The 56,825-nt window shown below is 63.4% G+C and carries 50 protein-coding genes and 1 pseudogene; 25 read left to right on the top strand and 26 right to left on the bottom strand.

What is annotated here, in order from left to right:
- Nucleotides 1–26 precede the first annotated feature (26 nt).
- Genes C4K39_RS11165 through C4K39_RS11140 form a run of 6 tightly spaced genes read right to left on the bottom strand, consistent with a single transcriptional unit; the run spans nt 27 to nt 7,215 of the window.
- A complete protein-coding gene (locus C4K39_RS11165) occupies nt 27–1,028 on the bottom strand; it encodes a siderophore ABC transporter substrate-binding protein (RefSeq protein ID WP_124346366.1) in 1,002 nt (333 codons plus the stop codon).
- A complete protein-coding gene (locus C4K39_RS11160) occupies nt 1,025–1,801 on the bottom strand; it encodes an iron ABC transporter ATP-binding protein (protein WP_124346365.1) in 777 nt (258 codons plus the stop codon). Before C4K39_RS11160 ends, C4K39_RS11165 begins: the two co-directional genes overlap by 4 nt.
- Nucleotides 1,798–2,742: an iron chelate uptake ABC transporter family permease subunit gene (locus C4K39_RS11155; protein ID WP_124346364.1), complete on the bottom strand. Its 945-nt coding sequence runs from the start codon at nt 2,740–2,742 to the stop codon at nt 1,798–1,800. Before C4K39_RS11155 ends, C4K39_RS11160 begins: the two co-directional genes overlap by 4 nt.
- Entirely contained in the window at nt 2,739–3,680 is a 942-nt protein-coding gene (locus C4K39_RS11150; protein WP_124346363.1) for an ABC transporter permease, read from the bottom strand. Before C4K39_RS11150 ends, C4K39_RS11155 begins: the two co-directional genes overlap by 4 nt.
- Nucleotides 3,680–5,431 (bottom strand): ABC transporter ATP-binding protein, encoded by a 1,752-nt coding sequence (locus tag C4K39_RS11145; protein ID WP_124346362.1) that lies wholly within the window; start codon nt 5,429–5,431, stop codon nt 3,680–3,682. The genes C4K39_RS11150 and C4K39_RS11145 overlap by 1 nt, the downstream gene beginning before the upstream one ends.
- Entirely contained in the window at nt 5,425–7,215 is a 1,791-nt protein-coding gene (locus C4K39_RS11140; RefSeq protein WP_068588016.1) for an ABC transporter ATP-binding protein, read from the bottom strand. Before C4K39_RS11140 ends, C4K39_RS11145 begins: the two co-directional genes overlap by 7 nt.
- A gap of 195 nt (nt 7,216–7,410) precedes the next feature.
- On the opposite strand from C4K39_RS11140, the gene C4K39_RS11135 reads away from it, so the two are divergent.
- The 3 genes from C4K39_RS11135 to C4K39_RS11125 all read left to right on the top strand — a co-directional run bounded on the left by C4K39_RS11135 (nt 7,411) and on the right by C4K39_RS11125 (nt 9,065).
- Nucleotides 7,411–8,034, top strand: a complete 624-nt coding sequence (locus tag C4K39_RS11135) for a TetR/AcrR family transcriptional regulator (protein ID WP_124346361.1) — start codon at nt 7,411–7,413, stop codon at nt 8,032–8,034.
- Between the two features lie 47 nt (nt 8,035–8,081).
- Entirely contained in the window at nt 8,082–8,495 is a 414-nt protein-coding gene (locus tag C4K39_RS11130; RefSeq protein WP_124346360.1) for a hypothetical protein, read from the top strand.
- Between the two features lie 75 nt (nt 8,496–8,570).
- Complete coding sequence (locus C4K39_RS11125) at nt 8,571–9,065, top strand: OsmC family protein (protein ID WP_068588010.1); 495 nt, start codon at nt 8,571–8,573, stop codon at nt 9,063–9,065.
- Nucleotides 9,066–9,148: 83 nt separating this feature from the next.
- Here the strand turns inward: C4K39_RS11125 and C4K39_RS11120 are convergent, their stop codons facing one another.
- From C4K39_RS11120 to C4K39_RS11105, 4 genes are all read right to left on the bottom strand, one after another.
- A complete protein-coding gene (locus C4K39_RS11120) occupies nt 9,149–11,983 on the bottom strand; it encodes a TonB-dependent receptor (protein WP_124346359.1) in 2,835 nt (944 codons plus the stop codon).
- Between the two features lie 98 nt (nt 11,984–12,081).
- Nucleotides 12,082–13,047 carry a FecR domain-containing protein gene (locus C4K39_RS11115; protein ID WP_068588007.1) on the bottom strand — a complete coding sequence of 322 codons (966 nt, stop codon included), beginning with the start codon at nt 13,045–13,047 and terminating at the stop codon, nt 12,082–12,084.
- Nucleotides 13,044–13,550 (bottom strand): sigma-70 family RNA polymerase sigma factor, encoded by a 507-nt coding sequence (locus C4K39_RS11110; RefSeq protein WP_124346358.1) that lies wholly within the window; start codon nt 13,548–13,550, stop codon nt 13,044–13,046. The genes C4K39_RS11115 and C4K39_RS11110 overlap by 4 nt, the downstream gene beginning before the upstream one ends.
- A gap of 169 nt (nt 13,551–13,719) precedes the next feature.
- Entirely contained in the window at nt 13,720–14,160 is a 441-nt protein-coding gene (locus C4K39_RS11105) for an Lrp/AsnC family transcriptional regulator (RefSeq protein WP_068588003.1), read from the bottom strand.
- Between the two features lie 139 nt (nt 14,161–14,299).
- Between C4K39_RS11105 and C4K39_RS11100 the strand changes: the two genes are divergently transcribed.
- The 7 genes from C4K39_RS11100 (at nt 14,300) to C4K39_RS11070 (ending at nt 21,608) form a co-directional block, all read left to right on the top strand.
- Entirely contained in the window at nt 14,300–17,347 is a 3,048-nt protein-coding gene (locus C4K39_RS11100) for an aminotransferase class III-fold pyridoxal phosphate-dependent enzyme (protein WP_124346357.1), read from the top strand.
- A gap of 165 nt (nt 17,348–17,512) precedes the next feature.
- The gene (locus C4K39_RS11095) at nt 17,513–18,301 is read left to right on the top strand and encodes an ABC transporter substrate-binding protein (RefSeq protein ID WP_124346356.1); all 789 of its coding nucleotides are present in this window, start codon (nt 17,513–17,515) and stop codon (nt 18,299–18,301) included.
- Between the two features lie 63 nt (nt 18,302–18,364).
- On the top strand, nt 18,365–19,012 hold the full coding sequence (locus tag C4K39_RS11090) for an amino acid ABC transporter permease (RefSeq protein WP_124346355.1): 648 nt from the start codon (nt 18,365–18,367) through the stop codon (nt 19,010–19,012).
- Between the two features lie 9 nt (nt 19,013–19,021).
- Nucleotides 19,022–19,681: an amino acid ABC transporter permease gene (locus C4K39_RS11085; protein WP_124346354.1), complete on the top strand. Its 660-nt coding sequence runs from the start codon at nt 19,022–19,024 to the stop codon at nt 19,679–19,681.
- A 14-nt stretch (nt 19,682–19,695) separates the two neighbouring features.
- Nucleotides 19,696–20,445 (top strand): amino acid ABC transporter ATP-binding protein, encoded by a 750-nt coding sequence (locus C4K39_RS11080; protein WP_176719794.1) that lies wholly within the window; start codon nt 19,696–19,698, stop codon nt 20,443–20,445.
- A 258-nt stretch (nt 20,446–20,703) separates the two neighbouring features.
- Nucleotides 20,704–21,363 carry a hypothetical protein gene (locus C4K39_RS11075; RefSeq protein ID WP_124346353.1) on the top strand — a complete coding sequence of 220 codons (660 nt, stop codon included), beginning with the start codon at nt 20,704–20,706 and terminating at the stop codon, nt 21,361–21,363.
- Nucleotides 21,364–21,446: 83 nt separating this feature from the next.
- Complete coding sequence (locus tag C4K39_RS11070; protein ID WP_068587990.1) at nt 21,447–21,608, top strand: DUF2986 domain-containing protein; 162 nt, start codon at nt 21,447–21,449, stop codon at nt 21,606–21,608.
- Nucleotides 21,609–21,787: 179 nt separating this feature from the next.
- Here C4K39_RS11070 and C4K39_RS11065 read toward each other — a convergent pair whose 3' ends face one another.
- From C4K39_RS11065 to C4K39_RS11025, 9 genes are all read right to left on the bottom strand, one after another.
- Nucleotides 21,788–23,041 carry an MFS transporter gene (locus C4K39_RS11065; RefSeq protein ID WP_124346352.1) on the bottom strand — a complete coding sequence of 418 codons (1,254 nt, stop codon included), beginning with the start codon at nt 23,039–23,041 and terminating at the stop codon, nt 21,788–21,790.
- 819 nt (nt 23,042–23,860) lie between these two features.
- The gene (locus C4K39_RS11060; RefSeq protein ID WP_124346351.1) at nt 23,861–24,514 is read right to left on the bottom strand and encodes an epoxyqueuosine reductase QueH; all 654 of its coding nucleotides are present in this window, start codon (nt 24,512–24,514) and stop codon (nt 23,861–23,863) included.
- A gap of 115 nt (nt 24,515–24,629) precedes the next feature.
- Nucleotides 24,630–25,139 carry a flavin reductase family protein gene (locus tag C4K39_RS11055; protein ID WP_124346350.1) on the bottom strand — a complete coding sequence of 170 codons (510 nt, stop codon included), beginning with the start codon at nt 25,137–25,139 and terminating at the stop codon, nt 24,630–24,632.
- Nucleotides 25,140–25,246: 107 nt separating this feature from the next.
- Nucleotides 25,247–26,275: a methionine synthase gene (locus C4K39_RS11050; RefSeq protein WP_124346349.1), complete on the bottom strand. Its 1,029-nt coding sequence runs from the start codon at nt 26,273–26,275 to the stop codon at nt 25,247–25,249.
- Between the two features lie 26 nt (nt 26,276–26,301).
- Nucleotides 26,302–27,285 (bottom strand): DUF1852 domain-containing protein, encoded by a 984-nt coding sequence (locus C4K39_RS11045; RefSeq protein WP_124346348.1) that lies wholly within the window; start codon nt 27,283–27,285, stop codon nt 26,302–26,304.
- Nucleotides 27,286–27,821: 536 nt separating this feature from the next.
- Complete coding sequence (locus tag C4K39_RS11040) at nt 27,822–28,370, bottom strand: cupin domain-containing protein (RefSeq protein WP_068587148.1); 549 nt, start codon at nt 28,368–28,370, stop codon at nt 27,822–27,824.
- Between the two features lie 306 nt (nt 28,371–28,676).
- Nucleotides 28,677–29,957: an NAD(P)/FAD-dependent oxidoreductase gene (locus C4K39_RS11035; protein ID WP_124346347.1), complete on the bottom strand. Its 1,281-nt coding sequence runs from the start codon at nt 29,955–29,957 to the stop codon at nt 28,677–28,679.
- Between the two features lie 52 nt (nt 29,958–30,009).
- On the bottom strand, nt 30,010–31,500 hold the full coding sequence (locus tag C4K39_RS11030; protein WP_124346346.1) for an aldehyde dehydrogenase: 1,491 nt from the start codon (nt 31,498–31,500) through the stop codon (nt 30,010–30,012).
- 33 nt (nt 31,501–31,533) lie between these two features.
- Nucleotides 31,534–32,910 carry a glutamine synthetase family protein gene (locus tag C4K39_RS11025; RefSeq protein ID WP_124346345.1) on the bottom strand — a complete coding sequence of 459 codons (1,377 nt, stop codon included), beginning with the start codon at nt 32,908–32,910 and terminating at the stop codon, nt 31,534–31,536.
- A 266-nt stretch (nt 32,911–33,176) separates the two neighbouring features.
- On the opposite strand from C4K39_RS11025, the gene C4K39_RS11020 reads away from it, so the two are divergent.
- From C4K39_RS11020 to C4K39_RS10980, 9 genes are all read left to right on the top strand, one after another.
- On the top strand, nt 33,177–33,932 hold the full coding sequence (locus tag C4K39_RS11020) for a gamma-glutamyl-gamma-aminobutyrate hydrolase family protein (protein WP_053136438.1): 756 nt from the start codon (nt 33,177–33,179) through the stop codon (nt 33,930–33,932).
- Nucleotides 33,933–34,178: 246 nt separating this feature from the next.
- Nucleotides 34,179–35,321: a polyamine ABC transporter ATP-binding protein gene (gene potA, locus C4K39_RS11015; RefSeq protein WP_068595531.1), complete on the top strand. Its 1,143-nt coding sequence runs from the start codon at nt 34,179–34,181 to the stop codon at nt 35,319–35,321.
- A 41-nt stretch (nt 35,322–35,362) separates the two neighbouring features.
- Nucleotides 35,363–36,244, top strand: coding sequence for an ABC transporter permease subunit (locus C4K39_RS11010; protein WP_164487352.1), 882 nt, complete (start codon nt 35,363–35,365; stop codon nt 36,242–36,244).
- Nucleotides 36,241–37,137, top strand: a complete 897-nt coding sequence (locus C4K39_RS11005) for an ABC transporter permease subunit (protein ID WP_068587157.1) — start codon at nt 36,241–36,243, stop codon at nt 37,135–37,137. The genes C4K39_RS11010 and C4K39_RS11005 overlap by 4 nt, the downstream gene beginning before the upstream one ends.
- 60 nt (nt 37,138–37,197) lie before the next feature.
- Complete coding sequence (locus C4K39_RS11000) at nt 37,198–38,310, top strand: polyamine ABC transporter substrate-binding protein (protein WP_068587158.1); 1,113 nt, start codon at nt 37,198–37,200, stop codon at nt 38,308–38,310.
- A 373-nt stretch (nt 38,311–38,683) separates the two neighbouring features.
- A complete protein-coding gene (locus tag C4K39_RS10995; protein ID WP_068587159.1) occupies nt 38,684–39,208 on the top strand; it encodes a DUF2867 domain-containing protein in 525 nt (174 codons plus the stop codon).
- Between the two features lie 207 nt (nt 39,209–39,415).
- Nucleotides 39,416–39,856, top strand: a complete 441-nt coding sequence (locus C4K39_RS10990) for a CBS domain-containing protein (RefSeq protein WP_022641043.1) — start codon at nt 39,416–39,418, stop codon at nt 39,854–39,856.
- 231 nt (nt 39,857–40,087) lie between these two features.
- Nucleotides 40,088–42,319, top strand: coding sequence for an LTA synthase family protein (locus C4K39_RS10985; RefSeq protein ID WP_164487275.1), 2,232 nt, complete (start codon nt 40,088–40,090; stop codon nt 42,317–42,319).
- Nucleotides 42,320–42,455: 136 nt separating this feature from the next.
- Nucleotides 42,456–43,298, top strand: coding sequence for an NAD-dependent protein deacetylase (locus C4K39_RS10980; RefSeq protein ID WP_068587734.1), 843 nt, complete (start codon nt 42,456–42,458; stop codon nt 43,296–43,298).
- 1 nt (nt 43,299) lies between these two features.
- Here C4K39_RS10980 and C4K39_RS10975 read toward each other — a convergent pair whose 3' ends face one another.
- Complete coding sequence (locus tag C4K39_RS10975; RefSeq protein ID WP_124346343.1) at nt 43,300–44,199, bottom strand: LysR family transcriptional regulator; 900 nt, start codon at nt 44,197–44,199, stop codon at nt 43,300–43,302.
- A gap of 266 nt (nt 44,200–44,465) precedes the next feature.
- Here C4K39_RS10975 and C4K39_RS10965 point away from each other — a divergent pair, with 266 nt between their 5' ends.
- Genes C4K39_RS10965 through C4K39_RS10955 form a run of 3 tightly spaced genes read left to right on the top strand, consistent with a single transcriptional unit; the run spans nt 44,466 to nt 47,049 of the window.
- Entirely contained in the window at nt 44,466–45,164 is a 699-nt protein-coding gene (locus C4K39_RS10965; protein WP_124346341.1) for a CoA transferase subunit A, read from the top strand.
- A gap of 36 nt (nt 45,165–45,200) precedes the next feature.
- A complete protein-coding gene (locus C4K39_RS10960; RefSeq protein WP_068587730.1) occupies nt 45,201–45,860 on the top strand; it encodes a CoA transferase subunit B in 660 nt (219 codons plus the stop codon).
- A 10-nt stretch (nt 45,861–45,870) separates the two neighbouring features.
- A complete protein-coding gene (locus tag C4K39_RS10955) occupies nt 45,871–47,049 on the top strand; it encodes an acetyl-CoA C-acetyltransferase (RefSeq protein WP_124346340.1) in 1,179 nt (392 codons plus the stop codon).
- 122 nt (nt 47,050–47,171) lie between these two features.
- Here C4K39_RS10955 and C4K39_RS10950 read toward each other — a convergent pair whose 3' ends face one another.
- The gene (locus C4K39_RS10950; protein ID WP_124346339.1) at nt 47,172–48,095 is read right to left on the bottom strand and encodes a LysR family transcriptional regulator; all 924 of its coding nucleotides are present in this window, start codon (nt 48,093–48,095) and stop codon (nt 47,172–47,174) included.
- A 130-nt stretch (nt 48,096–48,225) separates the two neighbouring features.
- Between C4K39_RS10950 and lysA the strand changes: the two genes are divergently transcribed.
- Nucleotides 48,226–49,458, top strand: a complete 1,233-nt coding sequence (gene lysA, locus C4K39_RS10945; protein WP_068589156.1) for a diaminopimelate decarboxylase — start codon at nt 48,226–48,228, stop codon at nt 49,456–49,458.
- A gap of 150 nt (nt 49,459–49,608) precedes the next feature.
- Here the strand turns inward: lysA and C4K39_RS10940 are convergent, their stop codons facing one another.
- On the bottom strand, nt 49,609–51,330 hold the full coding sequence (locus C4K39_RS10940) for an alkaline phosphatase D family protein (protein ID WP_068589159.1): 1,722 nt from the start codon (nt 51,328–51,330) through the stop codon (nt 49,609–49,611).
- Nucleotides 51,331–51,366: 36 nt separating this feature from the next.
- On the bottom strand, nt 51,367–52,803 hold the full coding sequence (locus C4K39_RS10935) for an MFS transporter (protein ID WP_124346338.1): 1,437 nt from the start codon (nt 52,801–52,803) through the stop codon (nt 51,367–51,369).
- A 132-nt stretch (nt 52,804–52,935) separates the two neighbouring features.
- Between C4K39_RS10935 and C4K39_RS10930 the strand changes: the two genes are divergently transcribed.
- Nucleotides 52,936–53,829, top strand: coding sequence for a LysR family transcriptional regulator (locus tag C4K39_RS10930; RefSeq protein WP_068589166.1), 894 nt, complete (start codon nt 52,936–52,938; stop codon nt 53,827–53,829).
- Nucleotides 53,830–53,947: 118 nt separating this feature from the next.
- Complete coding sequence (locus tag C4K39_RS10925) at nt 53,948–54,376, top strand: hypothetical protein (protein WP_068589169.1); 429 nt, start codon at nt 53,948–53,950, stop codon at nt 54,374–54,376.
- Nucleotides 54,377–54,468: 92 nt separating this feature from the next.
- Here C4K39_RS10925 and C4K39_RS32360 read toward each other — a convergent pair whose 3' ends face one another.
- The 3 genes and pseudogenes from C4K39_RS32360 to C4K39_RS10915 all read right to left on the bottom strand — a co-directional run bounded on the left by C4K39_RS32360 (nt 54,469) and on the right by C4K39_RS10915 (nt 56,804).
- The gene (locus C4K39_RS32360) at nt 54,469–55,758 is read right to left on the bottom strand and encodes a methyl-accepting chemotaxis protein (RefSeq protein ID WP_496197118.1); all 1,290 of its coding nucleotides are present in this window, start codon (nt 55,756–55,758) and stop codon (nt 54,469–54,471) included.
- 120 nt (nt 55,759–55,878) lie between these two features.
- Nucleotides 55,879–56,226, bottom strand: a pseudogene (locus C4K39_RS32355) (cache domain-containing protein); the annotation flags it as partial.
- Between the two features lie 413 nt (nt 56,227–56,639).
- Nucleotides 56,640–56,804, bottom strand: a complete 165-nt coding sequence (locus C4K39_RS10915) for a hypothetical protein (RefSeq protein WP_176719827.1) — start codon at nt 56,802–56,804, stop codon at nt 56,640–56,642.
- Between the last annotated feature and the right edge of the window lie 21 nt (nt 56,805–56,825).

Genomic DNA, 56,825 nt, shown 5'->3' with positions numbered 1-56,825 from the left:
TACCGCGAACAGCCCTTAGCTCGAAGTCAGGGCTGATAACCCTTGATGACGTCGTCGATCATCAGCTTCACCGAGGTCGGGCTGGCGGCGGTGACGTACCAGGCCTGGGCATCGGCAAAGACCACACGGCCGTTCTTCCACGCGTTGGTCTGGCGCAGCAGCGGGTTGTCCAGGCTCTGGGCATCCAGGGCCGGGCGCCCTTCCATCACGGCGGTGCGGTCCACCACGTAGAGGATGTCGGGGTTGGCCTGCTGGATGAATTCGCTGGAGATCGGCTGGCCATGCAGGCCGGTCTCGCCCTCGGGGCTGGCCGGTTTCACACCCAGGGCATCGAAGATGAAGCCATAGCGCGAATGCGCGCCGAAGGAGCTGAAGGCGCCGTTGTTATGCAGCACGATCAGGGCGCGCTCAGGGCGACCTGCCGTGACCTGCCGGGCCTGCTGCACCCTGGCCTCCAGTTGCGCGGCCTGCTCCCGGGCCTGTTGCTGCTTGCCGAAGATCTCGCCGAGGCTCGCCAGGTGCTCCTTGATGACCTCGATATGCCGGCCCTGGCTGTCGCGGTAATCCACATCGAAATGCACTGTGGGCGCGATTGCGCTCAGCTCCTGGTAGTGACTGGCCTGCAGCGAGGTGATCAGGATCAGGTCCGGCTTGACGGCGTAGATCCGCTCCAGGTTGGGCTGGACGATCGCCCCCAGGTCCTCGACCTGGACCGCCTGCTTGTACCGGGCCAGGAAGTGCGGGATGAAATCCTTGGGCATGCCGGCCACGGGAATGCCCAGCTGGTCGAGGAAATCCACTTCGTTCATGTCCAGGGCCACCGTGCGCTGGGGCAGTCGCTCCACCAGCGTGGTGCCCAGCTGGTGCCGGACCGTGACCGGGGTATACGCCGGAGCCTGGTTGGCAGCAGCCGGAGCCTGGCCCGTCGCGGGCGAGGTGGCGGTTTTATCCTGGCAGCCCTGCCCGGCCAGGATCGCGGCCACCAACAGGGCCAACGTCCCATACCTGCTTGCGTGATGTCGGGTCATTTCAGTTCTCTTGCGGGGTTGAAGTAGTTGCACAGGTAGCCGCGGGCGTCATGGCTGATGCTGAAATCCAGCCCGTAGAGCTCTCGCAGCCGCTCTTCGGTCAGCACCTGGGCGACGCTGCCGGCGGCGTGCACGGCGCCCTTTTTCATCGCCACGATGTGGTCCGAGTAGTTGGCGGCGAAGTTGATGTCGTGCACCACCAGCACCACCGTGCGCCCCTGCTCGTCGCACAGTCGGCGCAGGGCGCGCATGATCTGCACCGCATGCTTGATGTCGAGGTTGTTCAGCGGCTCGTCCAGCAGCAGGTAGTCGGTCTGCTGGGCGATGGTCATGGCCAGGAACGCCATCTGCCGCTGGCCACCGCTGAGCTCATCGAGAAAGGCCGCGCGCAACTCCTGCAGCGAGAGGAAGGCAATGGCCTCGTCGATCGCCTGCTGGTCGGCCCGGGTCAGGGCGCCACGGCTGTAGGGAAAGCGCCCGAAGGCCACCAGTTCCTCGACCGTCAGGCGCAGGTTGAAGTCCGGCGCCTGGCGCAGGGTGGCCACCGTGCGGGCGTAGTCGCCGATGGCCATGCCACGGGTATCGCGGCCCGCCACCAGGATGCTGCCGCGAGTCGGTTCCAGCAGCCGCGCGATCATCATCAGCAGGGTCGACTTGCCCGCGCCGTTGGGACCGATCAGCGAGGTCAGGCGGCGGGCCGGGAACTGCACGTTGACCTCGTGCAGTACCGTCTTGGCGCCGTAGCTCTTGTGAAGGTCGTGGACGGTGATCATGCAGCTCCTCGGGTACGCAGCATCAGGGCCAGGAAGTAAGCGCCACACAACAGGTTGACCAGCAGGCCCACGGTGGTCTTGTAGTTGAACAGGTGCTCGACCAGCAGCTGGGCGAGCAGGAACAGGCCCACGGCGATGGCGCAGCCCAGGGGCAGCGTGACCCGGTGGCGGAAGGTCCCGGCCAGGGCATAGGCGATGTTCGCCACGAATACCCCCATGAAGGCCACGGGCCCCAGCAGGCTGGTGGACACCGCCACCAGGCCGGCGATCAGCGCCAGTTGCAGGCGCACGCAGCGTTGGTAGTCGACCCCCAGGGAGATCGCCTGGTCGCGCCCCAGCGCCAGCACATCGAGGGTCGCCAGGGTCTTGCGCCCTACCAGGCACAGCCCCGCCACCAGCAGCCCGGCGTACAGCAACTGCTGGGGCTGCACCCGGTTGAACGAGGCCTGGCTGAACCCCAGCAGCATGGAGAACTCCCCAGGGCTGGCCTGGTACTGGACGAACTGGGTGAAGGTACCGATGACCATGGTCAGCACCAGCCCCACCAGCAGCAGGAAGAACAGGTCGCGCCGGCCATCGCCGAACAGCCAGCGGTGCAGCGCCCAGGAATAGGCCAGCATCAGCAGCACCGACAACCCGAAGTTGCCATGGACGCCCAGCACCAGCAGACCGGACATGCCCAGCACCGCCACCAGTACCGCCTGCAACAGCAGGTACACCGCCTCGTAGCCCATGATCGCCGGGGTCAGGACGCGGTTGCAGGTCAAGGTCTGGAAGGCGATCGACGACCAGGCGACGCACACCCCGCCAATCACCATCGCCCCCAGCCGGACCAGGCGCCTGGGGATCACCTGGGCAAAATCCAGCCCCGAGTCCAGCAACAGGAACAGCAGCGCCAGGGCGAACACCCCAAGCCACACCCCATAGTGCGAAGGTTTCATCGGCGCCCCCGTACCAGCAGGATCAGGAACAGCACACCGCCGAGGCATCCGGCCGTCAGGCCGATGGGCACTTCGTAGGGGTAGATGACCAGGCGCCCCACCAGGTCGCAGACCAGCAGTAGCGATGCGCCGCCCAGGGCCACCAGCGGCAGGGTCCGGCCCAGCTGGTCACCGTGGCGCAGGGCGACCAGCTGCGGGATCACCAGGCCGACGAAGGGAATCGAGCCCACGGTGATCACCGTGGCCGATACGGTCACGGCCACCAGCAACAACCCCAGGGCCACCGTCGCCGGATAATTCAGGCCCAGGCTCGCGGCCATGCCCTCGCCCATGCCGAGCACGGTGAAACGCTGGGCATACAGATAGGCCAGGGCCACGATCGGCAGGATCAGGTAGATGATTTCGTAGTGGCCCTGGACCACCCGGGAGAAGTCCCCGAGCAACCAGCCCTGCATGCTTTGCAGCACGTTATGGCGATAGGCGTAGGACTCGGCGAGTGCGCTCAGCACGCCGCCGTACATCAGGCCGATCACCGGCACCAATGCTGCGCTGCGCAACGGCACGCGGCGGATGATCAGGACGAAGGCCAGGCTCGCGGCGAAGCACACCCCCAGGGCGAACAGCATGCGCCCCAGGGTGCCGGCGCCCGGCAGCAGCACCAGCGACAGCAGGATGCCCAGCTTGGCCGCATCCAGGCCGCCGGTGGTGGCCGGCTCGACGAACTTGTTGCGCACGATGTGCTGCAGGATCACCCCGCACACCGCCAGCCCCACGCCGCTGAGCACCAGCGCCATCAACCGTGGCAGGCGGCTGGCGGTGAGGGTCAGCCAGGCATCGCCGGCCCCGGACAACAGCTGCCCCAGGGAGAACTGCCGGGCGCCCACCAGCAACGAGGCGCAGCAGAGGATGACGAAGGCCCCCAGCCAGCTGGCACGCATCAGCGGGACGCTCCGATCCGCCAGCCCTGGGCAGCGCCACGCGGGTCGAGCAAACGCGCGTAGTACCCCGGTCTGGCACGCAGCTCATCCGGTGTTCCCTGCTCCACCACCCGTCCCTGCTCCAGCACTACGATCTGGTCGGCCATGGCCACCGTCGACAGCTGGTGGGCGATGACCACCAGTGTGCACTGGCCGCGCAACCTGGCCAGGGCCTGGGCGATGACCGCCTGGTTTTCGGCATCCAGGGCCGCGGTGGCTTCGTCCACCAGGAGGATCGGCGCCTGCTTGAGCAGCGCCCGGGCAATGGCGATGCGCTGGCGCTCGCCTCCCGACAAGCGCGCCCCGCCCTCGCCCACCTGGGTGTCGATGCCCTGGGCCAGGCGTTCGATGATCTCCACAACACCGGCCTGGCGCGCGGCCTCCATGACCTGGGCGGCACTGGCCTCGGGGTCGCCCAGGCGGATGTTGTCGGCAATGCTGCCCTGGAACAGGTAGGAATCCTGGAAGATCTGGCTGATGTGGCCGGCCAGTTGCGCCTCGGACATCTGCCGCACATCCACGCCACCGACCCGTACGCTGCCCTGGTCGACCTCGAAGAACCGGGCGATCAGCCTGGCCAGGGAGGTCTTGCCCGAACCCGACGCGCCGATCAACGCGGTCATGCTGCCCGGCGCCAGGCGCAGGCTGACGTCCCGCAGGACCTCGGGCTGCCCGGGGCCATAGGCGAAGCTCACGCCTTGCAGTTCGACCGAGGCATCGCCCGGCGCCTGGGGCGACTGGACCTGGGACAGAGGCGGCACGGCGAGGATTCGGCTGGCTTCTTCGAGCTGGCCCAGGGCCCCGCGCAGGGTCTCGCCATAGCTGGCCAGCTCCAGCAGCGGATCGACGAAGCGGCTGACCACTACCAGGGTCACCGCCAGGGCGATGGCCGGGCCGGTTTCCAGGCCCAGGCCCAACAGGCGTTCGAGCCACAGGCCGACACTCACCAGCAAGGCGGCGAAGATGCCCTGGACCACCCAGGTGTTGAGCACCGAGGATAACGACGACAAGTAGATCAAGCGCCCGGCGGACTGGCGCTGCTGGTCGATGGCCTGGCGCAGCAGGCGCGTGCCGCCCTGCTCGCCGTTGAACGCACGCAGCACCGACTGGGCCTGGGCGAACTCCACCATGCGCTGGCTGGTGTCGGCGAAATGCGCATGGAAAGCGCTATCGGCGCGACGCCCCAGGCGGGTCGAGAACGACACCGCAAGCGCCAGCAGCGGCAAGGCCAGGAGGGCCAGCAATCCGGTCGGCCAGTGCAGCACCCCCAGGGCGACGACCATCGCCAAGGGAGTCATCGCGGCACTGATCAGGGGCGTGAACACATGGGCCGGCAACTGCGCGATGGCCATCATGCCCTGGGTGATGACGTGGCCCAGCCGGGCGTTGTGCTCGGGCGTGAACCAGCCTACCGGCAGCCGGGCGATATGCTCGCCCATGCGCAAGCGCACGCCTTGCAGGACGGCGACACCCACCGCGACCCCGGCGCGCTCCACCCGGCGCCGCCAGAGCCAGCACAGCAGCACACCGGCCAGCAACAGCGCCAGCCAACCGATGGCCGCTTGCGTGTCGCCGGCCAGCAAGTGGCCGAGCAAGGGCACCAGGGCGGTGATGGTCAGGCCGCTGAGCAGGCCATAGCCCACTGCCATCCAGGCATAGCGACGCAATACCGGGACATCCTCGCCCAGCAGTTGGATGAAGGTCTTCAGCATGGTTGTGCTACCTGTTCCTTGCGGGTATCGCCATAGCCACCGAGCCTCCAGAGCCGTGCATACAGCCCTGCGTGCTCGAGCAATTGGGAGTGCCGGCCCTGTTCGCGGATACGGCCGTTATCGAGCACCACGATGCGCTCGGCGTGCATCACGGTGTCCAGTCGATGGGCGATCACCAGCAGGGTGCGGCCCTGGGAGAAACGCGCCAGTGCTTCCTGGATCGCCACCTGGCTTTCGGCATCCGCCGCGGCCGTGGCTTCGTCGAGCACCAGCACCGGTGGGTCGAGCAGTACGGCTCGGGCGATGCTCAGGCGTTGCTGCTCGCCCCCGGAAAAATGCGCGTCCTCGCCCACCACCGAGTCGTAGCCCCGTGGCAAGCGCAGGATCTGCTCATGGATATTGGCCAGGCGCGCGGCCGCTTCGATCTCCTGGCGGCTGGCCGAGGGTTTGCCCAGGGCGATGTTCTCGCCGACGCTGGCGTGGATCAGGCGCACGTCCTGCAACACGAAGCCGATATGGCGGTAGAGGCTGGCGCTGTCGAGTTGGCGCAGATCGACACCCCCCAGGGTGATGCGCCCGGTGCTGGGGTCGAAGAACCGCAGCAGCAGCCGCGCCAGGGTCGACTTGCCGGCGCCGGAAGGCCCGACGATGGCGGTGGTGGTACCGGGTTCGAGCACCAGGTCGATGTCCGCCAGCACCGGATGCTCGGGGTCGTAGCCATAGCTCACCCGCTCCAGGCGCAGCTCATTGCCCTGGGGCTGTTGCCCCGCACCGGGGGCCGGCTGTTCCAGCACTGGGGTCTGCAGCAAGGCCTGCACCCGCTGGGCCGCGCCGGTGGCACTGCCCAGGTCGTGGAGGATGTAGTGCAACAACAATACCGGCGCGCACAGCCCCGGGGTCACCAGGGCGAAGGGCAGCACGTCCAGCGGCGCGGCCCAGCCCTGGCTCACGAACAAGGTACCGGAGGCCAGCACCACCCCCAGTACCGAGACTGGGGCGACCATCGCGTTGGCGTTGGCCATGGCCGCCACCAGCGGACGGGTGAAGGCAATGAAGGTTTGGGCGAAGGCGTCGATCGCCTCGCGGTAGCGCACATGGGCCTGGCCACTGCTGCCAAAGGCCTTGATCACCGGGATGCCGTTGACGAATTCGACCACCGCATTGTCGATGCGCCCAAGGCCAGTGACGATCTCCTGCATGTTGGCGCCACTGGACTTCATGGCCCGCCCCAGGAACAGGAAGAACCCGGGAAACGGCAGCAGCGAGAGCAGCGCCAGGCGCCAGTCCATGGCGAACAGGTAGATCACCCCGATCAGCAACGCACCGCCGGCACGGCCCAGGGTGGTGAAGAAATGCGCGGTCAGGTTGTGCAGCGTGCCGATGTCGTCCTGCATCGCCCGCTTGACCTCCCCCGAGGCGCGGCCGGTGAACCAGCCCAGCGGCACCAGGGTCAGGCGCTGGACGATCGCCAGGCGCAATTGATGGGTGATGCGGTTGTCGGCCAGGTGCGCCTGCAACTCGCCGGCGCAAAGCAGCGCCATGCCGCAGAACAGGCTCGCTACGCCCACCAGCAGCAGCCAGCCAATATCGCCGGCCACATGGGTGGCGTCGCCCAGGGCCAGCCTGGCGATACGTTCGATAACCGCCAAGGGGACCAGGGTCAGCATCGATCCGCTGGCGGCCAGGACGGCCGCCGTAATCAGCCGACCGCGCACGGGAGTCAAGACCTGGCTGATCGGACCCTGGGCCTTGGAGTTGGCCGAGGTCGCGTCGTGGGTGCTCATAGATGAAGTTTTCCAGACATTCGAAGACCGGCCTGCCCCACCCGCCCCGGTAAACGGAGCCGGAAACCCTGGCCGGGGGTAGCTCATGGATAGATCTGAGAATCAGAATCATATTTAGTTGCATGACTATAAACTAATTTGCCAAATCCAGACAAGACAGCTAAAAGTCATGCCTCATCGAGCCAGGACCTCTCCATGGAACCGCCACAGAAAACCCCGGCGCGCGGGCGCCCGCGCACCATCACCCGGGAACGGATCGCCGATGCCGGCATCGGCATCGGCTTGTCGAACATCACTTTCGTCGGCGTCGCCGCCGCCCTGGGCGTCAGCCATATGGCGCTGTACAAGCACATCGCGGGACTCGATGCGCTCAAGAGCCTGATCGCCGAGGAGCTGTTCCAGCGCTGGCAGATCCCCCGGGTCAATGCCGAGCAGCGCACCAGCCTCAAGGACTACCTGATCCTGTTCGCCACCTCGGCACGGGAGTTCGTCAAGGCGCATCCGGGGTTGACGCCCTATATGATCCGCCGGCTGGCAGCGACCCAGCCGATGCTGGACAAGATCCACGAGCACCAGTTGCATATCGCCCAGGCCTACGACATCGACCCGCTGCAGGCCCGCTGGTTACTGGCCACGGTGGCGTTCCACTGCTTCGCCGTGGCCGATACGGTCTATGCAGTGTCAGGCCAAGAGCCGGAACTGGAGGCTGATCGCCTGGCAGAAGTGGCGGAGATGGAGGCCGAGCTGATCCAGGGCATGCACGCGCTGATCGTCGGCGCCCTGGTCCTGCTCGAGGAAGGCCTGATTCCAGGTTCCTGAGCCAACTGCCCGGCCGCCCAGCGGCCTACCGGAACAAGGACCGGAACATGCTATTTCACGATTTCGCGCTAGGGCACATCGAAGTGCAGGTACAGGGCCGCGCCCACGACCTGCACAACTTCTACCAGGCCGAGCATATCCAGTACGACATCACGAGCCGCACCCTGGCCCTGCACTTTCGCCGGTGGCCAGAACCCTGGGTGCCTCCCGAGGAGCCCGAGGCGATCGACCTGCTCTTCAGCGGCGTGAGCTACTTCTCGGCCGATGGCCGTGATTGCGCCTGGGGCCCGGAGGACGATCGTTGCCTGCACGCCATCGGCGTGGTGCCGCAGGATGCCGCCACCAGTGAGTTCTACCTCAGCGACGACTTCCCCACCGATCACCACCTGGTGATCGAGTTCCAGTCGGGGCTGATCCTGCGCCTGCAGGCCGAAGAGGCGCGGTGCAGCCTGCGACCCTGACGATCCGGGTTGCACGACACTCCTGTACCCGCTACAAATCCAGCCATCGAACCTGCAAACACAAAGGAGCTGTGCATGTCCGAACAACTGAAATCACTGTTTCTCTCGAGCCAGGATTTTTTCAGGGCGAACCCGGGAAAGGCCACGGCGACTTTCTCGGTGACCAGCAGCGGCGACGGTGCGCTGCATCGCCAGGTGAAAATCCGCGAGTTCATCCTGGATATCGATGAACCGCAAAACCTGGGGGGAACGAACAAGGGGCCCAACCCCGTGGAGATGGCCCTCGCCTCCCTGGCGACCTGCCAGGAAATCAGTTATCACCTCCATGCGGCCGCCCTCGGGATACCGCTCAAGGAAGTCAGCGTCACCCTTGAAGGAACACTCGATCTGAGGGGGTTCTTCGCGGTCGATGATGAAACCCGCCCCGGCTTCACCGGCATACGCGGGACGGTCAAGTTCGATAGCACGGCGAGTAGAGAGGAGCTCATGGCCCTCAAGGAAAGCGTTGACCACTCTTGCCCGGTCATGGACCTGTTCCGGAACCGGACGCCCGTTGAAATCGCCTTCTAGCCCCCGCGTCGAGTGAGCGGCTCCGGCTCGTTCACCCTCCCAAGGAGCGCATCGGCCCACGCCGACGCGCTCCTTGCCCGTCCTTAGAACTTCGTCTGCATCCCCACCCGCAGCGTGCGCCCCGGCGCGGGCATGAAGCTTTGCGCCAGCGGGTCGAGGTAGTAGCGATCGGTGAGGTTCTGCAATGAGACATTGAAACTGGTGTGATCCTGCAACTGATAGTTGAGGAACAGATCCACCAGGGCCACTTCCCGGTAGTTCAACTGCGGGGTGGTGGCGCCGGTCTGCCAGGGCTTGTCGGCGGTGACCGTCGGCCCCGAGGTATAGGTGATGCGGGTACCGAGGGTCAGGCTCTGGTCGAAGAAGCGCAAGCCGGTGGTCAGGTTACCGGCGATCCGCGGTGGGTTCTGGGTGTTGGTGTAGGAACCCATGAAGCTGCCCGGGGTGCAGTTCGGGGTATCGGCGGTTGGCTGGTAGCGGTTGCTGGTGGCCCGCATCGTAGCGGCGAATTGCGAGTCGCAGGTTTCGGTCTTCAGGTAGTAGGTGGACGACAGGTCGGCGAACACCCGACCGGCGTCGTAGCGGGTCTGCAGCTCCAGGCCGCTGGTCTTGAAGCTGTCGGTGTTGCTGAAGCGCATCAGGCCCCACAGGCCCGGGCTCGGATCGTAGTAGCGGGTGATGTAGTTCTTGATGGTGTTGTTGAAGTAGGCGACCTTGATCGCGGCCGAGTCGCCATCCACCAGCAGGTCCTTGCGCAGGGTGCTGGCGCCGATTTCCCAGTTGCTCGAGCGCTCGGGCTTGAGGTTCTTGCCCGGCATGGTCTGCAGCACTCCCTGGCTGGTCTCGAACAGCGACGGCATGCGCATGCCCTGGGTGTAGGAGGCATAGACGAAGGTATCGGGCGCCACTTCCAGGTTGACTCCGAAGGCCGGAGCGAAGGCGCTGCCACTGTTGCGGTCCTTGCCGGAGTAATCGTAGCCGGTGACCACCTCCCCCACCTGGGCACCATAGACGCTGGTGCTGGTGGCGCCATACTGGTTGTAGGGCGTGCCTTCGAATGGGAAGTTGGTATTGGTGAACACCGTACCGTTGTTCAACCGCGGGTCGGTGGCATCGGTGTACTGGCCGCTCTGGTCGGGGAACCACATCAGGTAGCCGTAGTTGCCGGGCTTGGAAACCATCACGTACTTGTGCTCGAGCTCCTCGCGGCGGGCACTGGCCTGGGGAATTTCGTCCTTGGTGCGGTAGTAGGTGTAGCGTCCGCCACCCCACAGGGTAAGGCTGTCCACAGGCTTGTATTCCAGCTTGCCGTTGAGGCTGAACTCCTGCCGCGAACCTTCGCGCAACATGCGGTTGGCATTGATGTCGTGCTGGGTGGTGGCTACGCCTTTCTGTGGCTTGAGGTCCTCGATCTGGAACGAACCGCCCAGGTCCAGCTTCAAGTCGCCGTAGTCGGTCTTGAACCGTGAGCTGTTGTTCAAGTCGCCACCGATGCGCTGGTCGGCCTGGCGGCTCCAGCTACGGTCCGAGCGATAGGCCTGGGAGGCCGGCGCTGCCACCGAAGTCAGCTGGCTGGTCTGTGCATCGGTCATCCACACGTTGGCGGTCAGGTCCACCAATGGGTTGTTATCGGGCAGGTAGTTGTAGCGCGCGGTATAGGTGTCGATCTTGGTCTGGCCCAACGGATACTGGTAGATGCCGCCGGTGCCGAAACGGAAGATGTCCGAAGGCATGATTTCGCCAATGCGCCCGTCGTAGCGGCGATAGCCCAGCTCGAAGGTGTGGCCGTCCGCCGGGCGCAGGGTGGTCTTGAGCAGGAACGACTCGGTCCGTGACGAGGAGTTGAGCACCTCCTCGCCGGCGTTGTAGGTCTTGGCCACGCTGCTCTCCTCATCGCCATAGCGGTTGTACACGCGGTAGCGGTCCTGGCCCTTCTTGCCGGCGAAGTAGTTGCCCTGGTTGCGCTTGGCATAAGCGGCCACTACGTCGAACAGGTCATGACGATAGGCGAACGCGGCGCTGCCGGCTTCCGCTTCCGAACCGAACAGGCCACCACGGCTCTGATGCGGCTCGGAGTACAGGTCCTGGGTCCTGGAATGGCCGTCCCGCGAGGCGGGGGCGACGCCGTTGTTCCACAGGTCGCCCTTCAAGCGCAGGCCGACATCCTTACCCTCGCGCAGGATGTCGTCGACGCCGATGGTACGCATTTTCACCGTGCCGCCGATGGCGCTGGAGGTCAGGCTCGGGCCCTTGTCGATGCTGACGTCGCTGATCAGGTCGGGATCGATGTAGCTGCGCTGCTGGGTGCCGGCGTAGCCGCGATAGACATCCAGTGCCTGCTGCGAACCGTCCACCGTCACCGCCACCCGGCTCTGGCCCTGGATGCCGCGGATGTTCACGTCCAGGCCGCCGCCGTTGCGGCTGTCGCCTACTTGCACGCCAGGCTGGCCCTTGAGCATGTCGCCCACCGAGACCACACCGAAGCGCTGCAGGTCTTCGCTGGAGATGTACACCGACGAGCGCGGCGCCCGGTAGACCTCTTCCTGGTTCGGGTCTTCACCCTTGACCTTCTGCACCGGCAAGGCCACCGACTCCTGGCGCAGGCGCAGGGCGTAGCCGCCGCCGGGCTGGTGCTGAAAGCCCAGGCCGGTACCTTGCAACAGCTGGTTCAAGCCGTTCTCGGCCGTGAACTCTCCATGCAGGCCTTGGCTGCTCTTGCCTGCGGTGAGCAAGGCGTTGCCGGCCATGCTGATCCCGGCCTGGGCTCCGAAGCGCGCCAGGACCTCATCCAGCGGTCCCGCATCGATCTGGTACTGGCGCTCGCCGACGGCGAACGCCAGCTCGCTGCCCAGTGGCTGCAAGCTGAGAAAAAGCAGGGCAAGAGTGCGGGTGCGCAAGGCACGGGCGGGGAATGTCATGCAAGGCTCCTAGGGGGTTGGCACCCACCTGTCCCGGTGGGTAATACCTGGAGGCCCCGCCAGCTCGGCAAAAACTGCGCAGGAGAAGAAAAATATTTTCAGGCGGGCACCAGGGTCACCCAGTAGCGGGTCCGGCGCTCGATACGCACGGGCAGCGTGCGGACCAGCAGCGCCAGGGCCGCATCGGTGTCGTCCAACTGGAAACTGCCGGTCACCCGCAAGGCCGCCACCGCTTCGCTGCACCGCAGGATGCCCGGGCGATAGCGCGACAACTCGGCCAGCAATTGGTCCAGGCGCATGCGTTCGGCCGGCAGGATGCCTCGCAGCCAGGCCTGGGCCAGCGACGGATCGACCGGGCTCGGCACCCCGACGCCACGGCTGTCGACCCGCGCCCGCCAGCCAGCCTCCAGGCTGAGGAAGGCCGGGCGCTGCCGAGCCTCGACCTGCACCTGCCCGCGCAACACCGTGACCTGGGTCCCCAGGGAATCATGGCGTACCAGCAGATGGGCACCATGGCCATGGAGCAACGCATCGGCAGTCAACAGTCGCAGGGCCGGAGCCTGCGCACGCACATCCAGCGCCAGTTCGCCCTCGATCAGTTGCACGTTGCGTCGCTGCGAATCGAACTGCAGGTCGACCGCACTGGCGGTGTTCAGCCACAGCGCACTGCCATCGGCCAGGGTCCAACGCCGCCGTTCGCCAATACCTGTGCGGTAGGTGGCCAGGGCCGAGCGCACCAGGGTCGAATCCGCCCCCTGCCAGGACACCCCGCCCAGCAACCCGAAAGCCAGCAGGCACTTGAGCAGTTGCCGGCGCCGCCGAGGATCGGTTCCAGCGGCCTCCAGGGTCCGCCGGGCCGTCGCATCGGCCAACAGCCCCACGCCCGGTTGCAACAACAATGGCAGGCTGCTGACCCGCTGCCAGGCCTGTTCATGTTCGGCACTCGCCTGCCGCCATCGCTCCAGGGCCTGTTGCTCGCCAACGCTCATCAGCCCGGACTGCGAGCGCACCAGCCAGTCGATGGCGCTGTCGCGCACCCGTGGATCGAGCGCCATGCCACTCATTCGAAACGGCTCGCGTAGCAGACTCTGAAGGCCTTGCCCATGGCTCGCTGCACCTGGGCCACGCTCAGGTTCAACTGCGCAGCGATCTGCGGGTAGGTCAGGCCGTCGAGCTGGGACAGGAAGAAAATCTGCCGCACCTGCATCGACAACCCCACCAGCAGCGAATCCAGCTCCAGCAGGGTCTCGATCATCAGGTGCCGCTCCTCCGGCGATGGTTCCTCGGCCACCGGTCGCGCCGCCAGGGCTTCCAGGTAAGCGCGCTCGATCGCCTGGCGCCGCCAGCGGTTGATCAACAGGCCGTTGGCGATGGTGGCGAGAAATGCCATGGGCTGGCGCAACTCATGCACGTCTTCCTTGGAGCGCAGCACGCGAATGAAGGTGTCGTGGGCCAGGTCCTCGGCATCGGCACTGTGCCCCAGGCGCCGGTGCAGCCAGCCACGCAGCCAGCCATGATGGTTCACATACAACTGGGCGACGGGCGAGGCAGTGCTGTTGTCGTGCATGGGAGATTCGCATTAATGATAATGCTTCTCATTTTATTATTTGCCGGCGAGGATTGTACAGGCCGCAAAGCCCACAATTGCAGCAAGGCGACTGGCCTGCCCCACAGCCCGGGCAACCGGGACCAGGCGGCAAGAGCAACCTGCCGGCCGATCTGGCCCGCGCGGCGAATCAGGAGCTTTGTCGATCGATGTCGCGACGCAGGACGACCGCCGTGGTGATGTCCTCGACGGATTCGTGAGTGGCCACGGCGTCCCGGACGCGGTTCAGGTCATCGATGGTCCGCGCCTCGATCTCGATCACCAGATCGAGTTGCCCGCTGACCGAGGAGACGCGGCGTACCTGCGAGTGTTGCGCCAGGACGTCGAGCAAGCCCATGGCCGGCGTGCGCTTGAGGCTCACCAGCAGGATGGCGCGAATCACATGGGCATCGATTTCACCGATATCGGCCCGGTAGCCCCTGATCACGCCGCTGCGCTCAAGGTTGATGACCCGCTCGCTGGTGGCGCTTCTCGAAAGGCCGATTCTCGCGGCCAGGGCCTTCAGGGCGATCCGCGCTTCTTTAGACAGGATCTCGAGTATTTCTCGATCTTTCACATCCAGGTCGCGCATTGGAACTTCCCCCGTTTTCCACCGATTTTGTGCCGGTCGATTCCGACAATATGCAGGCCGGGGCCGACCGCATACCTACTGCCCGCCCAGGCCGCGCATGCCAAGCTAACCGAAAAAAATAACTTGGAAAACCGCCGCCATGACCGATCTTCGCCACCCCGCCCCGCCGTTCTCCACCAGCGCTGCCGAAAAACTGGCCGAGCAGCTTTTCAATGTCATCGGCACGGCCACCCCCCTGGACAGCGAGCGCGATTGCAATTTTCGATTGAAGACCGAAACCGATGCAGGATGGATCCTGAAGGTCGTCAACGCGGCCGAACCGAGAATCGAGAGCGAACTGCAAACGGCCCTCCTCAGCCACCTTGCCAGCCACGGTCCCGGGCTGGCCGTGCCGGTGCTCAAGAAGAGCCTGGCAGGTCAATTCCTCGCCTCTGCGGTGGCGCCCTGCGGCGAAACCCATGTGGTGCGCCTGGTCAGTTGGTTGCACGGCACCCCACTGGCCGAAGCCAAGCGCACAGCCGGGCTGATGCGCAACCTGGGCCGGTCGTTCGGCGATCTGGACCGTGCGCTCCAGGGGTTCATCCACCCGGGCGCGGTGCGGGACCTGGACTGGGACCTGCGTCACGCCGCTCGCTCCAGGTCACGCCTGCACTTCGTCAAGGACCCTGGGAAAAGGGCCATCCTGGAGCGTTTCATCGATGCCTTCGAAAGCACGGTGCAACCGGCACTTTCGCGGTTGCGCGCGCAGGTCATTCACAATGATGGCAATGACTGGAACATCCTCGTCGCCCCGCAGAATCAGCAGGAGGTCTCGGGCATCATCGACTTTGGCGATGCCCTGCATACCGTGCTGATTGCCGAAGTCGCCATCACCTGCGCCTACTCCATTCTCGACATGGAAGACCCGATCGGCGCAGCCGCCGCCCTCACCGCCGGTTTCCATGAGCGCTACCCTCTGCAACCGCAAGAGCTGGACGTGCTGTTCAATCTGATCGCCATGCGCCTGGTCATCAGCGTCACCTTGTCGGCATCGCGGCAGGAACAGACCCAGGACAATCCCTACCTGGCGATCAGCGAAGCACCGGCCTGGCGCCTGCTGGAAAGGATGGATCGGATGAACCCGCGACTGGCGACGGCGATCCTGCGCAAAGCCTGTGGCTATGACGCCATGGAAGGCGCTGGAGCGGTGCGCCGCTGGATCCAGGAAAACCGCAGGCTCTTCGCGGATATCGTCCAGCCCGCGGCGGCCACCCTGCACAAGGTCATCGTTCCGTTCGCCGATGCCTCCCACGAGATGACGATCGCCTCGGCCGCCCAGCGTCCGGCGGAGGCGACCCAGTGGTGGAATGAGTTCTCTGCCCAGCACAAGGTCCCGCTCGGCATCGGGCCCTGGGGCGAAGAACGGACCATCTACACCGACCCGGCCTTCGTCTCGCGATTCATCGAAGGACAGCGCCGGATCATCCACCTGGGGGTCGACTTGATCATGCCCGCCGGAACGCCGCTGTACACCCCGGTGGCCGGCGTGGTGCGCAGTGTCGAGGTCGAACATGAACCACTGGGTTATGGCGGCTTGATCATGCTCGAACACTCGCCACCAGACTGCCCGCCCTTCCTCACCCTGTGGGGCCACCTGGCCCACGAAGCCCTGGCCCGCCTGAAACCCGGGGACCGCCTGGAGGCCGGCGCACTGGTGGGACACATGGGAGCGGACACGGAAAACGGTGGCTGGCTGCCCCATCTGCATTTGCAGATGTCCACCGACACCCAACTGCAAGCCAGCGAGTTCATCGGTGTTGGCGAGCGGGCCTATCTGGAGGTGTGGGCCGACCTGTTCCCCGACGCCTCGACCCTGGCCGGCATTCCCCCGGAAACCTACAGCCAGGAGGGAAGGACCAAGGCCGAGATCGTGGCCAAGCGCAAGGAACTGTTGCTGCCCAACCTGTCGATTTCCTACTCGGACCCGATCAAGTTCGTGCGCGGCGACGGCGTCTGGTTGATCGATAACTTCGGCCGGGCCTACCTGGACTGCTTCAACAACGTCTGCCACCTGGGCCACAGCCATCCAGACGTGGTGCAAGCGCTGGCGCGCCAGGCGTCACGCCTGAACACCAACACCCGGTACCTGCACGACACTATCGTGGAGTATGCCCAGCGGCTCACCGCCACCTTGCCTGAAGGGCTGGCGGTCGCCTCCTTCGGTTGCTCGGGCAGCGAGGCCAACAGCCTGATGCTGCGCATGGCGCGCAATCACACCGGGCGCAACGACGCCATCGTGCTGGACTGGGCCTACCACGGGACGACCCAGGAACTGATCGACCTGAGCCCCTACAAGTACAAGCGCAAGGCTGGCAAAGGCCGCGCCGCACACGTGTTCGAGGCGACCGTCCCGGATACTTACCGCGCCGCCGATGACTGGCCGTTCGAGGAGCTGGGCCAGCGTTTCGCGCAAAGCGTGGCCGAGCAAATCGAGAGCATGCGCAAGCAGGGTCGAGCGCCGGCGTTCTTTCTGGCGGAGTCCATTCCCAGTGTCGCCGGACAGCTGTTCTTCCCGGAAAACTATCTGCGCGAAGTCTATGCCATGGTGCGTGCCGCAGGCGGCCTGTGCCTGGCCGACGAAGTCCAGGTCGGTTTTGGCCGGGTGGGCAGCCACTGGTGGGCCTTCGAAACCCAAGGGGTGGTGCCCGATGCGGTCTCCATGGGCAAACCCATCGGCAACGGGCATCCGCTGTCCGCGGTGGTCACCACGCGAGAGCTGGCCGACAGCTTCGACAATGGCATGGAGTACTTCAACACCTTCGCCGGCAGCCCGGTTTCATGTGCGGTAGGGCTCAGCGTCCTGGAGGTGATCGAGCGCGACAACCTGAAACTCAATGCCCTGACGATTGGCAACTACCTGCTCGATGGCTTTGGCAAGTTGCAGCAGCGCTACGAGGCCATTGGCGATGTGCGCGGGCTGGGGCTGTTCCTGGGCATAGAGCTGGTCACGGACCGCAAGAGCAAAGCCCCCGCCACGGAGCTGGCCAGGAAGGTCGCCGATGGCGCTCGCGAGCGCGGCATCCTGATCGGCACGGAAGGCCCCTACGACAACGTGCTGAAAATGCGCCCATCGATGATCTTCAGCCAGAAGAACGCCGACTTCCTGCTCGAGGTCCTGGACGAGAGCTTCAAGGCGGCGCTGCAATAGCAGGCTGGCACTGCGGCCGACATAGTGCCGGCCAACTCCGGCAATGTGTCCGGCAGGCGGACACATTGCCTGGTGATTTCCGGGGTGCCCTATGCAAAGCTTTTTCCGTGGCCTGGGTGAAGAGCCCAACAACAATAAATAATAATTCTTCAAAGGTGCCATCCAATGCTGACCAGAACGCTCAAAGGCCTGCTTGCTGCATCCACCATGGCCGCCGCAGCACTGCTCTGTTCCACTGCCGCCCAGGCCGATGACCTGAAGTCGATCCAGGAAGCCAAAGAGATTCGCATCGCCATGAGCGGTCAATACTCTCCTTTCAGCTTCGCCAACGAGCAGAACCAGATCGTCGGTTTCGATGCCTCCATCAGCGAGGCCCTGGCTGAACGGCTGGGGGTGAAGGTAACCATTATCACCACGCCATTCGACGGGATCATTGCCGGGCTGCTGGCCAAGAAATACGACGCCATCATCGCCTCCATGACCATTACCCCGGAGCGTTTGAAGGCCGTGGATTTCGCCGGCCCCTACTACCACGCCGGGCGCACGATCGTGGTCAAGGATGACTCGCCGATCCACAGCCTGGACCAGCTCAAGGATGTGACGGTCGGCGTCACGCTGGGCGACGCCCACGACAAATGGGCCCGAGCCCGCGGCAACCTGAAGGTGAAGACCTACAAGGGCCTTCCCGAGATGCTGGTCGACCTGGAGGCCGGGCGGATCGATGCCATCGTGATGGACAGCGTCCCGGTGCTGGTGGCCGTCAAGGAAACCGGGCAGAAAGTACGCATCATCACGCCCCCGGACAGCGATGGCGGCATCGAAGGCATGGGCATCGCGCTGCGCAAGAACAACCCCGAGCTCAAGGCGGCGCTGCAGAAGGCGCTGGACAACATGCTCGCCGACGGCAGCTACGAAAAGATCTCGATGCAGTGGATCGGCAAGGACATTCGCTGACGCCCTTGTCACCTGGCTCGACCCGGCGTCGAGCCCGTCCACCTGACTTTTCCGAGCCTTCCCATGGACCTGACTCTCATACAGCGTACGCTGCCGTTCTTTCTCGAGGCCGCATGGACCACGGTGCAAGTGTCGCTGCTGGCACTGGTGCTGGGCTTGCTGGTTTCCATCGTCCTGGTGGCGGCGCGCCTGTGCAGCAGCTTCATCCTGCGCTGCCTGGCCAGGCTCTACATCAGTGTGTTTCGCGGCACGCCCTGCCTGGTGCAGTTGTTCCTCATCTACTTTGGCGGCCCACAGATCGGCCTGGAGCTGGAGCCGTTCTCGGCCGGGGTCCTCGGCCTGGGCCTGAACATCGCGGCCTACATGGCCGAGTCCATTCGTGGCGCTATCGCCAACGTCGATCCCGGGCAGGTCGAAGCCGCTCGCTCCATTGGTTTCAGCAAGGGCCAGACCCTCTGGCTGATCACCCTGCCGCAAACGGCAAAGCTGATGATCCGGCCCCTGGGCGTGAATGCCGTGGCATTGATCAAGGGCTCGGCACTGGTGTCGACGATCTCCGTGGTCGAGCTGTCCTATACCGCGCAGCGATTCATCAGCTCGACCTATAAACCCTTCGAGATCTTCATGGTATCGGCGGTGCTTTACATCGTGATGGTCTATGCGGTGAGGCTGCTGGTCGACCACCTCGATCAGCGCTTCGCGGCCAAGTGAGATTTTTCCATGCCAAGCCTCGACCTGAGTATCGTGACACCTTATTCCGAACTGCTGGCGACCGGACTGTGGTGGACGGTCGTCCTGTTCCTGAGCTCCAGCGCCTTGAGCCTGCTGGCGGGAATCGCCTTCGCCCTGATCGTGCTCTACACCCCAAGGCTGGTATCGCTGCCCATACGCTTCATGACCTGGCTGCTCATGGGCACCCCGCTGCTGCTACAGCTGTACCTCATCTACTACGGCCTGGTGCAAGTGGGGATCGATATCCCGGCATTGATGGCCGGGATCATCGGCCTGAGCCTGCATTTCGCCGTCTACAACGCCGACGTCATTCGTGCCGGCGTACTGTCGGTGGACCCGGGCCAGATCGAAGGCGCGCGCTCCATTGGCCTGAGCCGCAGCCAGACCCAGCGCTACATCACCGTCCCGCAAGCCCTGCGCAGCACCATCGCTCCTTTGGGGAACAACCTGATCGTGCTGCTCAAGGACACGTCCCTGGTGTCCATCATCGGCATTGCCGAACTGGTCTACAGCGCCCAGCGCGCGGTGAGCGAGACCTACAGTCCATTCGAATTCTATCTGGCCGTCGCGGTGATCTATTACGCCGTCAATCTTGTTCTGGAAGCCGGCCTGCACCTTCTTGAAACCCGGGTAGAGATGTCACGATGACCACAGAAAAGCTCATGATCCAAGTCAAGGGGGCACGCAAGGCCTATGGCGCACTGGAAGTCCTCAAGGGCATCGACCTGTCGGTCTCGCGCGGGCAGATCATCGCCATCATCGGTCCCAGCGGCTCCGGTAAAAGCACCCTGCTACGTTCGATCAATCACCTGGAAGTACTTAACGACGGCGAGATCTGGCTGGAAGGCGAGCAGGTCAACCGACCATTGAAAGGCCGAGCCTTCGAGCAGCACATCAATAGCGTGCGCCAGCAGATGGGCATGGTGTTCCAGCACTTCAACCTGTTCCCGCACCTGACCGTGCATGAAAACATCGCCATCGGCCCGATCAAGCTCAAGGGGCTCACCAAGCCGTTGGCTCGCGAGCTGGCCATGGAGTACCTGGAGAAAGTGGGCCTGGCCAACAAGCTCGACGAATACCCCTCGCGCCTGTCCGGCGGGCAGAAACAACGGGTGGCCATCGCCAGGGCGCTGGCCATGCGCCCCAAGGTGATGCTGTTTGACGAAGCGACCTCGGCCCTGGACCCGGAGCTGGTCGAAGAGGTCAACCAGGTGATGAAGCAGCTCGCCGCCGAACACATGACCATGCTGATCGTCACCCATGAAATGCGCTTTGCCGGCGAGGTCGCCGACCGGATCATCTTCATGGACGGTGGCGTGGTGGTCGAGGAAGGAACACCCCGGGAGATCCTGCAGAACCCGACCCATGAACGGACTCGCCTGTTCTTGAAAAAGCACCTGCACGATCGATAGGTCGCCCGATCGCTTCACCGGCAGGCTGAAGACAGCACCTACCAAAGCCTGGATAACCCGCAGGTCCAGCCGATCTAAAAGACCTATCGGGCTCATACCGGGGCCCGCCTGTGTGAAGGATCTTGTGAGGATCTCCCCGGACCGAGTGATCGCAACGCCCTGGCGTGTCTAGCCAACAGTAACGCTGCTAAACTCCCGCACCCGAACCCACCTGCCGATAACCACAGGCCTTGGTCTCTCAATTGAAAGGATGCTTCCATGAACAAGGCGCTCTACAGCCTTTGTGCCGCCACCCTGGCGCTGTCTCTCGACGTGGCCCACGCCGCCTCCGTGGCCGAAGTCTTCACCGGCGACATGCTGGGCACCAACCAGCGCTACTTCGAATCGATCGCCGGAATCCCCCGGGAATCCAACGGTAATGCCCACGTGTTCAAGGTCCAGGGCTGCCAGATCACTGCCACGGTAGAGGGTGGCAAGGTCAGCGCCCTGCGCATGGAGCTGGGCCCCAAATGCCAGGCCGACCTGACCCAGTTCGTCGGCACCTATGCCCCAGCCCCCGGCCAACCCCTGACCCTGGGCGCCTTCGAGGCCTCGTCCGGCGGCGGCCTGAGCTACAGCGCCGACTGCCTGAGCATGTGCGGCAATGCCGCTGACCCGTCGGTCTATGCACACTGGGAAGGTCCCCATGCCGTGGACTTCAAGGAGGTGCTGCTGGAAGTGACGCTGGTCTCGGATGCCGCGATCAACGCCGCCGACCAATGGGCGACCCAGATGCAAAAGGCCGAGGGCGACGACTATGTGATGGAGACGCGCTTCAACTGCGACCAGAAATACACCGCCGCAGCCCAGAAAGCCTTTGAAAAAGTCCAGGTCACCGCGGTCACCATCGGCACCGGCCTCAAGGGCCCCGGCTGCTGAAACGACATGCGGCAACCCAAGCGCGTACGGGGATCCAGTTCAAGCTGATATCATCCGCGCGCTTGTCCCCCAGGTAGAGAAAGATGAATCGTCGCAAGAAAATCAAGCAACTGTTGGACGCCCACGCCAAGAAAGCCAAGGCCAAGCTGGCACCGAAAAACAAGCCCAAGTACATCTGCAAGGCTGATCGCTTGAAGCTGGCCGAAGAGGCCGCCCGCGAGGCCCAGGCTGCTGCCGAGAGCTGAGTGAAATGCCCTGGAGGAGCAGCTCATGCTCAGGGGCACGGATACCGAAGAACGCCCTCGTTCGACGAGAAGCAGTCGCTGGTGATTAGCCACCTTCAACCGAAATTGGCTGTGGGGCACCCTATGCGCCGCAAGCTCTTCCAAAGGCAGGCAATGCTGGCTCCCTTGCGAGTCTGGCTTCAAACGCGCATGGCGGAATCCAGCTTGGGGTGATTGTCTTTATAGTAAAGCTCCGCATCCGCGGCATCTTCCAGAAACCCCCAAACCGACCTTGCAAGTACGCAGGACAACAAGACAACCGTGAAGATCATCCCATATGCCCATAGCAAACCACCGATACCAAACTGCGTTACTGCAGATCCCATGAGCATATAGGAAGCCGAGTTCGCAAGCTGATTGATAACAAGAGTGGCTGCCGTCAATCGGATGCGAACTCCAGGAGGCACTGAAACGGTTCTTTTATCCATCCCGACAAGAGCAATAGATGCACTACTAGCCCCTGCAACAAAGAGGCACAGAGCCAACTGCCAAACCTCTACCGAAAGAGCTGAAGCACTGAGAGAAGCAGTCAGCAGTGCCCAAAGCGCAAGGTACCTATTGCGCTGATGCTTTTTTCCGGCAATAAAAGGACTAAGCCAAAACAGCCCCGCGACAGATCCCCCTGCAAATATAGCGTTGAATAGACCGACACTGCTTTCAGCAAGATCATGTGCATGGATCTGGTTCGGAACCAGCATGGGCAACGTAGCGCTAATGGCCAGGCAGAGTAAGAGACCAGATAGAGTCAAGAACCGTTCCGGCGGAAGAATGAGTTTTAGTTTGATACCTAAAAACATGTCCTGGACGCGCTCGATAGATGATTTTACCCGCGTCATATTTGGCTCCACACCATTGGGCAACATAAGTGCAAAAGCCAGGGCCACCATACCCAGCACTGAGGAAAAAAGCAGGGCAGCTTGCGACGAAATAATGCCAATAGCAGCCCCTGCCAACAACGGCCCGACTACCCGACTGATAGTGACAACAATACGGCGGATGCGAAATGCATACTCTATACGATGCTTCTCTACTGTTTCAGCCGGATATATACCAAAGAGCGACTGGACAACACCAAAGGCTGATACGGCAAAAATATCAATTATCGTTAAAGCCTCGATCGAATATGAAACAGAAACAGAAAAGTAACGAAGGATGCCCGTCAACAGAATTATCGTGCAACCGGCTTTGAGCGCGGTACCTCGCCGCATGCCCTCGACACGGGGGGCTAAAAACAGTATGGAAATGACGGCAGCGACGGCAAGAACTGTTTCATAGGTCGCCAGTTCAAGCAGGCCTCCCCGCTGCACGATGATAAGAGGTACCGTCGCGTTCCAGCAGCCGAGGTATATCCATATCAATGCTTCAAGACAAAGGTATGTTCGGAAAATGTTCAAGCCATATATCCTTTCCCCACATGAGGTCTACAACAGCCATTTTCCGCTGCAGACCTCATGCGCCATGATTATCCCGCTATGAAATGGCTTGACATTGAAACCACAAAAACCAACAGCAGAGTATTAAAATAATTCTCCTTGGTTTTTTATATATCTTGCGTCTTCCATCAATGCCAACTTCGCATATTTGAAATTTCGCGCCACTCTCCAGGCATCGCCAATACTTCAATATTTTTACACCCCCAGAATCTGGCGATGACCAAGAAACATGCGCCCGGAACAACTTATCTCTTGAGAGACCTAAAGCGCCAACGAATCAATTAGACGCTTAGAAAACGTCTACCCGACATATCCAGTAGAAACACCATGAACATATTCAGGATCTTGCAGTTGGCTTGGTGAAACGCAGCGGACTATTGCATGGATCGAGGAAAATCTTCAAGGATCGAAAAATTTCATGCTTATACTCAATATCCATATCGGCCATCCATCTACGATGAACAACCTGAAATGCTATTGCAGCACTGCCCAGGCAAAGGAAAACATCGAGATGGACATAAACACGCAATTAAAAATTTTCCCCTTGAGTAGATTAAGGCCAGATCGCTTCACTCTAAAACTCTAAGATCACCTCCCCTCTGCAAAGTAGCCCAGTGACTCAGGCGTCACTGACGCAAGTCCATCACCAGCTTTGCCGCTGGGCTACCCCGCAACTGTCGGGGTCAACCGGACGGGCCGCCTGATACCCCAACCAGATGCCTTGCTGTTCCGACTTCTGAAGGCTTGGGAACAAGCTTCGCGACGTAAACGAAGGCTCGATCACTCATCGTCCCCGTAGTACTTGACGCCAATGCGGATGATGTCTCGTCCCTGGTCCTTGCGGTGGTGGTTGGTGTCGCGCAGTGAGTAGATGCAACCACAGTACTCTTGCTGGTAGAAACGTTCGCGCTTACTGATTTCGACCATCCGCGCCGAGCCGCCGCCCTTGCGCCAGTTGTAATCCCAATAGGTGATCCCCGGGTACTTTTGCGCGCTGCGGATGCCGCTATCGGTGATTTGCTTCATGTCTTTCCAGCGCGAGATACCCAAGGAACTGGAAATCACACTGAAGTTGTTTTCATAGGCGTAGAGCGCAGTGCGTTCGAAGCGCATGTCGAAGCACATGGTGCAGCGCACGCCACGCTCGGGTTCATGTTCCATGCCTTTGGCGCGTTCGAACCAGCTGTCTTTGTCGTAGTCGGCATCGATGAACGGCACGTTGTGGTCTTCGGCAAAGCGAATGTTTTCGTCCTTGCGCAATAGGTATTCCCGTTCAGGATGAATGTTCGGGTTATAGAAGAAGATGGTGTAGTCGATGCCCGAGGCGGTGATCGCCTCCATCACCTCTCCCGAACAGGGAGCGCAGCAAGAGTGCAACAGCAACTTCTGCGCACCATTGGGAAGGCTCAACTGAGGCCTTTTGAAGTCTGGCATTAGAGGTGTCCTGGATACATTGGCCCAGATGAAAAAACCAGAACACGATGATGTGCTCCGGCAACCTGTGGGCAAACATCGCTAGAGGTATTGAGAGGGCCGCGCGGGTCAATGCTCAAAGCGTGTCATGCGTGGCGATGTTGCAATATTGCCCCTTGAAGTACAGCAATGGCTGCGTGGCGGCAGCTTCTTGCAGGTTCAAGGCCTTTACTTCACCAATCACAATCAAGTGATCGCCTGCAGCGTGTTCGGCATGAATTTCACAATCGAGCCAGTGCAGGCTGCCGGCAATGATGGGGTTGCCCAGCGGTGACTCCTGCCATTGGACTCCACGCCATTTGTCCGTGCCACGGCGAGCGAACTGGTTGGAAATATTGACCTGTTCACCTGAGAGGATATTGACGACGAACCGACCGGCCTGGCGAATTTTTGGGTAGCTGGCCGAGTTGGACATGACGCTGAATGACACCAGCGGCGGACTCATCGATACGCTGTAGAACGACTGGCATGTGAAACCAATCGGCTCGCCATCGATGTGGGAGGTAATTACCGTGATACCGGATGCGTAGTGCCCGAGCGCCTCGCGAAAGCTCAGTGGCTCGATAGCAGTACTGGGGAATGGCATAGCAGGTCCTAAATATTGGGTGCAGCTCAAAAGTGCCAAGGAGGGCTGAAGTGGCTTGCAGCCGCTAAACCTCCCCCTCGAGCACTCCTTCCGGCATTAGCTCAGCCCTAGTTCGAGAGTTCCCTACGGACGATTTCCGCGCCTGCACTCAGAGCATTCAGCTTGCCTCTTGCTACGCCACGAGATAAAGGCGCCATGCCGCAGTTGGTGCAAGGATAGAGCTTGTCAGCATCGACGAATTGCAGTGCTTTTCTCAGGGTATTGGCTACTTCTTCTGGAGTTTCAATAGCGTTGGATGCGACATCGATGGCACCTACCATCACTTTTTTACCGCGAATGAGCTCAATGAGGTCCATTGGCACATGGGAGTTATGGCACTCCAGCGAGACTATATCGATGCTGGATTTCTGCAGCTTGGGGAAGGCTTCTTCATATTGCCGCCACTCTGACCCCAGCGTCTTTTTCCAGTCTGTATTGGCTTTTATGCCATAGCCATAGCAGATATGTACCGCTGTTTCACATTTGAGGCCTTCAATAGCCCGCTCTAATGTGGCAACGCCCCACTCGTTCACCTCGTCGAAGAAGACATTGAACGCAGGCTCGTCGAACTGGATGATATCGACGCCAGCAGCCTCCAGCTCCCTGGCCTCTTGATTGAGGATCTTGGCGAACTCCCAAGCCAGTTTCTCGCGGCTTTTATAGTGGCTGTCATAAAGCGTATCGATCATCGTCATCGGGCCTGGCAGGGCCCACTTTATGGGTTGCTTGGTTTGCTGGCGCAAGAACTTGGCATCTTCGACAAATACGGGTTTTTGGCGAGTGACCGCACCCACGACCGTCGGAACGCTGGCGTCATAGCGATCACGAATCCTGACGGTTTCGCGCTTCTCGAAATCGACACCGTCCAGATGCTCAATAAAGGTGGTGACGAAGTGCTGACGGGTTTGTTCACCATCACTGACGATATCAATGCCTGCCTGCTGCTGCTCTTGCAATGACAGGCGCAAAGCATCGTGCTTACCTTCGGTCAATTCTTCATCTTGTAACTTCCAAGGCGACCAAAGTGTTTCCGGCTGGGCAAGCCAAGACGGTTTTGGCAGGCTGCCAGCGGTTGAGGTAGGTAGCAATTTCTTCACAGTAGATAACCTTGTATTTTTATCAGTCAAAGGGCGTAACTTGCAGACCACTGCTCAAGAATGGTTTGGTACGGCTTGATAAAGTGTTCTTCAACAAATTGCCCCTGCTCAATAGCTAGCCGACTGCGCTCTTCTCGATCATAAACAATGCGGGTCAACGAATAGTCCTGATTCTTCAGGCTTGGCTGATAGGACTTTCCTGCCGCGGAATTTGCATTGTAGATTTCAGGCCGATAGATCTTTTGAAAGGTATCCATTGTGCTGATGGTGCTGATAAGTTCGAGATTGGTGTAGTCATCAAGCAAATCGCCTGAAAAATAAAAGGCCAAAGGCGCAGCACTATTGGGCGGCATGAAATAGCGAACCTTCAAGCCCATCTTACTGAAGTATTCATCAGTCAAGGAATACTCATCCTGCTGATATTCAACACCCAATACAGGATGGTTATTTTCAGTCCGATGATAGGTCCTGCTACTCGAAACACTTAGGCATATAACCGGAGGCTTACTAAAGTGCTCCTTGTACTCGCTAGAATTCACAAAACACTTGAAGAGATTGCCATGCAAGTCACCAAAGTTCTCTGGAGTACTAAAGCCTGCCCGACCATTATTGTGCCCCAGCAACAGCACACTAAAATCGTAATCCCGCACATAAGACGAGAAGTTATTTCCAACAATACCCTCAATACGCACATTGGTCTTTCGATCAAGAATATTGGTTTTCAATATTTCAATCAGCGGCAGGGAGTCACCGCCACTTTCAACACCCAGTTTCATCTCAACTGAAATGATATCAAGCTCTACAGCGTAACGATCACCTTTGGGATTATCCCAATGTGCCAAGGCATTGAAACGGTTATCGATCATCCTCAGCGTATTGCGCAAATTTTCCTGGCGACTCTTGCCCCTGGCCAGGTTAGCGAAATTGGTAGTGATTCGCGTATTTTCGGAGGGCTGATAGTCCTCATCAAAACAAATACTTTTAATTGAGAATAAAAATTCGCTGCTCATTTCAATCCGGCACCCTGAGTCTTAAGAAAACCATAACTCATCAACTGAACCTTAACTTATTCCAATTGACCTTCTGGCCTTGCTTAATAATTCCTTGATAATCTTTGTAATGCTTAAAACTTGCATGTATTTTATGCAGACTCATTGATCGAGTGAAAATGAATTGATTTCAATCAATCTTTAGCCATCTTCATAATGTGTTCTGCAGCCAACTATAAAAGTTCCTGGCCCGCACATTGATTGAGTCGCCCCAACACCGAGCATCGCCATTGCGTTGGCAACCCCAGGGATCGGGATAAGCCGACAGCATCACCTGATGACGAGCTGGAAGGCTGGAGGATGCCGGCCGGGGGCAGCCTGCCTGTGCACGTTTGCCCAGGTCCATGCGATGCCCCAGGACCGCTACCTGAGCCCTGCCCTCTTCGAACCCTGCAACGGCACTCGCCTGGTGGCTTGGCCGGGCATAAAAAAGCCTGCGACAGGCGCAGGCTCGATCAGGGTTACAGCAGATATCGCTGAATCAGTGCCCTGGCCGCTTAGAAGTTCGCCGGGGTGTTGGCACTGATGATCTCGGCCTCATCCTGGCCAATATTGCGAAAGCTGTGGGGCAAGGTGGTGGGGAAGTAATAGCCATCCCCCGGATTGAGCACGCTCACCTGGCCATCCACCGTCAGCTCCACGGTGCCACGGATTACCAGGCCGCACTCCTCGCCTTCGCTATGCACGATTGGCTCCTCGCCGGAGCTGGCACCCGGGGCGTACTGCTCACGCAGAAAACGCATCTGCCGGTTGGCCAGGGGCGCGCCGACCATCAACAGGCGCAGGCCGTCACGACCCAGATCCGGCTGTTCGTTGGCACGGAATACGTATTGGTGCTCACGGGGCGGCTGGTCGAAGGTGAAGAAGTCGGCCAGGGACATGGGAATGCCCTCCAGCAGCTTTTTCAGGGAACTGACGGAGGGGCTGACGCGATTCTGTTCGATCAGGGAGATGGTGGCATTGGTAACGCCGCTACGCCGGGCCAGCTCGCGCTGGGAGAGGTTGTAGCTTTCGCGAACGAGTTTGAGTCGGGTGCCCGTGTCCATAACAGCCTTATGTGAGAGGAACTGGAGGGTATCGTGTGGCGGTTGGGTCGCGAAAATCGCGATCTGGCTGCCTCGGGAGCCGGAAAAGGCGGCTATTTAAACATGTTTGACGGCGGTGCTGTAAAGGCTGGCGACAAGGGGTTTGCGGGGATTTTACGGTGGTATTGCGGGCCCTGGGAGGTTCTGCGCCCGACCGCGAAGCGGGCGCCAAGCCTGTGGGCCCGTGGTGCCTGGCAAACCCTGTCATCGTTCATCGCGAGCAAGCTGCGCTCCTACATAGAACAGGAGCGCGGGCGTCCTTTCGGATTAGATACCAAAACGGTCACGCAGGGCGTAATAGGCAGCGCCCATGGCGGTCAGCGGCGCCTGGAAGGTGCGGCCGCCGATCATCGGCATGTGTGGCAGCGAGGCGAAGGCGTTGAAGCGCTCGGCATCGCCACGAATCATCTCGGCGATCAGCTTGCCGGCCAGGTGCGAGCAGGTCACGCCATGGCCGCTGTAGCCTTGCATGTAGTAGGCGTTCTTCTCGATCCGGCCAAATTGCGGCATGCGCGACATGGTCAGCAGGAAGTTGCCGGTCCAGCGGTAGTCGATCTTCACGTCCTTGAGCTGGGGGAAGGTCTTGAGGATCTTCGGCCGGATCAGTTGCTCGATGTCGTTGGGCTCGCGGGCACCGTAGACCACCCCGCCACCGTAGAGCAGGCGGTTGTCACCGGTGAGACGGAAGTAGTCCAGCAGGTAGTTGCAGTCTTCCACGCAATAGTTGTTGGTGATCAGGCTGCGGGCCAGTGGTTCCGGCAACTGCTCGGTGACGACGATCTGCGAACCGCAGGGCATGCTCTTGCGGGTCACCCGTGGGTCCAGGTCCTGCTGCAGGTAGGCGTTGCCGGCGATCAGCAGGTACTTGGCGCGGACCACGCCCTTGGCAGTGCGCACCACGTTGGGCTCGCCGTAGGTGATTTCCAGGGCCGCCGACTGCTCGAAGATCTTGCCGCCCAGGCCGACGATGGCATTGGCCTCGCCCAGGGCCAGGTTCAGCGGGTGGATATGCCCGCCCTGCATGTCCAGCAAGCCGCCGACGTAGTTGCGGGTACCGACTTCGTGGTCGATCTGCGCCTTGTCCAGCAGCTTGAGGTTGTGGTTGCCCAGCCGTTCCCAGTTACGCTTCTGCTCGGCCAGGCCCTTGAGCTGCTTGGGGTTCAGGGCGGCGAAGATGCCACCAGGACGGTAGTCGCACTGGATATCGTAGTGCTGGATGCGCTGGCGGATGATATCCGCGCCTTCGAAGATCATGCTGCCGAGCACCTCGGCGCTTTTTTCCCCGTAGCGCTCTTCGATCACATCCACATCGCGGCTGTAGGAGTTGACCAGTTGCCCGCCGTTGCGCCCGCTGGCGCCAAAGCCGACCTTGGCCGACTCGAGCACGGTGACGCTGTAGCCGGCCTCGGCCAGGAAGAGCGCCGAGGACAGGCCGGTATAGCCGGCGCCGATCACACAGACATCGCACTCCACCAACTGGTCGAGCTCGGGGTAATCGACGGTCCGGTTGCGGGTCGCCGCGTAATAGCTGTTCACGTAGGTTTGCATGTCATAGTTCCCCAGCAGGTGCGGCTCGACCGCCCTGCCGTTGTTATAGGTCTTAGAGCTTGATCCAGGTCGCCTTGAGCTCGGTGTACTTGTCGAAGGCATGCAGCGACTTGTCGCGGCCATTGCCCGACTGCTTGAAGCCACCGAACGGCGCGGTCATGTCGCCGCCGTCGTACTGGTTGACCCATACGCTGCCGGCGCGCAGGCCCCGGGCGAAGCGATGGGCGCGGCTGAGGTCGCGGGTCCATACGGCAGCGGCCAGGCCGAAGATGCTGTCGTTGGCGATCTGCAGCGCCTGTTCCTCGCTGTCGAACTCGATCACCGCCAGCACCGGGCCGAAGATCTCCTCGCGGGCGATGGTCATGGCGTTGGTCACACCGTCGAAGAGGGTCGGTTCGACATACAGGCCGCCGGTGCTTTCCAGGGTGCGCACGCCACCGGCCAACAGCCGCCCGCCCTGCTCCCGGCCGATGCCGATGTAACGCAGCACATTAGCCAGTTGGCGCTCATCCACCACGGCGCCGACGCGGCTGGCCGGGTCCAGCGCATGCCCGGGTTGCCAGGCCTTGAGCGCCTCCACCAGCAACGGCAGGAACTGCTCGCGGATCGACGCCTGCACCAGCAACCGCGAGCCGGCAGTACAGACTTCGCCCTGGTTGAAGGCGATCGCCGCAGCCGCCGCTCGGGCCGCTTCGCCCAGGTCCGGTGCATCGGCGAACACCACGTTGGCGCTCTTGCCACCAGCCTCCAGCCATACCCGCTTCATGTTGCTCTGGCCGGAGTACTGCAGCAGTTGCTTGCCCACCGCGGTGGAGCCGGTGAAGGCCAGCACGTCCACGTCCATGTGCAGGGCCAGGGCCTTGCCCACGGTGTGGCCGTAGCCCGGCAGGACGTTGAACACGCCCTTGGGAATGCCCGCGTCCAGGGCCAGCTGGGCGATGCGGATCGCGGTCAGCGGCGACTTTTCCGAAGGCTTGAGGATGAACGAGTTGCCCACCGCCAGGGCCGGGGCGAACTTCCAGCTGGCCATGATCAGCGGGAAATTCCACGGCACGATGGCCGCCACCACCCCCGAAGGCTCGCGGGTCACCAGGCCCAACTGGTCGTGGGGCGTGGCCGCCACTTCGTCGTAGAGCTTGTCGATGGCCTCGGCATTCCAGCGGATGGCATTGGCCGTGGCCGGGATGTCAATGGCCAGGGAATCGCTGATGGGCTTGCCCATGTCCAGGGTCTCAAGGAGCGCCAGTTCTTCCTGGTGCTCGAGGATCAGCTCGGCAAAGCGGATCAGGATGCGCTTGCGCTCGGCCGGGGCCTTGCCCGACCACACGCCGCTGGCGAAGGCCTGGCGCGCCACGGCCACGGCATGATCGGCATCGGCCTGGTCGGTACTGGCGACATTGGCCAGGAAGCGCCCGTCCACCGGGCTCAGGCATTCGAAAGTGGCGCCGCCCTGGGCAGCGCAGTACTGGCCGTCGATGAAGGCGCGACCTTCCAGGGTGAGGGATTGGAAGCGCTGCTCCCAATCGCTGCGGGATCTAGTCATGGCGAATACTCAACGCGCGAAGACACACGGCCGTCAGACCGTGTGCAGGTACCAGTTGTATTCCAGGTCGGAGATGGAGTTCTCGAACTCCGCCAGCTCGCTTTCCTTGCAAGCCACGAACACGTCGATGTACATCGGGTCGATGTACTTGGCCATCACCTCGCTGTCGTCCAGCACGCGCAGGGCGTCGCGCAGGTTGCTCGGCAAGCTAGGCTCGCTCTGCTCGTAGGCGTTGCCCTCCATGGCCGGGCCGGGTTCGATCTGGTTGGTCAGGCCGTGGTGGATGCCCGACAGCACCGAGGCCATCAGCAGGTAGGGGTTGGCGTCGGCACCGGCCACCCGGTGTTCGATGCGCACCGCGTCCGGCGAACCGGTAGGCACGCGCACGGCCACGGTGCGGTTGTCGATGCCCCAGGTCGGCGAGTTCGGCACGTAGAACTGGGCGCCGAAACGGCGGTAGGAGTTGACGTTGGGACACAGGAAGGCCATCTGCTCCGGCAGGGTATCCAGTACGCCGCCGATGGCATGGCGCAGGGCCGTATTGGTCTCGGGATCTTCGCTGGCGAAGATGTTGTTGCCCTGCTTGTCGAGGATCGAGATGTGCACGTGCAGGCCGTTGCCCGCCTGGCCCGGGTAAGGCTTGGCCATGAAGGTGGTGTCCATCTCATGGTCGTAGGCGATGTTCTTCACCAGGCGCTTGAGCAGCACCGCGTAGTCGCAGGCCTTGATCGGGTCGGACACATGGTGCAGGTTGACCTCGAACTGCGCCGGGGCGCTTTCCTTGACGATGGCATCAGCGGGGATGCCCTGCTCTTTCGCGCCTTCGAGGATGTCCTGCAGGCAGTCGACGTATTCGTCCAGATCGTCGATCAGGTAGACCTGGGTCGATTGCGGGCGCTTGCCGGAGATCGGCGAACGCGGCGATTGCGGCCGGCCGTTCACGTTGTCCTGGTCGATCAGGTAGAACTCCAGCTCGAAGGCGGCGCAGATGGTCAGGCCCAGTTCGTCGAACTTGCTCACCACCTGGCGCAACACTTCGCGCGGGTCGGCGAAGAACGGCTGGCCCTCGATCTCGTGCATGGTCATCAGCAACTGCGCGGTGGGGCGCTTCTGCCAGGGCTCGACGCTCAGGGTGCCGGGGATCGGGTAGCAGATGCGGTCGGCGTCGCCGATGTCCAGGCCCAGGCCGGTGCTTTCCACCGTGGAGCCGTTGATATCCAGGGCAAACAGCGAGGCCGGCAGGTTGATGCCCTTCTCATAGACCTTGTGCAGGGCGGTACGCTCGATGCGCTTGCCGCGCACCACACCGTTCATGTCCGCAATCAGCAGATCGACGTAGAGAACCTCGGGATGTTTTTTCAGGAAGGCATTGGCTTCATTGAGCTGAATGGCACGCGGGGGGACCGACATGATGCACCTATCGTGTTAATTATTATGTTCACTGCGGTGACGCACCAGCAGTCAATCCGAAAGAAAAACCGAAGTCAATAGCCCTGCAGGGTGCCGATTCGTTAATTATTTTTCCCCATTAAAACCAAATAAGCCTCAACATCTGCGTCACCCAAGGCTTTCAGATGAAATGCGTTTAGAATTTTTTACATGGAAGTTGTTAATTAAAATCAACGAGGATAAGCTCTGGAAAAACTCGTTCCAGCGTGAATTTCGAGGTGATAAAAATGGCATTCAAGCCATTGATCGGCGTTACTGCGTGCGTCAAAGAGATCGGTCTGCATCCCTACCACGTCAGCGGCGACAAGTACTTGCGTGCGGTCAGCGTCGCGGCCGAGGGCCTGCCCCTGGTCATTCCTTCCCTGGCGGACCTGGTCGATATCCAGGATCTGCTGCACAACCTGGACGGGCTGCTGTTCACCGGCTCGCCATCCAATGTCGAACCCTTCCACTATCAGGGCCCGCCCAGCGAACCGGGTACCGCCCATGATCCGCAACGCGATGCCACCACCCTGCCCCTGCTGCGCGCGGCCGTCGCCGCCGGCGTGCCGGTGCTCGGTATCTGCCGCGGCTTCCAGGAAATGAACGTGGCCTTCGGTGGCAGCCTGCACCAGAAGGTCCACGAGTTGCCGGGCTTTCTCGATCACCGCGAAGCCGACGATCCGCGCATCGAAGTGCAGTACGCCCCGGCGCACCCGGTGGCGATCCAGCCCGGTGGGGTCTTCGCGGCCATGGGCCTGGATGGCGAGATCCAGGTCAACTCGATCCACAGCCAAGGCATCGATCGCCTGGCCCCGGGCCTGCGGGTCGAGGCCGTGGCGCCAGATGGCCTGATCGAGGCGGTATCGGTGGAACACAGCAAGGCCTTCGCCTTCGGCGTGCAGTGGCACCCGGAATGGCAGGTGCTGTCGAACCCGGCCTACCTGCGGATCTTCCAGGCCTTTGGCGACGCCTGCCGGCAACGAGCCGCGCAGCGCCGCTGACCCCTGGCAACGGGCCGTCGAGGCGGCCCTGAAGATTTCCATACGTATCAACACGCCCTGCCCCACGGCGAGCGCGCCTGTGTGCGCCCGACATTCGGCGTGAGCGACAAACGGCAAGACCACAACAACAAATAGCGTCAGGCCGCCAGGGAGGCGGCGCCGAATCAGCCCGCCCCCCCGGGCTGGCAATCAACCTTTAGGCCGGGCCGAATTGGCCGGGCTGCTGACATCTGTTGGGAGTTTCACATGGCAAACGCCTCCAGCACTTACCGGAAGGCCCTCGAAGGCAACCCGAGCCCGCAGAAGGTTCTGGTGAAGATCGACCGCGTGACCAAGAAGTTCGACGAAACCGTAGCCGTGGACGATGTGTCCCTGGAGATCCACCAGGGTGAGATCTTCGCCCTGCTGGGCGGTTCCGGCTCCGGCAAGTCCACCCTGCTGCGCATGCTCGCCGGGTTCGAGCGGCCCACCGAGGGACGCATCTTGCTGGATGGCGTGGACATCACCGACATGCCGCCCTACGAACGACCGATCAACATGATGTTCCAGTCCTATGCCTTGTTCCCCCACATGACCGTGGCCCAGAACATCGCCTTCGGCCTCAAGCAGGACCGTTTGCCGGCAGACGAGATCGACGCCCGGGTCGGCGAGATGCTCAAGCTGGTGCACATGACCCAGTACGCCAAGCGCAAGCCGCACCAATTGTCCGGTGGCCAGCGCCAGCGCGTGGCCCTGGCCCGTTCCCTGGCCAAGCGGCCGAAGCTGCTGCTGCTCGACGAGCCCATGGGCGCCCTGGACAAGAAGCTGCGCTCGCAGATGCAGCTGGAACTGGTGGAGATCATCGAGCGCGTGGGGGTGACCTGCGTGATGGTGACCCACGACCAGGAAGAGGCCATGACCATGGCCCAGCGCATCGCCATCATGCACCTGGGCTGGATCGCCCAGACCGGCAGCCCGGTGGACATCTACGAGGCCCCGGTGAGCCGCCTGGTGTGCGAGTTCATCGGCAACGTCAACGCCTTCGAAGGCACCGTCACCGAAGACCTGGAAGGCTACGCCATCATCGACTGCCCGGACCTGGCGCAGCAGATCTACGTCGGCCATGGGGTCAGTACCTCGGTCCAGGACAAGTCGGTGACCTACGCCATCCGCCCGGAGAAGATGCTGGTCACCACCCTCAAGCCGGAGTCGCGCTACAACTGGTCCCGGGGCAAGGTCCACGACATCGCCTACCTGGGCGGCCACTCGGTGTTCTACGTCGAGCTGCCCGGCGGCAAGATCGTCCAGTCGTTCATGGCCAACGCCGAGCGCCGTGGCGCCCGGCCGACCTGGGATGACGAGGTCTACGTCTGGTGGGAAGACGACAGCGGCGTGGTACTGCGCGCATGAGGACCTCGACCATGACCCTGGACCGCAAACTGCTGCGCATGTTGCCCTCTGGCCGCAAGCTGGTGATCGGCATCCCCTTCCTCTGGCTGTTCCTGTTCTTCATGCTGCCGTTCTTCCTGGTGATGAAGATCAGCTTCTCCGAAGCGGCCCTGGCGATCCCGCCCTACACCGAGATCTATGCCTACGCCGAACAGAAGTTCCAGCTGCTGTTGAACCTGGGCAACTACGCCATGCTCGCCGGCGACGAGCTGTACCTCTCGGCCTACCTGGGCTCGCTGAAGGTGGCGCTGATCAGCACCCTGCTGTGCCTGGCGGTGGGGTTCCCCATGGCCTACGCCATCTCCCGGGCCAGCAAGGAAACCCAGAACGTGCTGGTGCTGCTGATCATGATGCCGACCTGGACCGCGATCCTGATCCGCGTCTATGCCTGGATGGGCATCCTCAGCAACAACGGCCTGCTCAACAGCTTCCTGCTGTGGACCGGGCTGATCAGCCAGCCGCTGGAGATCCTCAACACCAACCTCGCGGTGTACATCGGCGTGGTCTACGCCTACCTGCCGTTCATGGTGCTGCCGCTGTACGCCAACCTGGTCAAGCATGACCAGAGCCTGCTGGAAGCCGCCGCCGACCTGGGTTCGAGCAACTTCAACAGCTTCTGGAAGATCACCGTGCCCCTGGCCAAGAACGGCATCATCGCCGGTTGCATGCTGGTGTTCATCCCGGTGGTGGGCGAGTTCGTGATCCCCGAACTGCTGGGCGGCCCGGAAACCCTGATGATCGGCCGCGTGCTGTGGCAGGAGTTCTTCAACAACCGTGACTGGCCGGTGGCCTCGGCCCTGGCGGTGGTGATGCTGGCGATCCTGATCGTGCCGATCCTGCTGTTCAACCGTAGCCAGGCCAAAGAGATGGAGGGACGGGCATGAAACGCTTCGAATTTTCCAAACTGATGCTGGTGCTCGGCTTGTCGTTCATCTACCTGCCGATGCTGATCCTGGTGATCTACTCGTTCAACGCCTCCAAGCTGGTGACGGTCTGGGGCGGCTGGTCGGTGAAGTGGTACGTGGGCCTGCTGGACAACCAGCAACTGATGGGCTCGGTGCTGCGCTCCCTGGAAATTGCCTGCTATACCGCCATTGCTGCGGTGGCCCTGGGTACCCTGGCGGCCTTCGTGCTGACCCGGGTCACCCGCTTCAAGGGGCGCACCCTGTTCGGCGGCCTGGTCACCGCGCCGCTGGTGATGCCCGAGGTGATCACCGGCCTGTCGCTGTTGCTGCTGTTCGTGGCCATGGCGCAATTGATCGGCTGGCCCATGGAGCGTGGGATCGCCACCATCTGGATCGCCCACACGACATTCTGCGCAGCGTACGTAGCCGTGGTAGTCTCCGCGCGCCTGCGTGAACTGGACCTGTCCATCGAAGAAGCGGCCATGGACTTGGGAGCGCGGCCCTTCAAGGTGTTCTTCCTGATTACCATCCCGATGATCGCCCCCTCCCTGGCGGCGGGCGGCATGATGTCCTTCGCCCTGTCGCTGGACGACCTGGTGCTGGCCAGCTTCGTGTCCGGCCCGGGCTCCACCACCTTGCCGATGGAGGTCTTCTCGGCGGTGCGCCTGGGGGTCAAGCCGGAGATCAACGCGGTGGCCAGCCTGATTTTGCTGGCGGTATCGCTGGTGACCTTCCTGGTCTGGTACTTCGGCCGACGCGCCGAGGAAGCCCGCAAGCGGGCGATCCAGGAGGCCATGGAGTTCACAGCCAACGAAGCGTGGAACCCCACACCCGCCAGGCCCCAGGCCAAGCGGGAGCCGGCAACGGCTTGAACCCTTGTGTGACAAGGCCGCCCAGGCGGCCGTTTTGACAATAAGAATGGAGTTGTCGTGATGAAAATGCCTGGCAGGATATTGTCCGCCAAACTGCTGCTGACACTGTCCCTGACCGGTGCCCTGGTCGCCGGCGCCCAAGCTGGCGACAAAGTGCTGCGCGTCTATAACTGGTCGGACTACATCGCCCCGGACACCCTGAAGAAGTTCGAGGCCGAGACCGGCATCCACGTGACCTACGACGTCTTCGACAGCAACGAGACCCTGGAGGCGCGACTGCTGACCGGCAAGTCGGGCTACGACATCGTAGTACCGTCCAACAGCTTCCTGGCCAAGCAGATCAAGGCCGGGGTCTACCAGGAACTGGACAAGTCCAAGCTGCCCAACTGGCAGAACCTCAACCCGGTGCTGCTCAAGAATGCCTCCGCCAGCGACCCGGGCAATGCCCATGCCTTCCCCTACATGTGGGGTTCGATCGGCATCGGCTACAACCCGGACAAGGTCAAGGCGGCCCTGGGCAGCGACGCACCGGTCAACTCCTGGGACCTGCTGTTCAAGCCCGAGAATGCCGAGAAGCTCAAGGCCTGCGGCATCAGCTTCCTCGACTCGCCCACCGAGATGCTCCCGGCCGCCCTGCACTACCTGGGCTACCCGGCAGCCAGCAAGGACAAGGCGCAGATCCTCGAGGCCGAGGCGCTGTTCATGAAGATCCGCCCGTCGGTGACCTACTTCCATTCCTCCAAGTACATCTCGGACCTGGCCAACGGCAACATCTGCGTGGCCGTGGGTTACTCCGGCGACGTGCTGCAGGCTCGCTCGCGCGCCGAAGAAGCGGGCAACAAGGAGAAAGTCGCGTTCAGCATTCCCAAGGAAGGCGCCGGCAGTTTCTACGACATGATGGCGATTCCCAAGGACGCCACCAACGTCGACAACGCCTACCTGTTCATGAACTTCCTGATGCGCGCGGACATCATCGCCGAGGTCACCAACAGCCTGGGCTACAGCAACGCCAATGCCGCCGCCACGCCGCTGGTGGACGAGGCGATCCGCAACGATCCGGCCTCCTACCCGCCCCAGGACGTGCTGGCCACCCTGTATGCGGTGCCCGACCAGCCGATCCCGATCCAGCGCGTGATGAACCGCGGCTGGACCCGGATCAAGCTGGGCAAGTGATGTTCCGGCGCCCGTGCTCCCGCCGGCGCCCTCCCTCTTCCGTTCACGTCGCGCCTTACCACCGCGACACTCCTGCGAACGGCTTCACCCGGCTCCCTCGGTTGGGGTGAATCCTTGGCGCCTGCGGGCGCCTTTTTTCAAGGTGCCTGCCACCTTCTGCGCATAGCTACTGCCCACCTGGTGGACGCAATGGTCGCCTCGTGTAGCCGCTGCCGCAGGCTGCGTACGGGCGCACAGCGGCCGCCGGGACTTGACGGCGCTGAAGGTCCTTCGGACCTTGTCGCAACCTCGCAAGCTCGGCAGCGGCCACAGCACAATGGTATTTTTGCCGCGCGCCAGCAGGTGCCGCCATTTCTTACAGGGAACCGTATCGATGCACGCCACCGTCCAACCTTGCCCAGTGCCCAGCCCATCCAGCATCGCCAACCTGGCCGTCGGGGCGAGCTTCGTCGATTGCCGCCAGGTGCTGGCCAACGATCCCGAACGCAGCGCCATGCGCCACCTGCTGTTGCTGATGAGCCAGACCCCGGCCTGGATCGACCGGATGATGGCCCTGCGTAATCGCGTGGTGCAGCTGTTCGGCCTCAAGGACCTGGGCCGCCTGACCCGCATCGATCTGGCGCGGGCCGATGAGGACTACCAGCCGGACCAGCGGGTCGGCATCTTCACCCTAGTGTCCCAGGCGCCCGACGAAGTACTGGTGGTGGACCGCGACAAGCACCTGGACGTGTACCTGTCCCTGAATCGCCTGCCCCTGAACGACGATGGGCAACGCCCGGTGGTGCTGTCCACCGTGGTGCACCCGCACAACCTCCTGGGACGCCTGTACATGTTGCCGGTGGCGCCCTTCCACCGGATCATCGCGCCCATGACCCTGGCCAATATCAACCGTCATTGAGCCGCGACACCCAAGTCCTTTGGGGGCCATGGCCGCCATCAGGCAGGGGTTTTCCCCAGCAAGCCTGCAAAAATTCCTGCCGATTGACGTTTTTCGCCGTCTATCTGCCGCTTTCAGCCTTGCCGGCCGGCCCAGTCTCTACGATTCTGTAGAAACCCACCTTGGGGCGGCCGGCGCCGCCCCCTGCAGAACCACCGGAGCGCCCCAATGAAGAGCGTCGCAGAACTGCTGAAACTCAAGGCCAAGCACCACCAGCAAGTGCACACCATCGCCCCGCAGCAGATGGTGCTGGAAGCCCTGATGCTGATGGCCGAGAAAAACGTCGGCGCCTTGCCGGTCCTGGAAAACGGCGCAGTGGTCGGCGTCATCAGCGAACGCGACTATGCGCGCAAGCTGGTGCTGCACGGCCGCTCCTCGGTGGGCACGCCGGTGAGCGCCATCATGAGCTCGCCGGTGATCACCGTAGACTCGCACCAGAATGTCGAGACCTGCATGAGCATCATGACCGACAACCACCTGCGCCACCTGCCCGTGGTGGAGAACGGCCAGTTGCTGGGCCTGCTGTCCATCGGCGACCTGGTCAAGGAGGCGATCGCCGAACAGGCCGACCTGATCCGCCAGCTGGAGCAATACATCCGCGGCGAGTGATGCCCCTGGGGAGCCGGTCCACGGCTCCTTTTTAACACTCTGAAATAGTAAATCCGCACCAGCCCTCTCCTCCCTGCGGGCGCCCCAAGCGCCTGGACCAGGGCCCTGCAACCGCGCAATGACGTAATGGGGCGCCTCGAAGCGACCCATGAAGCGCCACTGCGTCGCCAATTTAAGAAACGACTAGCCGCCGGGTCTTGTTACCATTGCGCACATTTGCGTGAAGCTTTAATGACAGGCAGGTTATTTGTGAAGTTGATCCGTCGTTGCCTACAACACCCCCTTGCACCCCTGTGCACCCTCTTCGGCCTGTTGCTGCTGGTCCCCATGGGGGCTCGCCTGGCCCTGGGCTGGTCCACCCCGCTGGGTTATGTCTCCGACCTGGCCAGTGCCAGCCTGTTGACCGTCCTGCTGTATCGCCGCCCCTGGTGGCTGGCGTTGCCCGTGCTGCTGATCTGGGCCCTGCTGACCCAGGTCAGCGCCGAACTGGTCAGCGCCGTGGGCCGCATGCCCAACCTCGCCGACCTGCATTACCTGGTGGACCCGCAATTCGTCGAGAACTCCACGGGCGGCGGCCTGACCCATCCCGAGCTGGGCCTGGCGCTGCTGCTGGGGCTGGCGCTGTGGCTGCTGGTGCAACGCAGCAGCCGCGCCGTGGCGTTGCCAGCCCTGCCACGCTATAGCTGGAGCTTGCCGGTGGTGCTGTTGCTGGCCCATGGCAGTACCCAGTACTTCAAGCCCAGCGAGGCCGACCAGTGGCAGCTATTCAACCTGCCGCACCAGGCGCTGGCCACCGCCGTGGGCCAGGCGCAAATCCGCGTGGAAGACTGGCTCGACGGCGATATCGCCGACGTACCACCGCAAATGGCCGGCCTCACTCGCCTGGACCTGGAGGGCCAGCCACTGCTGCCCAGCGCCGGACGCGCCCGCAATGTCCTGGTGATCGCCCTGGAGGGCATTCCCGGTGCCTACATCAAGACCAACCGCGAGGCCCTGCACAGCCGCTACCAGGAAGACCTGATGCCCAAGCTCAGTGCCTGGGCCGAGCGCGGGATGAACACTCCCGACTACGTGCTGCACAGCCACCAGACCATCCGCGGGCTGTACGCCATGCTCTGCGGCGACTACGACAAGCTCGACAACGGCACCCCAAAGGGCGTGGAGATGCTGACCCAGAGCCAGCGCAACAAGGCCTGCCTGCCCGCGCAGATGCACAAGTTCGGCTTCGACACCCATTACCTGCAAGGCGCCGGCCTGCGCTTCATGGCCAAAGACAAGATCATGCCGCACATCGGCTTCGATGCGACCCATGGCCTGGAATGGTTCAGCAACGCCAACTACCTGGAATTCCCCTGGGGCAAGGATGACAAGGCCTTCTTCGAGGGCGCCCTGGGCTATGTCGAGCAACTGAAGAAAAACCAGAAACCCTGGATGCTCACCCTGCTGACCGTCGGTACCCACCAGCCCTACTCGGCCCCCGAGGACTACCTGGAGCGCTACGACACGCCCAAGCAGGCGGCAGTCGGCTACCTGGACGATGCCATCGGCCAGTTTCTCGAAGGCCTGGAGCGCAAGGGCGTGCTCAAGGACACCCTGGTGATCATCACCTCCGACGAATCCCACGGCATCGACGGCGTACGCCTGGCCTCGTCCTGGGGCTTCAACCTGATGCTGGCCCCGGAACAGCAACTGTTGCCGCACATCAAGTCCGGTACCTACGGTCATGTGGACTTCAGTGCCTCGGTACTGGACTACTTCGGCCTGCCCGTACCGGCCAGCCTCAGCGGTCGCTCGCTGTTTCGCGACTATGCCCAGGGCCGGGAAATCATGTCCTATACCAACGGCAAGCTGCGCTACCACGATGGCCAGGGCACCTTCACCGAGTGCGATTTCCAGCAGCGCTGCCGCAACTACGCCAGCCCCGGCTTCATCGCCGACAGCGCCAGCTTCCTGACCCAATACGGCGGCCAGCGGGCCCGGCTGGTCAGCGCCCGGGCCACGAACCTGGACCGCAGCCTGTTGCAATCGCCGCTGAACCAGCACTACCAGTTCGGTAGCCCGGCGATCATTCCGCTGCAAGCGCAGATCAAGGACGACTGGGCCGACAACCTGATCGGCGCCCAGTACCTGGAGATGCCCAAGGGCTCGCAGACCCGGGTGCGCTTCACCGTACGCTCGGCCGACCCGCAGCAGAACGCCTACATCCTGCTCAAGGGCAAGGAACTGGAGCAGGACGTTCCCCTGGGCCTGCCGGAAGAAATGCTGGTGACCCCGGACCAGCCCCTGCAGATGGATTTCAGCTTCGACAACCCACAGACCCGCAAGGCCTTCTCCTTCCACTTGCTGGGCTACGGCCTGGGCGCCGTCGAAGTCAGCGACTTCAGCGTGATCACCGAAGTGCCCGGCCAGGAAGACAGCAGCGCGGACATGCCCCTGGACGACGACAGCGAACACTCCAGTTGACCCCTGGCCGGACCTGCCACGCCCTGCGGCAGGTCCCCAGCCCCCCCGCCCCAGGTTTACCGCCCTGTCAGCACACGCTGGCGCAACAGCGGCTTTGCGGCTATTTCTACCAGGCCTGCCTGAACGAGCCCCGAGCATGAACCCACCTGCCGCCACATCCTCCCTGGAACCACTGGCCACCGTCATGGACGCCCAGCCGTTCATGGTCCTCACCGGGGCGGGCATCAGTACCCCCTCGGGCATCCCCGACTATCGCGACAGCGAAGGCGTGCGCCGTGGGCGACAACCGATGATGTACCAGGAGTTTCTCAACCAGGGCGAAGCCCGCCGGCGCTATTGGGCCCGGGCCATGCTCGGCTGGCCGCGCATCCGCCAGGCGCGACCGAACGCTGCGCACCTGGCGCTGGCGCAATTGCAGGCCGCAGGGCGGATCGCTGGAGTGATCACCCAGAACGTCGACACCCTGCACGACCAGGCCGGCAGCCCCGGGGTCATCGAGCTCCATGGCAGCCTGCACTGGGTGCGCTGCCTGGACTGTGGCCAGCGCAGCGAGCGCGATGCCATCCAGCAGCAGTTGGAGACGCAAAACCCGTACCTGGCCGGCGTCGACGCGGTGCAGGCGCCCGATGGCGATACCCTGCTGGACCCGGCTTTCGAGGCACGCTTCCAGGTGCCCCATTGCCCCCACTGCCAGGGCACGCGGCTCAAGCCCGACGTGGTGTTTTTCGGCGAGAACGTGGCCCAGGCTACGGCAGCCCAAGCCTGGAGCGCGGTACACGAAGCTGGCGGCCTGCTGGTGGTGGGATCGTCGCTGATGGCCTATTCGGCCTTTCGCCTGTGTCGCGCCGTGGTCGAGCAAGGCAAGCCGCTGCTGGCCATCAATTTCGGCAAGACCCGCGCCGATGCCTTGCTGGACCTCAAGCTGGAGCAGCCCTGCGACCAGGTCCTGCCCTGGCTGGCCGAGCGCCTGAAAGGCTGAGTCAAACGGGCAAGCGCTCGCCGAGCCTGGCCTCGCGCAGGATGTCGAACAGGGCCTGGGCCGCCGTGGACAGCTCATCCCCCGGCTTGGTCAGCACACCGATGGCCCGCTCCACCACCGGTTCGCCCAGGGTGATGCAGTGCCCGCCCAACTCCCGCATCTGCCCGGCACACAAGGCCGGCACCGCACTCACCCCCAGGCCACTGGCAACCATGCGCCCCACCGTCGCCAACTGGTGACTCTCGAACTCCACCGGCAATTGCACGCCCCGGGCCCGCAGGTGTTCCTCAAGCATGACCCGCACCGTGGACGGGCGCTGCAGAGTGATGAAGGGTTCCTGCAACAGCGTCTGCCAGTCGATTTCATGACGCCCGGCCAGCGGCGAGTCCCTGGGCACCACGGCGACGAAACGATCGATGTACAGCGGGGTGAACACCAGCGAAGTGTTGTCCTGCGGCTCGAAGGCTACCCCCAACTCGACCTCGCGATCGCGGACCATCTCCAGCACCTGCTCGTTGATCACATCGTCGACCGTGACGTTGACCTGCGGGTAGCGAGCGCGAAATTGCTTGAGAATCGGTGGCAACAGGTTGCCGGCAAAGGAAGGCATGGCCGCCAGGGTCACCCGCCCGCGCTGCAGGGTAAAGCGCTGGCGCATTTCATCCTCGGCGTTATCCCAGTCAGCGATCAGGCGCCGGGCCAGGGGCAACAGCGCCTCGCCCTCGGGCGTCAGGGCGACGTTGCGCGTGTTACGCGTAAACAGGCGTCCGCCCAGGCCCTCTTCCAGGGCCTTGATCGTCAGGCTCAGGGCCGACTGCGACAGGTGCAGGCGCTCGCAGGCCAGGGCGAAACTCATGCTGTGGGCCACCGCCAGGAAGGCCCGAATCTGTTTGACCGTCATCCATCATCCTCAGGAGGCGCAGCGACAGGCCACAAGCTATAAGCTTGCAGCTTGCAGCTTGCAGCTTGCAGCTTGCAGCTTGCAGCTTGCAGCTTGCAGCTTGCAGCTTGCAGCTTGCAGCTTGCAGCTTGCAGCTTGCAGCTCATTATGCTGTTTTTCAAATCAATCAACCTTAAAAATCAACTTAACAAATCAATCCCATGGCGCAACACTGATTCCACCAACGGCTGGCCAGCCGCCAACGAACAAGAAAGAGGATGGTGCATATGGCAGGTTTCGATAAGCGCGTGGCGTCCTACGAGGAAGCCCTGGAAGGTCTGCAAGATGGCATGACCGTGATCGCCGGTGGCTTCGGCCTGTGCGGCATTCCCGAGAACCTGATCGCCGAGATCAAGCGTCGCGGTACCCGCGACCTGACCGTGGTATCCAACAACTGCGGCGTCGACGGCTTTGGCCTGGGCGTGCTGCTCGAAGACCGCCAGATCAGCAAGGTGGTGGCCTCCTACGTCGGCGAGAACGCCCTGTTCGAGCAGCAGCTGCTCAGCGGCGAGATCGAAGTGGCGCTGACGCCCCAGGGCACCCTGGCGGAGAAGATGCGCGCAGGCGGGGCCGGCATCCCGGCCTTCTTCACCGCCACCGGCGTCGGTACTCCCGTGGCCGAAGGCAAGGAAACCCGCGAGTTCAACGGCCGCACCTACCTGATGGAAGAGTCCATCACCGGCGACTTCGCCATCGTCAAGGGCTGGAAGGCCGACCATTTCGGCAACGTGATCTATCGCCATACCGCGCAGAACTTCAATCCCCTGGCGGCCACCGCCGGCAAGATCACCGTGGTCGAGGTGGAAGAAATCGTCGAGCCGGGCGAACTGGACCCAGCGCATATCCATACCCCGGGCATCTATGTCGACCGAGTCATCTGCGGCACCTTCGAGAAGCGCATCGAACAGCGCACCGTGCGCAAGTGATCGCCCTTCCCCAGCCCGACTAAAAGGACAATAAACATGGCTCTTACCCGCGAACAAATGGCTCAGCGCGTCGCCCGCGAATTGCAGGACGGCTACTACGTGAACCTGGGCATCGGTATCCCGACCCTGGTGGCCAACTACATCCCCGACGGCATGGAAGTCATGCTGCAATCGGAAAACGGCCTCCTGGGCATGGGCGCCTTCCCCACCGAGGACCAGATCGACGCCGACATGATCAACGCCGGCAAGCAGACCGTGACCGCACGCATCGGCGCTTCGATCTTCTCCTCCGCCGAGTCCTTCGCGATGATCCGCGGCGGCCACATCGACCTCACGGTGCTCGGTGCCTTCGAAGTGGATGTACAAGGCAACATCGCCTCGTGGATGATCCCCGGCAAGCTGGTCAAGGGCATGGGCGGCGCCATGGACCTGGTGGCCGGTGCCGACAACATCATCGTCACCATGACCCACGCCTCCAAGGACGGCGAGTCCAAGCTGCTCAGCCGCTGCAGCCTGCCGCTGACCGGTGCGCAGTGCATCAAGCGCGTACTCACCGACCTGGCCTACCTTGAAATCGAGGACGGCGCCTTCATCCTCAAGGAACGCGCCCCCGGGGTCAGCGTCGAGGAAATCGTCAGCAAGACCGCCGGCAAGTTGATCGTGCCGGACCATGTTCCCGAAATGCAGTTCTCCTGAGGAGCCCATCATGCAAGACGTCGTAATCGTTGCCGCTACCCGTACCGCCGTAGGCAGCTTCCAGGGTTCGCTCGCGGCCATTCCCGCCGTCGACCTGGGCGCCGCGGTGATCCGCCAACTGCTGGCCCAGACCGGCATCGACCCGGCCCAGGTCGACGAAGTCATCATGGGCCAGGTACTCACCGCCGGCGCCGGGCAGAACCCCGCCCGCCAGGCCGCGATCAAGGCCGGCCTGCCCCACGCCGTGCCCGCCATGACCCTGAACAAGGTCTGCGGCTCCGGCCTCAAGGCCCTGCACCTGGGCGCCCAGGCCATCCGCTGCGGCGATGCCGAAGTGATCATCGCCGGCGGCCAGGAAAACATGAGCCTGGCCAACTACGTCCTGCCCGGCGCCCGCACCGGCCTGCGCATGGGCCACAGCCAGATGATCGACAGCATGATCAGCGACGGCCTGTGGGATGCCTTCAACGACTACCACATGGGCATCACCGCCGAGAACCTGGTGGACAAGTACGGCATCAGCCGTGAAGCCCAGGACGCCTTCGCCGCCGCCTCCCAGCAAAAAGCCGCGGCCGCCATCGAGGCCGGGCGCTTCGTCGACGAGATCACGCCGATTCTGATCCCCCAGCGCAAGGGCGACCCCGTGGCCTTCGCCACCGATGAGCAACCCCGGGCCGGCACCACCGCCGAAGCCCTGGGCAAGCTCAAGCCGGCGTTCAAGAAAGACGGCAGCGTCACCGCCGGCAATGCCTCTTCGCTCAACGACGGCGCCGCCGCGGTGATCCTCATGAGCGCCAGCAAGGCCCGTGCCCTGGGCCTGCCGGTACTGGCGAAAGTGGCCGCCTACGCCAACGCCGGGGTCGACCCGGCGATCATGGGCATCGGCCCGGTCGCGGCCACCCGCCGCTGCCTGGAGAAAGCCGGCTGGACCCTGGGCCAACTGGACCTGATCGAAGCCAACGAAGCCTTCGCCGCGCAATCGCTGGCGGTGGGCAAGGAGCTGGAATGGGACCCGGCCAAGGTCAACGTCAATGGCGGTGCGATCGCCATCGGCCACCCGATCGGCGCCTCGGGCTGCCGGGTGCTGGTGACCCTGCTGCATGAAATGCTCAAGCGCGATGCCAAGAAAGGCCTGGCCACCTTGTGCATCGGCGGCGGCCAGGGCGTGGCCCTGGCCATCGAGCGCTAAGACCTCTCCTGCGGGCCACCCTGGTGGCCCGCACCACCACGAGCATCGGCAAGCCGGCGGACCCACGACATCCACCGGCCTGCCTGCCCTCCCGGTGCTCACGCACCGGGATCCCCTCTCCCCTAGCGCCCTTCCACCAGGTCCTTGAGTTGCCCGGCCAGGCGCGTCGCTTGCTGACGCAACGACTGGCAAAACCCTTCGACGAAACTCGACGAGGGCCGATAATCCGGACGCACCAGCATCACCTTGTAAGGCACCGACAGTTGCAACGGCCTGATCGCCAACCCTCGCCCCGCCTCCTCCATGGCACTCAACGGATTGATGATCGCCACCCCCAGCTGCTGGCGCACCATGGCGCACACCGAGGCGGCATTGGTGGTCTCGACCACCACCCGGCGATCGACCCCGGCCTGGCGAAAATGCTCGTCCAGGCTCTGGCGGTAGATATCCAGGCCCGAGAGGTTGATGAAGTTCTGCCCGCCAAAGTCCGCCACCGACAGCCGCGCCTTGGCCAGCAACGGATGGGCCTCGGGCAGGATGCAGACCATGTCGGCACAGAACAGCAACTCGCCGTGGGTACCCCGGGGCAGATGCTCGCTTTCGGTCAGGCCCAGGTCATGGCGCTGGGCGCTGAGGGACTCCTCCAGCAGCGGCGATTCCTGGGCGCTGATGCTCAGGCCGATGCCCGGATGCCGGGCCTGGAAGTCCTTGCACACTGGGGGCAGCAGGGTCTGGGAAAACAGCGGCAGGCAGCAAAGGCTCAGCTGGCCGTGCTCGAAGCGGCGGATCGAGCGCGCCACGCTGTTGATCCGCTCCAGGCCGACATAGGCCCGCTCCACTTCCTCCAGCAACAGCAGGGCCTGGGCTGTGGGCAGCAGGCGCCCGCCTTCGCGATCGAACAGGCGCAGGCCGGAAAGACTTTCCAGGCGCGCCAGCTCGCGGCTCACCGTGGGCTGCGAGGTAAACAGCAGGCGCGCGGCGCCCGTCACGCTACCGGCCTGCATGATGGCGCGGAACACTTCGATGTGCCGTAGGGAGATATCCATGACGGTAGGGCTCGTTGAATCGATCGATCCATATCAGAACTGAATCAGGTGACAAAGAATAGATATTTTCTTGAATGACCAGCAAGCGGCATGCTGCTCACACTTTCATCGACCACAGATTGCATTCGCCATGGCCATTCCCTTCTCCCCCGCCCAACTCGCCGCTGTCGCCCGCCAATACGGCACCCCGCTGTGGTGCTACGACGCCGCCACCCTCCAGGCGCGTATCGCCCAACTGCAAGCCTTCGACGTGGTGCGCTACGCCCAGAAGGCTTCGTCCAATCTGCACCTGCTGCGCCTGATCCGCGAAGCCGGGGTGCGGGTCGATGCGGTCTCCCTGGGTGAGATCGAGCGGGCCCTGCTGGCCGGTTTCAGCCCGGCCAACGGCGGGATCGTCTTCACCTGCGACCTGTTCGACGAGGCCACTCTCAAGCGTGTGGTGGAACTGCAAGTAGAGGTCAATGCCGGCTCCATCGACATGCTCCGCCAGTTGGGCGAACAGTCCCCCGGGCATCGTGTCTGGTTGCGGATCAATCCCGGGTTCGGCCATGGCCACAGCCGCAAGACCAACACCGGCGGGGAAAACAGCAAGCACGGTATCTGGCACGACCAGGTGGGTGAGGCCCTGGCGGTGATCCGCCAGCACAACCTGCACCTGGTGGGCCTGCACATGCACATTGGTTCCGGGGTCGACTACGACCACCTGGAACAGGTGGGCGCGGCCATGGTCGCGGCGGTCAAGTCCCTGGACCACGACATCGAGGCCTTCTCCATCGGCGGCGGCCTGTCCACCCCTTACCGCGACGGCGACACCCCGGTGGACGTGCAACGCTACGCCAACGCCTGGAAAGTCGCCCGCGAGGAAATCGAGGCCTACCTGGGCCACGGCGTGCACATGGAAATCGAACCCGGGCGCTTCCTGGTGGCCGAGGCCGGTTGCCTGGTCAGCGAGGTACGGGTGGTCAAGGATGCCGGCCAGCATCACTTCGTGCTGGTGGACACTGGCTTCAACGACCTGATGCGCCCTGCCATGTACGGCGCCTACCACGGCATGAGCCTGCTGGACGCCAATGGCCAAGCGGTCCAACGCCCGCAACGACCGACCGTGGTCGGCGGCCCGCTGTGCGAGTCCGGCGATATCTTCACCCAGGACGACGAGTGCCTGACCCCGCGCCTGCTGCCCCAGGCCCAGGTCGGCGACCTGCTGGTACTGCACGACACCGGGGCCTACGGCGCCAGCATGTCTTCGAACTACAACAGCCGGACCCTGCTGCCTGAGGTGCTGTTCGAAAACGGCCAACCGCGCCTGATCCGCCGGCGCCAGCCGCTGGCCGACCTGCTGGCACTGGAACTGGGGCTGTAACTGGACCTGTCACTGGGATTGGATCCCCTGTAGGAGCCGCCGGTCGATGCTCGTTAGCGGTAGCGGGTGTCTACCGGATAAACCCGGCGCTCTGAATTCTATCGCGGGCGAGCCAAGCGCCTACAGTTCCATTAACTGATCGGCATTAACCTACCAAGGCGCCAGTTGCAGTCGTTCCGGCCGGTCGTTCATGGCGTCGTCCTGCTTGCGGGTCACCAGGGGTGCACCATCGGCACCGTAGAACTGCACCTGCATTTCGGCGCTGCCCGGCTGTAGGTCGATCCGTGCAAAGTTATCGGCCTGGGTGAAGGCCCAGGTGCGGTAATGCATGGTCTCGCCGCCCGCCAGGGCAAAGCCGTCGGGCGTGGCTGGCGCCTGGGAGTCGTGCACATAGCCGGCCGGATCACCATCGGCGAAGGGAAAGGGCCAGTAGAACGCCGATGAGGTCACCGCGTAGGCCACCAAGTCCTTGCCCGCCCCACTGAACTGCAACCGGGAAATGTTCGAACAGTGGATATCTCCGGACAGGAACACCACGTTCTGCACCTGGTACTTGAGCAGGGTGTCCAGCACCGCACGGCGAGTGCTGGGAAATGCTGCCCAGGCATCGCTGTCGTTCTTGTGGCGCAGCGCATCGCTGTCGCTGCCCAGGGTATCCACGCCGTTGGGCACGAAGACGCTGGAGGTGACGATGAACTTCGGCTGGTTGCCTCGATCCGCCTGCATGTGCCGCAGCCACGCACACAGGCGATCGAGCTGGCCGGGCTCGCTGCGATGCAGTGATGGCCGGCCCAGCAGGTGGTTGTCCTCCAGGGCATCCGGGACGTCGTCGAGGAAGCGCTGGGTGCGGGTATCGAGGACAAAAAACGGATAGTCGACACAGGAAAAGTCATAGAACAGCTGGTTGGTCTGCAACTGCTGCAAGTACAGGTCGTCGCCCGACATGCCGCGCCCGTGCACGTAGCTGTCGGCAAAGCGCGGGCCATGGCTCCACTGGTAGCTCATGTAGGCGCCCATGGCCAGGTTGAACAGCAGGCGCTTGCCGCGATCCTTGCGAATGCGGTCCTGGGTCCAGTTATCCTCGATTTCGTGATCGTCGAGGATCATGTAGGTCGGCAGGCGCGCCAGCAACTGGCGGATGTTCGGCGAACCGAAGGCTGTGTGGTAGCGCTCCTCGAACTCCTCGAACGTATCGGCCAGGCCTATCGGCACCAGGCGGTTGAGCAGGTCGGCATAAATCTGGTCGCCAACCATCAGCACCAATTGCGCATCGTCATGATCGGCCAGCATCGGGGCGAAGATCGCATCGGCGTTCTTGCGCTTCCACAGCAACCCCGGATAACGACACGAACCCAGCAGGAAACTCAGTGGCGCCGGCTTCGCGGGTGCGCTGGCCTGGGTGGTGAACTCGGCCTCGACGTACTTCTTGTCCACCCCACTGCGGTTCAGGTCATTGGCCCAGGCCCCGGGTGCCGGCAGGCGCTGCACCACCGACTCACTGGACACCGCATCATCGTTGCTGCCCGCATCATCGACGTTGAGCGAGGCCATGCGTACCCGGTAGCGCGTCGCCGGGCTCAGCAGGAACGGCTTGAGCTGCTTGCGCTCGGTTTCGTTGCGCCACAGGCTCAGGTCGACACCGAGGTTGAAGGTGCCGGTGCGGTGGAACTCGCGGCGCAGGCGGAAATAGAAGATGTCCTGGGCGGCGACCTTGCCATTGCTGCCCACCACACCAATGACGCCGATGGTGCGGATGTCCTCGGCCACGCCCTTCTCGTCCAGGGCATCGGAGCCGGCGATCCACAGGCGACAGGACGTATCGGTGGTGTGCCCGACGATCGGGCCTAACGAAGGGGTACGCAGGCTGCTCACGATGACCGGCTCCTTGGCAGGGTGTGCCAGCCAAGCTTAGTCCGGGCGCGGTGCCCGGCAAGCCTCGAACGACGCCTCCGGTCGGCGCGCCACCAGGGCCACCAACAAGGCCAGCAGGACCAGCACCGCCGCCACGCCGAAGGTCACCCGCATGCCCTGCACAGCGGCTGCGGCCTGCTCCAGCGCACCGCCCCGGGAAGCCCGGGCGAACACCGCACCCATGGCGGCCGCGCCGCTGATCAACCCGAGATTGCGCGACAGACTCAGGAGTCCGGCCGCCAGCCCGCGCTGCGCAGCCGGTACGTCGAGCAGCAGCAAACTATTATTGGCCGCCTGGAACAGCGCATAACCGGCGGTGACCAAGGTGATCGGCAGCAGGTACCCGGTCAGTCCCAGGCGCACCGGCAGCAGTACCAGCAAACCCAGGCCCAGCAACATGCCGAACAAGCCAACCTGGCAGGGCAACTGCGGGCCATGGCGATCCACCAGGCGTCCGGCCGGCACCCCGACCATGGCCGCCACCAGGGGCCCCAGGGACAATCCCAGGCCCACCCAGACAGTTGGCAGCGCCAACCCGCGGGAAAGATAGAACGGCCCTACCACCAGGGTGCTCATGATCACCGTGGACACCAACAGGCTGGTCAGCAGGCTGGCGCGCAGTGGTCGGCGCTGTAGCAGGGCCGGCTGGAACAGCGGGGCCCGGGCCCGGCGCTCGACCCACAGCAAGGCACCCATCGCGACCACGGCCACCAGCAGCAACCCCAGGTTCAAAGGCGCCAGCAGGTTGCGGCCCAGGGTCAGGGCCAAGGCATAGGCCCCCAGTCCCAAGGCCAGGAGCAACGTTCCGGGCACGTCGAAACCATCGCTCGCGGTCGAACGGCGATCCTCCGGCAGGCAGCGCCAGGCCAGCACCAGGGCAACCAGGCCCAGGGGCAGATTGACCAGGAACATCCAGCGCCAACCGACGCTGGCCAGCAACCACCCGCCCAGCGCAGGCCCCAGGGTGGTCCCCAGGGCCGATAGTGTGCCCAGCAGCCCCATGGCGCTACCGGTGCGCCCCTTGGGCAAGACATCGCCCACCAGCGCCAGGGTTTGCGCCAGCATCGCCGCCGCCCCCGCCCCCTGCACCGCCCGGGCCGCCAGCAAGCCATGCAGGCCAGGGGCCAGGCCACAGCCCAGCGATCCCAGGCAGAACAGCATGATCCCGCCCAACAGTACCCGCCGCCGTCCCAGCAGGTCACCCAGGCGTCCGGCACTGGCGATCAGGACGGTGATCGTCAACAAGTAGGCCAGCACCACCCATTGCACCTGCTGGAAGGAGGCATCGAACGCCTGGGCCAGCTGCGGCAAGCCGGCATTGGCGATACTGGTATCCAGGGAGGGCATCAGCATCGCCAACGCCAGGCTGGCCAGGGCCCAGCGCGCCCGGGAGGCAAGAGGTTCCAGGCGCGGGGCGACTTCGAGGGTGGACATGCAGCGACTCCTGCGTGGTGATCGGTCTCCTAGCCTGGGCTGGCTGCAAGGGCGGCGGAAGGCGCGGCAGGTGCAGTGAATAGCTGCAGGCAACGCCATGCCAGCCGCGCTCGGCCATGCTAGATTTCGCCCATGTCGACTCCCGATCTGAATCTATTGCTGACCCTGGACGTGCTGCTGGCCGAAGGCAGCGTGGCGCGTGCCGCCGCACGCCTGCAACTGAGCCCGTCGGCCATGAGCCGGGCCCTGACCCGCCTGCGCCAGGCCACCGGCGACCCGCTGCTGGTGCGCGCCGGGCGCGGCTTGGTGCCCACGCCCCGGGCCCTGGAACTGCGCCAGCGGATCGGCCCTCTGGTGGAAGAAGCCCTGGCCGCCTTGCGCCCGGCCACCGAGGTCGACCTGCGGCAGTTGCGTCGCACCTTTACCCTGCGCAGTCGCGACGGTTTCGTCGAGAATTTTGGCCCGGCACTGCTCGCCCGCCTGCAGCGGGAAGCACCGGGCGTGCGGATTCATTTCGTGCCCAAGCTGGACCGCGACAGCCAGCCCCTGCGCGAGGCCAGCATCGATCTGGAAACCGCAGTAGTGGATGCCGATACCAGCCCCGAACTGCGCACCCGGGCGTTGTTTCGCGATCGCTTCGTCGGCGTGGTACGTGCCGGCCACCCCTTGAGCCGGGGCCCGGTCGACCTCGACGAGTACCTGGCCGGCCAGCACATCCTCGTCTCCCACCAGGGGCACGACCACGGCCCCATGGACGATGCCCTCCAGGAGCTGGGCCTGGCACGCCAGGTGATGGCCCTGGTCAGCGGGTTCTCCGCCGCCCTGGCCCTGGCCCGGGGCTCGGACCTGATCGCCATGGTGCCCGAGCGCCACACCAGCAACCTGCGGGCCGGCCTGCATGCCTTCAATCTGCCGGTGGCGCTCGCGCCGATGACCATTTCCCTGCTCTGGCACCCGCGCATGGAAGCCGATCCGGCCCACCGCTGGCTACGCCAATGCGTGCATGAGCTGTGCAGCACCACCTGAACACCCGTGCCAGGCACAGCACGGTTGGGCCGCCCAACACCAGCAAGCACCCCCGGCACACTGGACAGGTACAGCCAGGAGCCGTAAAAAGTCCCTGCCCGCCCATCCCGAGGTCGTCATGTCACTCCTGCACCGCCTACCGCTCCGGCACCTGCCCGCCATCATCGCCGTCACCCTGGGGCTGGCCCTGGCCATTGCCCGGGCCCTGGTGCCACTGGACTACTTCTGGGACAACTTCGCGGCCTACTGGCTACCCCAGGCGCTGGTCCTCGGCCTGCTGCTCCTGACCCGCCCGGCCTCGGCCATGGTCGCCGGTGCCGCCCTGGCCCTGGCCATCCACCTGTTGCTGTTCTGCCTGTGGATCACCACCCCCCAGGATGCCCTGGGCTGGATCTACTACCTGCTCAACTTCCCTGGCGCGGTGCTCGGCGCCGCCGCGGCCCGCTACCTGGCCAAACGCCGCCCACCGCGCAGCGCCCTGGGCAGCGGCCTGCTGGGGTTCTTCGGTGTGGCGTTGGGCTTGTTGCTGAACTTCAAGCTGCAATAGCTGGCGTACAGCTGATTCGGCGCCGGCGGGCCCGGCGGCGAAAAAGGCCGAAGCCGCCCGCCCGACCCTGGCTGGGTCGGGCGGGCGCGGCTTCAGATCTGACCGTGACTGAGATCGGCCAGGCGTCCTGACAAGGCCTGCATGGCCTCGCTGACCTTGTCCAGGGCCTGGGCGTCCCGGGCGTTGTCTTCGCTGATGCTGTGGATACGTACCGCCAGCTCGTTGATTTCCTGGGTCACGTGGCTCTGCTCCTGCGCCGCCACGGCAATCTGCTGCGCCCGCTGGGAGATGTCATCGAAGCTGTTGACCGTACTGGACAGCGCGTCCGAAGCCCCGGCCGCCTCGCCCACCGCCTGGCGGGTGCGTGACTCGCCGGACTGGATGGCCTGCACCGCCTGGCGCGAGGCCTGCTGCAGGTCGTTGATCATGCCGCTGATCTCGTTGGCCGAGGTCTGGGTACGCCCGGCCAGGGTCCGCACCTCGTCGGCCACTACAGCGAAACCACGGCCCTGTTCGCCGGCCCGGGCCGCCTCGATGGCGGCATTGAGGGCCAGCAAGTTGGTCTGCTCGGAGATGGCCTTGATCACGTCCAGGACCGCGCCGACCTGCTGGCTGTCCTGCTCCAGGCGCTGGATCACCGAGGCTGCCTCGGCCATTTCCGTGGACAGTTGCTGGATCGACTCGCTATTGGCCGCCACCCGCTGCTGGCCATCCTGCACCACCACCAGCGACTGGCGCGCGGTATCGGCGCAGTTGTTGGTGTTCTGCGCCACTTCCTGGGCACTGGAGGACATCTCGGTGATGGCCGTGGCCAGTTGGGTGTTTTCCTGGCGCTGCTGCTCGGCGCGCCGGGCCAGGGTGCTGCTCAACTCGCCCAGGCGCGCGGCCTCGCTCTGCAACTGGCGGGCTTCGCTGGCGATCTTCTGCAGCATCTGCCGCAGTTGCCCGGCATAGCGGTTGACCGCGCCACGCAGGGCGCCGATCTCATCGGCCCGATCCACGTGCAGCTCGGCATTGTCGGTGGCCTGGCCACTGCCCAGGGCATCGATCTGGCGGGTGGTTTCCTCGAGCTGGGCAATCAGCTTGTTGCCCGCCAGCCAGGCGAAGAACAGCAACAGGGCCAGCAATGGCAGGAGGAACAACAGGATCTCGGTGGTCATGGCCCGGGCCAGGCCGGTGACCCGTTTCTCTGGAGTCACCAGGCCGATGGTCCAACCGGTGCCAGGCATGGTGAACAGGCTGACCCGCGCCGCTTCCTGTAAGCGTCCGTCGCGGTCCAGGTCGAGGCTGCGCACCTGGCCGGGGCGCGCCGCGCTGGCCAGGGTCTCGGCCACCGGGCGCAACCAGGCCTGCTGCTTGCTCAAGGCGTCGAAGCTGAGCATCTGCGCGCCACCGCTGGCCTGGGCGTCGGGGAAGTACAGGACGTTGCCGGCCTGGTCCAGGGCGAAGGCATAACCGCCGGTGACCGAACCCTGTTCCTTGAGGAAGCGCGCGAGATCGTCCAGGCGCAGGTCGATGGTGGCCACCCCGGCAAAGGCGCCGCCCTGGCGATAGGGCACGCTGCAGGTGGTCATCGGCACCTGGGTCACCGGGTCCTGGTAGGCCTCGGACCACAGGCAGTGCCCGGCGGCGCTATTGCGCGCCCCCGTGTACCAGGCTTCATGGTGATAACCGGCGCTGCCAGCGACGTTGTAGTCATCGGAATACACCAGCGAGCCCGCGTCGCTGCGGCCCCAGAAGAAGCTGCGGCGTTCCACGCCCGGGGCGAAGGCATTGGGTTCCGGCCAGATCCCGCCACCGGCGATGGCCTTGTCGTTCTCGTGGTCGATCACCTTGGGCGCGGTGGCCATGACCAGCTCCGGCTCCTTGGGCAGGCCCTCGACCATGTGCGCCATGCTCACGGTCACGCCTTCGATTCCCGCCAACTGCAAGGCCAGTTGACGGACGATGGCACTGCCGGTCTGTTCGATCAACGCCGAGCTCGCCTCCACTACCTTGGGTTGTCCCCGCAGGGTCATCACGGCAAAAACCGCCAACGCCGTGAACAGCAACAGCAGCACGCTGCCGAGGGTCAAACGATGAGACAGACGAACCGGAAGCAAAGCCATGACGAACTCCGTATCAGTTAGGCATCCCGACGTTATCGACCGCGACCAGGATTCCCTTGAGAAAAGAGTGACATCGTTCACATAAATCTCACTTGCGGCCAGGGCGTGCCCGATGCGTCAGCCTCGCCTGTCGCGCTCGCGCCGGCGGATCACCGTTACCGTCTCGCCGCCGATACGCCCGCTGGGGCCAGGGCCTGGAGCGCGGCACGGGTCTGCGGCTCGGTCGGGTGCAAGGGGGGATCGACGATCCCCGGCACCACCGCATTGATCTGGACCTGGGAGCCGGCCAGTTCCGGGGCCAGGAGGCGCCGGCCGAGCACCCATGCGTGCAGTTCGAATTG

Origin of the sequence: Pseudomonas sessilinigenes (genome assembly GCF_003850565.1) — a bacterium.
Taxonomy (GTDB): domain Bacteria; phylum Pseudomonadota; class Gammaproteobacteria; order Pseudomonadales; family Pseudomonadaceae; genus Aquipseudomonas; species Aquipseudomonas sessilinigenes.
This window is presented reverse-complemented; position numbering and strand designations above follow the sequence as displayed.

Excerpts from the sequence above, each read along its gene's own strand:
- C4K39_RS11165 (WP_124346366.1), bottom strand. The coding sequence starts at position 1,028 with ATGACCCGACATCACGCAAGCAGGTATGGGACGTTGGCCCTGTTGGTG.
- C4K39_RS11160 (WP_124346365.1), bottom strand. The coding sequence starts at position 1,801 with ATGATCACCGTCCACGACCTTCACAAGAGCTACGGCGCCAAGACGGTA.
- C4K39_RS11155 (WP_124346364.1), bottom strand. The coding sequence starts at position 2,742 with ATGAAACCTTCGCACTATGGGGTGTGGCTTGGGGTGTTCGCCCTGGCG.
- C4K39_RS11150 (WP_124346363.1), bottom strand. The coding sequence starts at position 3,680 with ATGCGTGCCAGCTGGCTGGGGGCCTTCGTCATCCTCTGCTGCGCCTCG.
- C4K39_RS11145 (WP_124346362.1), bottom strand. The coding sequence starts at position 5,431 with ATGCTGAAGACCTTCATCCAACTGCTGGGCGAGGATGTCCCGGTATTG.
- C4K39_RS11140 (WP_068588016.1), bottom strand. The coding sequence starts at position 7,215 with ATGAGCACCCACGACGCGACCTCGGCCAACTCCAAGGCCCAGGGTCCG.
- C4K39_RS11135 (WP_124346361.1), top strand. The coding sequence starts at position 7,411 with ATGGAACCGCCACAGAAAACCCCGGCGCGCGGGCGCCCGCGCACCATC.
- C4K39_RS11130 (WP_124346360.1), top strand. The coding sequence starts at position 8,082 with ATGCTATTTCACGATTTCGCGCTAGGGCACATCGAAGTGCAGGTACAG.
- C4K39_RS11125 (WP_068588010.1), top strand. The coding sequence starts at position 8,571 with ATGTCCGAACAACTGAAATCACTGTTTCTCTCGAGCCAGGATTTTTTC.
- C4K39_RS11120 (WP_124346359.1), bottom strand. The coding sequence starts at position 11,983 with ATGACATTCCCCGCCCGTGCCTTGCGCACCCGCACTCTTGCCCTGCTT.
- C4K39_RS11115 (WP_068588007.1), bottom strand. The coding sequence starts at position 13,047 with ATGAGTGGCATGGCGCTCGATCCACGGGTGCGCGACAGCGCCATCGAC.
- C4K39_RS11110 (WP_124346358.1), bottom strand. The coding sequence starts at position 13,550 with ATGCACGACAACAGCACTGCCTCGCCCGTCGCCCAGTTGTATGTGAAC.
- C4K39_RS11105 (WP_068588003.1), bottom strand. The coding sequence starts at position 14,160 with ATGCGCGACCTGGATGTGAAAGATCGAGAAATACTCGAGATCCTGTCT.
- C4K39_RS11100 (WP_124346357.1), top strand. The coding sequence starts at position 14,300 with ATGACCGATCTTCGCCACCCCGCCCCGCCGTTCTCCACCAGCGCTGCC.
- C4K39_RS11095 (WP_124346356.1), top strand. The coding sequence starts at position 17,513 with ATGCTGACCAGAACGCTCAAAGGCCTGCTTGCTGCATCCACCATGGCC.
- C4K39_RS11090 (WP_124346355.1), top strand. The coding sequence starts at position 18,365 with ATGGACCTGACTCTCATACAGCGTACGCTGCCGTTCTTTCTCGAGGCC.
- C4K39_RS11085 (WP_124346354.1), top strand. The coding sequence starts at position 19,022 with ATGCCAAGCCTCGACCTGAGTATCGTGACACCTTATTCCGAACTGCTG.
- C4K39_RS11080 (WP_176719794.1), top strand. The coding sequence starts at position 19,696 with ATGATCCAAGTCAAGGGGGCACGCAAGGCCTATGGCGCACTGGAAGTC.
- C4K39_RS11075 (WP_124346353.1), top strand. The coding sequence starts at position 20,704 with ATGAACAAGGCGCTCTACAGCCTTTGTGCCGCCACCCTGGCGCTGTCT.
- C4K39_RS11070 (WP_068587990.1), top strand. The coding sequence starts at position 21,447 with ATGAATCGTCGCAAGAAAATCAAGCAACTGTTGGACGCCCACGCCAAG.
- C4K39_RS11060 (WP_124346351.1), bottom strand. The coding sequence starts at position 24,514 with ATGCCAGACTTCAAAAGGCCTCAGTTGAGCCTTCCCAATGGTGCGCAG.
- C4K39_RS11055 (WP_124346350.1), bottom strand. The coding sequence starts at position 25,139 with ATGCCATTCCCCAGTACTGCTATCGAGCCACTGAGCTTTCGCGAGGCG.
- C4K39_RS11045 (WP_124346348.1), bottom strand. The coding sequence starts at position 27,285 with ATGAGCAGCGAATTTTTATTCTCAATTAAAAGTATTTGTTTTGATGAG.
- C4K39_RS11040 (WP_068587148.1), bottom strand. The coding sequence starts at position 28,370 with ATGGACACGGGCACCCGACTCAAACTCGTTCGCGAAAGCTACAACCTC.
- C4K39_RS11035 (WP_124346347.1), bottom strand. The coding sequence starts at position 29,957 with ATGCAAACCTACGTGAACAGCTATTACGCGGCGACCCGCAACCGGACC.
- C4K39_RS11030 (WP_124346346.1), bottom strand. The coding sequence starts at position 31,500 with ATGACTAGATCCCGCAGCGATTGGGAGCAGCGCTTCCAATCCCTCACC.
- C4K39_RS11025 (WP_124346345.1), bottom strand. The coding sequence starts at position 32,910 with ATGTCGGTCCCCCCGCGTGCCATTCAGCTCAATGAAGCCAATGCCTTC.
- C4K39_RS11020 (WP_053136438.1), top strand. The coding sequence starts at position 33,177 with ATGGCATTCAAGCCATTGATCGGCGTTACTGCGTGCGTCAAAGAGATC.
- potA (WP_068595531.1), top strand. The coding sequence starts at position 34,179 with ATGGCAAACGCCTCCAGCACTTACCGGAAGGCCCTCGAAGGCAACCCG.
- C4K39_RS11005 (WP_068587157.1), top strand. The coding sequence starts at position 36,241 with ATGAAACGCTTCGAATTTTCCAAACTGATGCTGGTGCTCGGCTTGTCG.
- C4K39_RS11000 (WP_068587158.1), top strand. The coding sequence starts at position 37,198 with ATGAAAATGCCTGGCAGGATATTGTCCGCCAAACTGCTGCTGACACTG.
- C4K39_RS10995 (WP_068587159.1), top strand. The coding sequence starts at position 38,684 with ATGCACGCCACCGTCCAACCTTGCCCAGTGCCCAGCCCATCCAGCATC.
- C4K39_RS10990 (WP_022641043.1), top strand. The coding sequence starts at position 39,416 with ATGAAGAGCGTCGCAGAACTGCTGAAACTCAAGGCCAAGCACCACCAG.
- C4K39_RS10985 (WP_164487275.1), top strand. The coding sequence starts at position 40,088 with ATGACAGGCAGGTTATTTGTGAAGTTGATCCGTCGTTGCCTACAACAC.
- C4K39_RS10980 (WP_068587734.1), top strand. The coding sequence starts at position 42,456 with ATGAACCCACCTGCCGCCACATCCTCCCTGGAACCACTGGCCACCGTC.
- C4K39_RS10975 (WP_124346343.1), bottom strand. The coding sequence starts at position 44,199 with ATGACGGTCAAACAGATTCGGGCCTTCCTGGCGGTGGCCCACAGCATG.
- C4K39_RS10965 (WP_124346341.1), top strand. The coding sequence starts at position 44,466 with ATGGCAGGTTTCGATAAGCGCGTGGCGTCCTACGAGGAAGCCCTGGAA.
- C4K39_RS10960 (WP_068587730.1), top strand. The coding sequence starts at position 45,201 with ATGGCTCTTACCCGCGAACAAATGGCTCAGCGCGTCGCCCGCGAATTG.
- C4K39_RS10955 (WP_124346340.1), top strand. The coding sequence starts at position 45,871 with ATGCAAGACGTCGTAATCGTTGCCGCTACCCGTACCGCCGTAGGCAGC.
- C4K39_RS10950 (WP_124346339.1), bottom strand. The coding sequence starts at position 48,095 with ATGGATATCTCCCTACGGCACATCGAAGTGTTCCGCGCCATCATGCAG.
- lysA (WP_068589156.1), top strand. The coding sequence starts at position 48,226 with ATGGCCATTCCCTTCTCCCCCGCCCAACTCGCCGCTGTCGCCCGCCAA.
- C4K39_RS10935 (WP_124346338.1), bottom strand. The coding sequence starts at position 52,803 with ATGTCCACCCTCGAAGTCGCCCCGCGCCTGGAACCTCTTGCCTCCCGG.
- C4K39_RS10930 (WP_068589166.1), top strand. The coding sequence starts at position 52,936 with ATGTCGACTCCCGATCTGAATCTATTGCTGACCCTGGACGTGCTGCTG.
- C4K39_RS10925 (WP_068589169.1), top strand. The coding sequence starts at position 53,948 with ATGTCACTCCTGCACCGCCTACCGCTCCGGCACCTGCCCGCCATCATC.
- C4K39_RS32360 (WP_496197118.1), bottom strand. The coding sequence starts at position 55,758 with ATGCTCAGCTTCGACGCCTTGAGCAAGCAGCAGGCCTGGTTGCGCCCG.